Raw genomic sequence first — 56451 nt, 5'->3', positions numbered from 1 at the left:
GCAGGCTTGTCGGCCTTGGCCGGGGCCTCGGTCTTGGCGGGCGCCTCGGTCTTGACAGGCGCCTCGGCCTTGGCGGCGGGCGCGTCGGCCGTCACGGCGGCGGCCTCGGCGGGCTTGCCCGCCTTCGCAGGCGCTCCGGCCTGATTTTCCTTGATAGCGGCGATGAGATCGCCCTTACGCATACCGGAGGTGCCTCGGATACCGAGCTCCCCCGCCAATGCGCGCAACTGCGGCAACAGCATTCCAGTCAGCCCCGATCGTGCGACGTCGGTGTGTTCGCTCATTTTCGAAATCTGTCCGGATTCACTTTCGCGGCCGCCCGAGTTCGTAGGGTTGGATTCCACCCCGGGTGTCGCGAGCAGGTCCGTATCTGTCACGGAAATCCTTTCCTTCCCTCGAATGCCGTGTGCTGAATCGAGGGTTCGTTCCGTAGACCCGGCACCGTGTGCCGAGCTCGGATTACGCGTCCGACAGGACGCCTGTGCCGTACTACCCGCCCCGCCGGACCGGAGGCTTCGCCACCAGAAGACAGTGGTGAGGAGAGATCATTCCAGTTGAGCGGCTTCTCGGCGTCGCAGCACCTCCATGGTGTGGAGGCTCGAGCCTGGAGCCTGCTGGAGCGATTGCCCTGATGAAGCACCGGCGTCTGATGCGCACGATGTACGGACTTGCACAGAATAGCTGCCCATTGCGAACAACGGCAAGGCAGGCACGCCGTCAGTCGACCGCGACGCCGCCCGCGATGCCGGGTTCGACGACCCGCAGCCCGTCGGATTCCGCCTGTTTGCGCAGGTCATCGGGGAATTCCCCGGTCGCGAGCGCCAGAATTGTCGGGCCGGCGCCGGAAACAGTCGCCGCGATTCCCGCGTCACGAAGCCGCTGGATCCACGCCGTGGTGAGCGGTAGCGCGGGAGCACGCTGGGTCTGGTGCAGGCGGTCGGCGGTGGCGGGCATCAGCAGATCGGGGCGCTCGGTGAGCGCCACGACGGCCAGCGCCGCCCTGCTGACGTTGAACGCGGCGTCGCCGTGCGGCACCTGCTCGGGCAGCAGCCCGCGGGTGTGCGCCGTGGACGAGCGTTCCTGCGGGATCAGCACCACCGGGCGCAGCGCGGCGGCGGGCTGCAGTCGCACGGCCCGGTAGGCGCGATTGGCCTCGGTATCGGATTCGGTCCACGACACCACGATTCCGCCGAGCACACTGGCCGCGGCGTTGTCGGGATGACCCTCGAATTCCGAGGCCAGCTGGACCAGGCGGTCGTCGTCCAGGCCCAGTTCCGGGTCGAACTTCGCGGCCAGCCCGGCGCCGGCGGCCAGGCCGCCGACCACCGCGGAGGCGCTGGAGCCGAGGCCACGCGAGTGCGGAATCACGTTGCGGCACACCACATCGAGGCCGTCGGCCCAGACGCCGAGCGATTCCAGCCCGCGCTCGATCGCCCGCACCACCAGATGCGTTGGGCCCCACGGCACGTCGTCGGCGCCCTCACCCTCGACCCGGATGTCGAGGCCCGAATCGGTCGTGCGTACCACGATCTCGTCGTAGAGGCCCAATGCCATTCCCAGGCAATCGAATCCGGGGCCGAGGTTGGCTGTGGAGGCGGGAACACGCACAGTCACTTCGAGACCGGCGGGCAGGGTCGCTGTCATCAGCCTGCTCTCGCGTGCGCTCAACTCAGGCCAGCTCGAGTTCGTGGGCGATGGCCACCGGGTCGACGGCGATCGGCTTGACCTCGGGCATGCCGGCCAGCGCGTTGTCGGGGTCCTTGAGACCGTTGCCGGTCACCGTGCAGACCACGGTCAGGCCCGAATCCAGCCAGCCTTCCTTGCGCGCGGCGAGCAGACCGGCCACGCTCGCGGCCGAAGCAGGCTCGACGAAGACGCCCTCGGTCGCGGCGACCAGCCGGTACGCGGCCAGGATCTCCTCGTCGGTGGCCGCGCGGAACGCGCCACCGGACTGCTCCTTGGCCTCCATCGCCCCGTTCCACGACGCCGGGGCACCGATCCGGATGGCGGTGGCGACGGTCTCGGGGTCCTTCACCGGAGCACCGTTGACCAGCGGGGCCGCACCGGCGGCCTGCACACCGAGCATGCGCGGCAGCACCGAGGTGACGCCGTCGGCGTGGTACTCCCGGTAACCGCGCCAGTAGGCGGTGATGTTGCCCGCGTTGCCCACCGGCAGCACGTGCACGTCGGGCGCCTTGCCCAGGACGTCGCAGATCTCGAACGAGGCGGTCTTCTGGCCCTCGATGCGCGCCGGGTTCACCGAGTTCACCAGGCCGACCTCGGGGAAGTCCGAGGTGACCTTGCGGGCCAGCTCGAGACAGTCGTCGAAGTTGCCCTCGACCTGGATGATCTTGGCGCCGAGCATCACGGCCTGGGCCAGCTTGCCCATCGCGATCTTGCCCTGCGGGATCAGCACCGCGCACTCCATGCCCGCGCGGGTGGCGTAGGCGGCGGCCGAGGCCGAGGTGTTGCCGGTCGACGCGCACAGCACAGCCTTCTGGCCGCGGTACTTGGCGTCGGTCATCGCCATGGTCATGCCGCGGTCCTTGAAGGAACCGGTCGGGTTGGCGCCCTCGACCTTGAGGTACACCTCGCATCCGGTCAGCTCGGACAGGTGCGTCGCGGGGACCAGCGGGGTACCGCCCTCGAACAGGGTCACCGGTTCCCAGTCGGCGGCACCTTCGAGCCGATCACGGTAGGCCGCGATCAGACCCGGCCAGCGCGAGTGCACGCCTAGCTGGGGAGCGATGCCAGTGGTACTCATGATTCTTCGGTGCCTTCCAGTCTGAGAACGCTGGTCACAGCGGTGACCGAATCCATTTCCGCCAATGCCGCGACAGTATCGGCCAGCGAGGACTCCACCGCATGGTGGGTGACGACGACGAGCCTGGCACCGTCGCCATGGCCCTGCTGACGCACGGTCGAGATGCTCACCCCGTGCTGGGCGAACGTGTCCGCCACCGCGGCGAGCACGCCGGGACGATCCGCCACCTGCAGGTTCACGTGGTAGCGGGTGGGGGTGTCCCCGATCGGCGCGATCGGCAACTCAGCATAGACTGATTCGCCCGGTGCACGACCACCGTAGAACTTGTTGCGCGCGGCCATCACGAGGTCGCCGAGCACGGCGGACGCGGTCGGCGCGCCACCGGCGCCCTGCCCGTAGAACATCAGCCGACCGGCATTGTCCGCCTCGACGACGACGGCGTTGAACGCGCCGTTGACCGAGGCCAGCGGGTGCTTGCGCGGGATCAGCGCCGGGTACACGCGCACCGAGACGCGATCCTTGCCGCCCTCGGCGGAGGTCGGCTCGCCCGGCCCGGCGGCGACGCGCTCGCAGATGGCGAGCAGCTTGACGGTGCAGCCGACGGCCGAAGCCGTCTCCAGGTCCTCGGCGGTGATCTTGGAGATGCCCTCGCGGTACACATCGGCCGCGGTCACCCGGGTGTGGAAGGCCAGCGAGGCCAGGATCGCGGCCTTGGCCGCGGCGTCGAAGCCCTCGACGTCGGCGGTGGGATCGGCCTCGGCGTAGCCGAGATCGGTGGCCTCGGCGAGCACGTCGTCGTAGGCGGCGCCGGTCTCGTCCATCGCGGAGAGGATGAAGTTGGTGGTGCCGTTGACGATGCCGACGACCCGGTTCACCCGGTCACCCGAGAGCGACTGGATCAGCGGCCGGACCACCGGGATCGCGCCGGCGACGGCGGCCTCGAAGTACAGGTCGGCGCGGCTGCGCTCGGCGGCGGCGGCCAGTTCGCCGGTGTAGTCGGCCAGCAGCGCCTTGTTGGCGGTGACGACGGACTTGCCCGCGTTCAGCGCGGCCCCGATCAGTCCACGGGCCGGATCGATGCCGCCCATGACCTCGACGACCAGGTCGACGTCTTCGCGGGCGACGAGCGCCGCGGCGTCGGTGGTGAGCAGCTCGGCGGGCAGGCCGCGGTCCTTGTTCAGGTCACGCACGGCGACGCCGCGCAGCACGAGCGGCGCGCCGACGCGCGAGCGCAGGTCGTCGGCGTGATCGCGCAGCACGCGGACCACCTCGGTGCCGACGGTGCCCATGCCGAGGACGGCGACACCCAGCGGACGCCCCGCGTCCCTGGTGCCGTTGTTGACGCCGGTTTCGGTCATCCTTCTACCTCCAGGCTGAGCAGGTCCGCCACCGTTTCCCGGCGCAGAATCAGTCGCGCCACACCGTCACGCACCGCGACCACGGCGGGCCGGGTGAGCTGGTTGTAGCGGCTCGACATCGAATAGCAGTACGCGCCGGTCGCCGCCACGGCGACCAGGTCACCCGGGCCGGCGTCGGCAGGCATCCAGGTGTCGCGAATGACGATATCGCCACTCTCGCAATGCTTTCCGACCACGCGCGCGACGACCGCATGCGCATCCGACGAGCGCGAGACCAGACGGCAATCGTAATCGGCCTGGTACAGCGCGGGGCGGATATTGTCGCTCATGCCACCGTCCACGCTGACGTAGCGGCGGCGCGCACCACCGTCGAGTTCGACGTCCTTGATGGTGCCGACCTCGTACAGGGTGACGGTGCCCGGACCGGCGATGGCACGGCCCGGCTCGACGGCGATGGTCGGCTCGGGCAGCCCGGCGCGGGCGGCCTCGGCGGCGACCAGGCCGCGCAGGTTGGCGGCGAACTCGTCCAGCGGCGGCGGGTTGTCGCTCGGCAGGTACGAGATACCGAGGCCACCGCCCAGATCAAGGGTGGAAATCTGCGCGGTGCGCTCGATACCGAATTTGTCGATGGCCTCGCGGAGCAGGCCGAGCATGCGGCGCGCGGCGATCTCGAAGCCGTCGAGCTCGAAGATCTGCGAGCCGATGTGGCTGTGCAGGCCGACCAGGCGCAGGTTGTCGGCCTCGAAGACGCGGGCCAGCGCCTCCATGGCGTCGCCACCGGCGATCGAGAAGCCGAACTTCTGGTCCTCATGGGCGGTGGAGATGTACTCGTGGGTGTGCGCCTCGACGCCGACGGTGACCCGGACCAGCACGTCCTGGACCACGCCCGCCGCGCCCGCGACCGCTTCGAGCCGCTCGATCTCGTAGAGCGAGTCTACGACCACGTGCCCGACGCCCGTGGCGACCGCGGTCTCGAGCTCGGGCACCGACTTGTTGTTGCCGTGCAGCGCGATGCGCTCGGCCGGGAAACCGGCGTGCAGCGCGATGGCCAGCTCGCCACCGGAGCAGACGTCGAGCGAGAGACCCTCGTCGCGGATCCAGCGCGCGATCTCACCGCACAGGAACGCCTTGGACGCGTAGTGCACGCGGGCCGTCGGCCCGAACGCGCGCACCATGTCGCGGCAGCGCGAGCGGAAGTCGTCCTCGTCGACCACGAACAGCGGGGTGCCGTACTGCTGGACCAGCTCGGTGACGGGCACGCCGGCGATCCGGACGACGCCGTCCTCGCCGCGGGTGGCATTGCGCGGCCACACGTTGGCGGGCAGGTCGATCATCTCGCTGGGATCGGTCGGGCGCTCGGCCAGGCTCGGGGCGTGCGGAATCTCTGCGTGCCGGGGACCGGCCGGGTGTGCACCACTCACAGTTGTGCGTCCTTCCTGAAAAGCTCGCCGGTGTTCACATGCGCTCCGGTGCGCTGACGCCGAGCAGGGCGAGGCCGTTGGCCAGCACCTGACGGGTCGCCTTGACCAGTTCGAGCCGGGCGGCATTGAGAGGGGTGACGGCGTCGTCGCCCTTGGGCAGCACGCGCATGTCGTCGTCGGACTGGAACGGGTGGTAGACACCGGCCAGTTCTTCGAGGTAGCGGGCGATGCGGTGCGGTTCGCGGGTCTCGGCGGCGGTGGCGACCACGCGCGGGAAATCACCGAGGGTGCGGATCAGATCGCCTTCGCGGGCCGAGGCCATCAGCGCGAAATCCGGTTCGACGGAAGCGAATTCGGCGTACTTCGCGGCGTTGCCGATGATGCTGTTGGTCCGCGAGTGCGCGTACTGCACGTAGTAGACCGGGTTCTCGCTGCTCGCCTTGGTCCACAGGTCGAGATCGATGTCGATGCTCGAGTTCACCGAGGAGCGCACCAGCGAGTAGCGGGCGGCGTCGACGCCGATCTGCTCGACCAGGTCGTTCAGCGTCACCACGGTGCCGGCGCGCTTGCTCATCTTCACGGCCTGGCCGTCGCGGACCAGGTTCACCATCTGCCCGATCAGCACCTCGACGGTGTCGGGGTTGTCGCCGAAGGCGGCCGCGGCGGCCTTGAGGCGGCCGATGTAGCCGTGGTGGTCGGCGCCGAGCATGTAGATGGCCAGGTCGAAGCCACGCGCGCGCTTGTTCTGGAAGTAGGCGATGTCACCGGCGATGTAGGCGGCGTTGCCGTCGCTCTTGAGGACGACGCGGTCCTTGTCGTCGCCGAACTCGGTGGACGCGATCCACCAGGCGCCGTCCTTCTCGTACAGGTTGCCCGAGTTCTTCAGCTGTTCGACGGCCTGCTCGACGGCGCCCGAGGCGAACAGTTCGCTCTCGTTGAAGTACACGTCGAAGTCGGTACCGAAGTCATGCAGATCCTGCTTGATCTGGGCGAACATCTGCTGCACACCCTCGCGACGGAACAGCTCGTGCCGCTCGTCGGCGGGCAGGGTGAGCGCGTCGGGGTAGGCCGCGACGATGCCGGAGCTGATCTCCTGGATGTACTCGCCCGCGTAACCGTCGGCCGGGGTCGGCTCGCCGAGGGCGGCCGCGACCAGCGACTTCGCGAAGCGGTCGATCTGCGCGCCGTGGTCGTTGAAGTAGTACTCGCGGGTCACGTCGGCGCCCTGGGCGGCCAGGATGCGGCCCAGCGCGTCACCGACGGAGGCCCAGCGGGTACCACCGAGGTGCACGGGACCGGTCGGGTTGGCGGAGACGAACTCCAGGTTGATCTTGGTGCCGGACAGCGCGGCGCCGGTGCCGAACTTCTCGCCAGCGGCCAGGATCTGCGTGACGATCACGCCCTGCGCCGAGGCGGCGAGGCGGATGTTGAGGAAGCCGGGACCCGCGACGTCGGCCACCTCGATGCCGTCGGTCGCGGACAGGGCCTCGGCCAGCCAGCCGGCCAGCTCACGCGGATTGGTTCCGGCCCGCTTGGCCACCTGCATCGCCACATTCGTGGCATAGTCGCCGTGTTCGGGGTTGCGCGGACGCTCCACTGTGACCTGCTCGGGCAGGACCGACGAGTCCAGTCCACGTTCGACAAGCACCTTCGCGGCGGTGGTGCGAAGGAGATCTGCAAGGTCAGCTGGAGTCACGAGTCTCTATCCTATTGGCTGGGCGCCTCGCAACCACGACCGCCCGGTACGAACGTCCCGATCCACACGTCGAAAGAGCACAACGAGCGATGCCGAGCAGGACCAGCGCCACATCAGCCAAGGCCGTCCGGGCCGCGGGGAAGTCGTCTCCGTCCCGCAAACCCGGCAAAGGCAAGCTTCCCGGTAAGAAGCGAGAATTCCCCTGGGCCCTGCTGGGCGCCGGTGTGGCCATCGTCGCGTTGATCGGCCTGCTGGCCTACAGCCTGGTGCCCAAGTACCTGGACCAGGCCGCCATCCGGGAAGCCCAGACCGACCTCAAGGAATGGGTGGCGTCCAAGGAGAACCAGGACCCGTCGACGAAGATCGAGGGCGTCGTCAAGCAGGACTACCCGGCCGGTCTGCACGTGACGTCGACCCAGCGCGTCGCCTACGACAAGGCGCCCGCCTACGGCGGCCCGCACGACGGCGCGTGGGCCAACTGCACCGGCACCGTGTACGCCAAGCCGATCCGCATGGAGAACGCGGTGCACTCGCTCGAGCACGGCGCGGTCTGGATCGCCTACAACCCGGACAAGGTCGACGCCGCGGGTGTGGAGAAGCTGTCGAACTTCGTCAAGGGCCGTCAGTACTCGCTGATGTCGCCGTACCCGGGCCTGGACGCGCCGATCGCGCTGCAGTCGTGGGGTCACCAGCTCAAGCTCGAATCCGCCGACGACGCGCGAATCAAGCAGTTCATCTCCGCGCTGCGCGAGAACCCGTACGCCTACCCCGAGGTCGGCGCGAGCTGCTCGAACCCGATCTTCGACGCCAACAACCCGCCGCCGTTCGACCCGGCGCCGTACGGCCCCGAGGCCGTGCCGATGGACGGCAAGGGCCTGACCCAGGACCAGTCCGAGCTCGGCGGGGGCGCGGGTCTGCCGGGCCTCCCCGGCGGCCTCCAACTGCCGGGCACCCAGCCCGCGGGCCAGTAGTGGGCACCGATACCGCGGTCGACCCCGACGACAACACCGACGACACCGCTGCCGAGCCGGGCCCGCGTCGCCCGGCCGGGGCGATCCTCGTCCTCGGCGCGATCGGCCTGCTCCTGCTCGGCGCCGTGGCCGGCGTGCTGCTGCGGCTGCCGCTGGACAAGACCGAGACGCCCGCACCCGGCCCTGTCGACGTGGGGTTCAGCCAGGACATGTCGGCGCACCACGCGCAGGCGGTCGACATGGCGGGTGCGGCGCTGATCGGCTCGACCGACAACGACGTGCGCAGGCTCGCCTACGACATCCTCACCACCCAGCAGAATCAGATCGGCCGGATGCAGGGCTGGTTGCAGCTGTGGGGCGAACCCAACCAGAACGTCGACGGCTACATGGGCTGGATGACCGACCACGGCTCTGGCTCGCACGGCCACGGCGGTACGACGACCGGGCACGAGATGTCGGGCCCGATGACGTCGATGCCCGGCATGGCGAGCCAGGAGGAGATGACCGCGCTGCGGCAGTCCACCGGCCCCGCCATGGACACGCTGTTCCTGCAGCTGATGCTGCGCCACCACCAGGGCGGTGTGCCGATGCTCGACTACGCCGCCGAGCACGCCGACACCACCGAGGTGCGCGTCCTGGCCGCGCAGATGTCCAAGACCCAGGAGGGCGAGTCCCAGCTGATGACGAGCATGCTGGCCGCCCGCGGCGCGAGCCCGCTGCCGCTGAGCTGAGCGAGCCGGACCGGGTCAACCGCCCGGTCCGGCACCGTTTTTGGCGCACCGCACTCGATGCGATACGCTGTCGCTGCCCGATCGCCACACAGCGACCGGCATCTATCCCGCCCTCGTAGCTCAGGGGATAGAGCGTCTGCCTCCGGAGCAGAAGGCCGCAGGTTCGAATCCTGCCGAGGGCACATTTCGAGGCCCCGTCCGTTCGGTCGGGGCCTCGTTTGTTTGATTCAGGTTGTTCACGCACGGTTCCACTGGTTTCGGGGCCTCGCCCCGATGACATCAGGAGCGAGGCATGACGAATCCCCCCGAAGGCCAGCAGCCGCCCGAGATGCCGTCCGGGCCGCCCGGATACCCGCACGCGGGCTTCGGACCCGGCCAGACTCCCCCGCCCGGCAATCCCGATGTCTTCCCGCCGCAGCAGCCGCCCAAGAAGAACCGGACCGGGCTGTTCATCGCGCTGGGCGTTGTCGCGCTGGTGGTGCTCGGTGCGCTGATCGCCGGCATCGTGCTCACCGTGCAGGGGCGCACGCCGCTGGCCTCGGACGAGAAGCAGATCGAGGTCGCGATTCGCGATTTCTACGACACGCTCGGCGCCGACGGATTCATCGCGGCCGCGCAGCTGGCGTGCGAGGCCGACCGCACCGAGATCGACAATCTCACCCCGGAGCAGCGTCAGCAGTTCGATGCCGCGACCGTCTCGGTGACCATCGACAAGGTCGAGGACATCGTCATCACCGGCGACACCGCCAAGGCGACGGTGGTCGGCCAGCTGACCCTGTCCGTGGCGGGCGAAGAGCCCAATACCGAGGACAGCACCGAGGAGCACCTCAAGAAGGAAAACGGCACCTGGAAGATCTGCTCGGTGCCTGCCACCAAACACTGACGCAAGCACGCGGTCGCACGGGATTTCTCCGGCCTGTCCTGAAATGCCCGCCGTTCGCTTCCGCGTACATCATGCGGGTATCTTGCTTAGGCAAGCCTCATCATAGGATGGGGACCCTTTGCGGGAAGGACGCGGATGACGTCGCGCAGTTGGAAACCTCTGGCCGGCCTGATGGCGATCGCGGTGGCCGCGCTGGGTGTCAGCGCCTGCTCGTCCCCCTCGGGCGATGCCGACGAGATCACCGTCTACAACGCGCAGCACGAGTCGCTCACCAAGGAGTGGGCCGAGGCGTTCACCAAGGAGACCGGTATCAAGGTCACCCTGCGTCAGGGCGGCGACACCGCACTGGGCAATCAGCTGGTGGCCGAGGGCGCGAACTCCCCCGCCGACGCCTTCCTCACCGAGAACTCCCCCGCCATGGCACTGGTGGAGAACGCAGGCCTGTTCGCCGACGTCGACACGGCCACGCTCGACCAGGTCCCTGCCCAGTACCGCCCCTCGACCGGAAAGTGGACCGGGGTCGCCGCCCGCGCAACGGTTTTCGTCTACAACAGGGACAAGCTGCCGAGCACGGGACTGCCCGCCTCGCTGCTGGATCTCGCACAGCCGCAGTGGAAAGGCCGCTGGGGCGCCGGTACCTCCGGCGCCGATTTCCAGGCGATCGTGGCGGGCCTGCTCGCGCTGAAGGGCGAGGACGTCACCCGGTCCTGGTTGCAGGGCATGAAGGCCAACGCGACCTCGCTGCAGAACAATGTGGCGACCATGAAGGCGGTCAACGCCGGTAATCCCGAAGGTGGCGTGATCTACCACTACTACTGGTACCGCGATCAGGCCAAGACCAAGGAGGGCAGCGCCAACACCGCGCTGCACTACTTCAAGAACCAGGATCCGGGCGCCTTCGTCAGCGTGTCCGGCGGCGGCGTGCTGAAGTCGAGCAAGAAGCAGGAGTCCGCGCAGAAGTTCCTGGCCTTCGTCACCGGCAAGAAGGGCCAGGAGATCCTGCGCGACGGCACCTCGATGGAGTACCCGGTCGCCAGTGACGTCGCCGCGAATCCCGCCCTGCCGCCGCTGGCCGATCTGCAGGCGCCCGCGATCGACCCGAGCAACCTCGACTCGAAGAAGGTCACCCAGCTGATGACCGAGGCGGGACTGCTGTAGGTGGTTCAGCTCGCCGAGCCGACCCCGTCGGCGACAACACCCCGGGTCGGTCGGCCCGGGGTGTTCGTCACGCTCGCGGCGCTGACGCTGACCGCGGCGACGTTCATTCCGCTGGGCTACATCGTTTCGGTCCTGTTCGACACCGGGCTCGGCGAGGCCGCCGATCTGGTGTTCCGCCCGAGAGTGGGTGAGCTGCTGGGCAATACCGGAGCCCTGGTGGTGTGCACGGTGCCGGTGTGCGTGCTGCTCGGGGTCGGGCTGGCCTGGCTGGTCGAGCGCACCGAGGTGCCGGGTCGGTCGTGGTGGGGTCCGGTGCTCGTCGCGCCGCTGGCGGTGCCCGCGTTCGTCAACAGTTACGGCTGGGTGAGCGCGTTCCCGTCGATGCACGGGCTCTCGGCCGCGGTCGTCGTCTGCACGCTGTCGTATTTCCCGCTGGTGTATCTGCCGGTCGCCGCCACGCTGCGCAGGCTCGATCCGGCGATCGAGGAGTCCGCGCGCGCGCTCGGCTCCGGCCCGGTGGAAGTGTTCTGGCGCATCGTGGTGCCGCAGTTGCGGTTGGCGATCCTCGGCGGCGCGTTGCTGATCGGCCTGCATCTGCTCGCCGAGTACGGCGCGTTCGTGATGCTGCGCTACGACACGTTCACCACCGCCATCTTCGAGCAGTATCAGAGCAGTTTCGCCGGTCCGGCCGGGAGCATGCTCGCCGGTGTCCTGGTGCTGTGCTGCCTGGCACTGCTCGGCGGCGAGGCACTGCTGCGCGGGAACGCACGCTACGCCAGGCTGGGCAGTGGCGCGCCACGCGCGGCAAAGCCGATTGCCCTGGGCTGGTGGCGGATTCCGCTGTTCGGCGTGCTGGTCGCGGTGGTAGTCGCCGCGCTGGGTGTGCCGCTGTGGACGATCGGGCGCTGGCTATGGCTGGGCGGCTCGGCCGTGTGGGACATGACCACGATCGGCACGGCACTGGGCCAGACGATCGGGTTGGCCGCGGCCGCCGCGCTGGTTGCCACGCTGTGCGCGTTTCCCGTCGCCTGGATCGCCGTGCGTTCGGCAGGCAGGTTCGCCCGGGTTGTCGAAGGTGCGAACTACATCACCAGTTCCCTGCCCGGGATCGTGATCGCCCTGGCCCTGGTGACGGTCACCATCCGCTGGACCCCGCCGCTCTATCAGACCGCGACGCTGGTCGTGCTCGCCTACGTCCTGATGTTCCTCCCGCGCGCGCTGGTGAGCGTGCGGGCCGGGCTGGCGCAGGTGCCGGTCGGGCTGGAGGAGGTGTCGCGGTCGCTGGGCGAGTCGGCCGCGGCGACTTTCTTCCGGGTGACCCTGCGGATGACAGCCCCCGCCGCCGCGTCGGCCGCCGCGCTCGTCTTCGTCGCCGTGTCCACCGAGCTCACCGCGACACTGCTGTTGGCGCCCAACGGAACTCGCACCCTGGCCATGCAGTTCTGGGGCCTGTCGGGCGAACTCGACTACGCCGCCGCCGCGCCGTACGCGCTGATCATGATCGTCGCCGCGGTCCCGGTGACGTATGTGCTGTTCACCCAGTCCAGAAAGGCGGCGAGGGTATGAGTCGGCTTGTCATCAGCGGAGTTTCGAAGAGCTTCGGCGCCACCCGGGTACTGGACCATATCGATCTCGATGTCCCCGACGGCACCGCTGCCGCCGTGGTCGGCGCGTCGGGCTGCGGCAAGACGACGCTGTTGCGCGTGATCGCCGGCTTCGAGGCGCCCGATACGGGTTCGGTCCAGCTGGGCACGGAAACCGTTGTCCGAGACAATGTCTGCCTGCCGCCGCAGCGCAGGCGGATCGGCTACGTCGCCCAGGACGGCGCGCTGTTCCCGCATCTGAGCGTCGCCGACAACATCGCCTACGGTCTGGACACCGGCCTGCGGGGAGCTGCCGCCAGGCTGCGCAGGCACCGCGACCGCGACCGCGTCACCGAACTCCTGGCCATGGTTTCACTGGATCCCGGCTTCGCCGACCGCTTGCCCCACCAGCTCTCCGGCGGCCAGCAACAGCGCGTGGCACTGGCCCGCGCGCTGGCCCGCAAACCTGCCCTGATGCTGCTCGACGAGCCCTTCAGCGCCCTCGACACCGGCTTGCGCGCCACCACCAGGCAGGCCGTCGCCGAGACCCTGCGCGCCGCCGGGATGACCAGCATCCTCGTCACCCACGACCAGGAAGAGGCGCTGAGCTTCGCCGAACAGGTCGCCGTCATGCGCGACGGGCGGTTCACCCAGGTCGGCCCGCCGCAGCACGTCTACCACCACCCCGCCGACCTGTTCACGGCCCACTTCCTGGGCGACTGTGTCCTGCTCGACGCCCTGTGCGAGGCCGACATCGCCAAGTCCGCGCTCGGTCCGGTCCCGGTGCAGCAGCACGCACCCACCGGCCAGACGACGCTGATGCTGCGCCCCGAACAGCTGACCGCGCAGGTCGGCACCACCGACCATCCGCACAGCGGCACCGTGACGGAGGTGGATTTCCGCGGCCCCGATGTCATTCTCACGATCGACCTCGCCGAAGGCGCGGGCACGGTCAAGGTTCGGCGGACAGGCACGCAGGCCCCCGCCCGGGGCGACAGAGTTCGCCTGACAATCCAGGGCACCGCGATGGCCTACGAGAAGTCGTGAAGCCGGGACCGGCTGAACACCGTGTTCAGCCGGTCCATCGAGCGAGCGGCGGGAATTGAACCCGCGTAAACGGCTTTGCAGACCGTTGCCTCAACCACTCAGCCACGCCCGCCTCGCCCTAGAGATTGCCGTGGCCGGGCGCGACTGACCATGGTTGCGCTCAGCGTGAGCGTAATTCGGCCCCGGCCCCCGCGACGCACTTGAGCGGTGGCGACCTGGCACTATGCGATGATCAATAACATGTCTCGGCCACGACCGCTTCCGCATGACCCGATCGCCGAAGCTCATCGGCAGTGGACCGGGCACGGCTGGGGTGCGGTCGCCGACGGCATGGCCGCGGTGACCTCGCTGGTGCGGGCGCAGCAGATCGTGATGGCCAGGGTCGACGAGGCGCTCAAACCGTCGGGCCTGACGTTCTCCCGCTACGAACTGCTGCAATTACTCAGCTTCAGCAAGACCGGCGCCCTGCCGATGGCCAAGGCCAGTGCGCGATTACAGGTTCATCCGACGAGCGTGACCAATACCGTCGACCGACTCGAGAAGGCCGGACTGGTGGCCCGGGTGCCCCATCCGACCGACCGGCGCGCGACGCTCATCGAAATCACCGATGCGGGAAGGGAATTGGTTGCCGAGGCCACCGCAGCCCTGAACGCGCAGGTGTTCGCCGAGCCGGGACTGCCACCGGACCGGATCCGCGAACTGCTGACACTGCTCGCCGAGTTCCGCCACGAGGCGGGCGACTACGAGGATTCCGGCGAGCAAAACCTCGCATTCCACGCGACATAGCAACCGACAGGCGAATCACCGGCCGACTCGCTTGGCAGGTAGCGGAAATTGGTCCACCATGTAGCCCATGGTGCTGGTCCTGGGGGTATCGGCGGGTGCGGGTGGTGCTCGCGCCGTGCTGACCCACTCCGATCAGCCGCACCTGCCGCCGGTGGACCACATCCGGCTACCGCGCAGGGCGGGCGGATCGGTCGAAGAAGCGGTGTTGTCGGCGATCCGCCGGATTCGCGTCGCGGCGCTCGCGCGCGACGAGTGCGTCACGGCCGCCGCGGTCACCTGTCGTAACGAGCTGCATGCCGAGGCGATCCGGGCGGCGGTCGGCACCGGTGTCGGCATCGTCGACGAACCGCTGGCGCAATTGCGCTATCTGCGGTTCACCGGCATGCTGCCCACCACCGCCTCGGTGATCCTCTACGACCTCGGCTGCTCGGGTTTGACTGTCACCCATGCCGATTGCCGCACCGACACGATTCTGGCGAGCAAGCGCAGCACCGTCCTCAGCGGCAACGGCTACGACGCCCTGCTGCGCTGGCAACTGGCCCGCGGCGGGGTACTGGCCGACGCGCGCACCAGCCGCGCCCACCGCGAGTCGCTGAGCCGGGCGCGGGTGGTGACCGCGACCGACGCCGACACCGGCGGCCGCGCGGTGGTGACCCGCAGCGATCTGGCCGAACTGTGCGAGGCAGGGCTGCATCATTCGGCCTCGTTCGTGCGTCAGCTGGTCGAGGAGACCGGCGTGCAGCCGGGCGCGCTGGTCCTGCTCGGCGGCTGCACCCGCAACCCGACCCTGCGCGCCGACCTGGCCCAGCGGATCGGGCTGCCGATCGTCTACGACCCCGAGCCCGACTATGTGTCGGCGCGCGGCGCGGTCCTGCTGGCCGCCCAGCGCCCGTCCCGCCTGCGCATGCCGCGGCGGCGGGCGGGGGCTGCCCTGTCGACGAGCGGCGGAGCGCAGCGACCCGGCCGCCGAAAACTCCTCGCCGCGGTGGCGGTGACGGCAACCTTGGGCGGCACGGTCGCCGGGTTGCTCGGGGCCGATAATTCGTCGGCGCGGTTACCCGAAGAGGGCACCGCGCCGGCTCCTGCCCAGCTCACCGACGGTTCACTGCGGCTGAAACAGAACTAGCTGTTGGTGAAGTTCGGCGGGCGCTTCTCGACGAAGGCGGCCATGCCTTCCTTCTGATCATCGGTGGCGAACAGCGAGTGGAACACCCGACGCTCGAACAGCAGGCCCTCGGCGAGCGTGGTCTCGAAGGCGCGGTTCACCGCCTCCTTGGCGATCATCGCGACCGGCAGCGACATCGAGGCGATCGTCTGGGCGGTCTCGAGCGCGGTGTCGAGCAGCTGGTCGGCGGGCACGATCCGCGACACCAGACCGGCGCGCTCGGCTTCCTCCACACCCATGTTGCGGCCGGTCAGGATGAGATCCATCGCCTTGGCCTTGCCGACCGCGCGGGTCAGCCGCTGCGAGCCGCCGATGCCGGGGATCACGCCGAGCTTGATCTCGGGCTGGCCGAACTTGGCGGTGTCGGCGGCGATCAGGATGTCGCACAGCATCGCCAGCTCACAACCGCCGCCGAGGGCGTAGCCCGCGACCGCGGCGATGGTGGGCTTGCGGAAGTTGGCCAGCCGGTCCCAGCGGGCGAAGAAATCGGACATGTACATGTCCATGTACGACTTGGGCGCCATCTCCTTGATGTCGGCGCCCGCCGCGAAGGCCTTCTCCGACCCGGTGATGACCACCGCGCCGATGGAGTCGTCGCCCTCGAGCTCGTCGAGCGCGGCGATGACGTCGTCGAGGACCTGCGCATTGAGAGCGTTGAGCGCCTTGGGCCGGTTCAGCGTGATCCAGCCGACCCCGCCCTTACCCTCGCTGCCGCCCTTGCGCTCCAGCAGAATCGTCTCGAAATCGGTCACCAGGCACCCTCTTGTTCATCAGTGGTCACGGATGGTGCAGACGATACCGAGCCGGATCGCCCACCGGCTACGCGGGCAAACCCAGTTCGCCCGCGCCGAGCGGGGCGAAGTAGGCGTCGACCTGGGCCGTGGTGACCTCGGCGAGCGTGGCGGGCGACCAGCGCGGCGCGCGGTCCTTGTCGATCACCTGGGCACGGATGCCCTCGGCCAGATCGTGAGTGCTCAACGCGGCCACGGTGATTCGGAATTCGACAGTCAGCGCGGCAGCCAGCGACGGCAGCGTGCGGGCATCGCGCAGTGCGCGCAGCGTGGCCTTCACCGCGACCGGCGACTTGGCCAGCAGATCCTCGGCGGCCTTGGTCGCCTCGGGCGAGTCGGCGGCGCGCAGTGCCGCGACGATCTCCTCGACGGTGTCGGCGGCGTAGCAGGCGTCGATCCAGTCGCGCTGCGCCGCCAGCTCGGATTCCGGTGCGGGCGTGGCGAATCCGGCGACGGCCTCGTCGGCGGGGGTGGTGCGCAGCGCGTCGAGCAGGGCGGGCAGGTCGGCCGAGGGCACGAAGGTGTCGGCGAAGCCGACCGCGATGGCGTCGCCCGCGCCCATCCGGGCGGCGGTGAGCGCGACGTGGGTGCCCAGCTCACCGGGCGTGTGCGAGAGCAGGTAGGTGCCGCCGACGTCGGGAACGAAACCGATGCCCGTCTCCGGCATGCCGATCTGCGAGCGCTCGGTGACGATGCGATGGCTGCCGTGCGCGGACAGGCCGACACCGCCACCCATCACGATGCCGTCCATGATGGCCACATACGGCTTGGGATAGCTGCCGATCAGGTCGTTGAGCAGGTATTCGTCGCGCCAGAACGCGGCCGTCGCCGTCTGCAGCGGCGCGGGCGCCGCCGGTCCGCCGTCGCTGATCGCCTTGGCGTCGCGGTGGATGGCGACGATGTCGCCGCCCGCGCACAGGCCACGCTCGCCCGCCCCGATGATCGCGACGGTCCGGATCGCCGGATCGGCGGCCCAGGTACGCAGCGCCTCGGTGATCGCGAGGGTCATCGAGTGGTTGAGCGCGTTGATCGCGCGCGGCCGGTTCAGGGTGATCAGACCGAGCCCGTCGCATACCTCGAACAGCACTTCCGCTTCACTCATGGTGGTCACGATAAAGTTGGCCGTCCACGCACCCGAAACTCCGGCGTACGCGATGTGACGCATCCCACCGCGGCCCGCTGGGGCAGAATCGGGACATGGGCACCGACCATTTCGTGCGGATCACCCGCCTGCGCGCGCTGATCGACCACGAGAACACCGGGGCGGGCGAGCGAGCCACCGCGCAGCGCATGCTCGATCGCATTCTGCGGAAATCCCCCGGCCACAATGGTTCTCCTGCGTCATCCGACCGCGTGTACGGCGCCAAACATGATCGTCCCGGCAGACACGCGAGCACCGCGTCGATCGTCGAGTCGGTCCGTGACGACATCGCCTTCGCCCGCAATTTCGCCGTCGTCGGCGGACCGGGCGAGCTGACGGTGCACAGTCCGCTCGCGGCCGCGCCCGCCGAGCTCACGGTCGCGGTGAGCACGCCGTTCGCCGACCAGATCGTCGTCACCATCGACGGGATCCCGCCCGCGTGGGGCTGGGAGTCCGACGAGTTCGACCGCACCGCGGCGACCGCGGACCTGCGCAGGCTGGCCGACGAGCTGGCCGAGATCATCGACAGCTACAACCACGACGGCGCCGATGTGGGCCCGCGGTTCTTCCGCACCATCCGCGCGCAGGAGACCACGCTGATCCGCTGACTCAGTCCGGCTGTTTCGACCCGACGAGCAGCACGACCAAGCCGGCGGTGAGCACGACCGCGCCGATCGCCAGCACCAGGCTCGCGGCAGCGGGTCCGCCGTCGGTGTAGTCGGCGACCGCCTGGGCGACCGCGCCCGCCACCGCCGCGGCGCCGCCGAGCACGAGGACCGGCTCCCGGCGCACCGCGTACAGCACCAGACACAGCACCCCGACCAGCGCGGTCAGCACCGGCCGCCACGGCGATTCGCCGATCGTCACCGATTGCGCGCCGACCACCGCGATCAGCCCGCCGATCAGATAGCCCGCCCACTCCGCGACGAACAGCCGCGCCAGGGCGAGCACGAACCACAGCGCACCGAACAGCAGCAACAGCACACCGGGCCAGACGGACCGGTAGTCGAACAGCTCCGACGTCGCGGTCACGACACTCCAGAGACCGAACCCGCCCATCGCGACCATCCCGAGGACACTCGGCACCAGCAGATAACCGAGCACCGCCACCAGCAGCCCCGCGATCGATGCCGCGATCTCCGCGGATTCCCCACCGCCGTCGCCGAACGCCGTGGCCACCGCCCCGCATACCGCACCGGCGGCCAGCACGAGCAGCACCGCCGCGAGCCTGCTTCGCCCCGCCGAGGCGATCGGCACCCGCCGGAACACCCCGTCGCAGCCACCGGCCAGCACCACCGCTCCCCCGGCCGCGCAACCGGCGACGACCAGCAACAACACCACCCGCCCGGTCTGCGCCACGTCGGTCCACGCCCGCCCGAGGAACAGCGCCACACCGGCGGCTACGAGGCCCGCGCCGAGGTAGGCGACGATCTCCGCGATCACCCGGGCCGCACTCGCCCGTTCCGCGTATTCCTCGGCATCCACGGCTCGCAACACCGCCCCGCGCTGCTCCCCGCTGATCACCCCCGCCGCCACCAGCCGCTCCAGCGCCACACCCACCCGATGTTCGCGAACCATCCGTCGAGTATGTCGACCTGCGGTGATGTTTCGACCGAATCACGCATGCCGCGTTTCGCGCCATAGTGACCCAGTTCATACTAGAATTAGTTGGACGTCCTAGTATCGGGCGCACATCACCTGCGGAGGCGGTCATGAGCGAGTCCAGCGCACTGCACGTGCCGGTCCATCCCGTGCGTTTCGTGACCTCGGCGGCGTTGTTCGACGGGCACGACGCGGCGATCAACATCATGCGGCGGATCCTGCAAGCGCAGGGGGCGGAGGTGATCCATCTCGGCCACAACCGGTCGGTCCGCGAGATCGTCGACGCGGTCGTCGAGGAGGACGTGCAGGGCGTCGCGGTCAGCTCCTATCAGGGCGGGCACATCGAGTTCTTCGAGTACCTGGCCCAGGCGCTGCGCGAAGCGGGCGCGGGTCACGTGCGCATCTTCGGTGGTGGCGGCGGTGTGATCGTCGCCGAGGAGATCGAGCGGCTCGCGCGCAGCGGCGTGCGGATCTTCTCCCCCGAGGACGGTCAGCGGCTCGGCCTGCCCGGCATGATCAACGAGCTGATCCAGGTCTGCGACGTCGACCCTGCCGCGACGCTGCCCGATCTCGACGCGCTCTACACCGGCGACCGGAATGCCTTGGCGCGCACCATCACCTGCCTACAGCAGGGCGCACTGCCCGAAGCCGAGCACGCCGCGATCCTGGCTGCGGCGGACAAGCGCCGGGTGCCGGTGCTCGGCATCACCGGCACCGGTGGGTCCGGAAAGTCCTCGCTCACCGACGAATTGGTGCGCAGGCTGCGCACCGACCAGCAGGACAAGCTGCGCGTCGCGGTCCTCGCGATCGACCCGACCCGGCGCCGGGCGGGCGGGGCGCTGCTCGGGGACCGCATCAGGATGAACGCGCTCGACGGCGAGCACGTGTACTTCCGTTCGCTGGCCACCCGCGGCAATCACGAACTGCCCGACGACATCGACACCATGATCGCCGCCTGCCGGGCCGCTGGCCACGACCTGGTGATCCTGGAGACGCCCGGTATCGGCCAGGGCGACGCGGGCATCGTCGATCATGTCGACGTGGCGCTGTATGTGATGACGCCGGAGTTCGGCGCCGCCTCCCAGCTCGAGAAGATCGACATGCTCGACTACGCCGACGTGGTCGCGGTCAACAAGTACGAGCGCCGAGGCGCGGCCGACGCGATCCGCGACGTGGCCCGCCAATTGATCCGCAACCGTGCCGAATTCGGCGCCGCCCCGGCGGACATGCCGGTTTTCGGCACCAGCGCCGCCACCTTCGACGACGACGGCGTCACCGCCCTCTACCACCATCTGATCGGCCTGCTCACCGAGCACGGACTCACCGTCGAGCCGGGCGCTCTGCCGCACGTCGACACCAAGGTCTCCACCCGCTTCGCCCAGCTGGTGCCGCCGGCGCGAGTCCGCTACCTGGCCGAGATCGCGGAGGCGGTTCGCGACTACCACGCCGGCACCGCACGGGAATGCGCGGCGGCGCAACGTATTCAACGACTACGCCTGGTCAGCGACGAACTGCCCGACGACGCGGCGGTCGCCGAGCTGCTGGCCACCGCGCGCACCGCCCTGTCCGCCGAGTCGACCGCACTCCTGGCCGAGTGGCCCGCCGTCGCCGAGAGCTACCGCGGCGACGAGCAGGTGGTCCGCGTGCGCGACCGCGAGATCCGTACCCCGCTGCGGCGCGAATCGCTGTCCGGCTCCAGCATCGCGCGCGTCGCCCTGCCCCGCTACACCGACGACGGCGAGCTGCTGCGCTTCCTGCGCGCCGAGAACCTGCCGGGCCGATTCCCGTTCACCGCGGGCGTCTTCCCGTTCAAGCGGGACAACGAGGACCCGGCCAGGATGTTCGCCGGCGAGGGCGATCCGGCGCGCACCAACCGCCGGTTCAAGGTCCTCAGCGCGCACGCCGAGGCGACTCGCCTGTCTACCGCGTTCGACTCGGTCACCCTCTACGGCCACGACCCGGCCGAACGTCCCGACATCTACGGCAAGGTCGGCACCTCGGGTGTCTCGGTGGCCACCATCGAGGACATGCGCACCCTGTTCGACGGTTTCGACCTGTGCGCGCCGACCACCTCGGTGTCGATGACGATCAACGGTCCCGCGCCCACCATCCTCGCGTTCTTCCTCAATGCCGCGATAGATCAAGCGCTGCAACGGTTCACCGAGTCCGAGGGCCGCGAGCCGAGTCCCGAGGAGGCGGCCGAGGTGCGGGCGCGCACCCTGTCGACCGTGCGCGGCACCGTGCAGGCCGACATCCTCAAGGAGGACCAGGGCCAGAACACCTGCCTGTTCTCCACCGAATTCAGCCTGCGGATGATGGCCGACATCCAGGAATGGTTCGTGCGCAACGACGTGCGCAATTTCTATTCGGTGTCGATCTCCGGCTATCACATCGCCGAGGCGGGCGCGAACCCGATCAGCCAGCTCGCTTTCACCCTGGCCAACGGATTCACCTATGTGGAGACCTATCTGGCCCGCGGCCTGGCGATCGACGACTTCGCGCCGAATCTGTCGTTCTTCTTCTCCAACGGCATGGACCCCGAATACACAGTGATCGGCCGCGTCGCCCGCCGCATCTGGGCGATCGCGATGCGCGACTGCTACGGCGGCGGTGAACGCGCCCAGAAACTCAAGTACCACGTGCAGACCTCGGGTCGTTCGCTGCACGCGCAGGAGATGCAGTTCAACGACATCCGCACCACGCTGCAGGCATTGATCGCCGTCTACGACAATTGCAACAGCCTGCACACCAATGCCTTCGACGAGGCGGTGACCACCCCCACCGAGGATTCGGTGCGGCGCGCGCTGGCGATCCAGCTCATCATCGCCAAGGAATGGGGTCTGGCGATGAACGAGAATCCGCTGCAGGGCAGTTTCGTCATCGACGAACTCACCGACCTGGTCGAAGAGGCGGTGCTGCTCGAATTCGAGCGGATCAGCGAACGCGGCGGCGTGCTCGGCGCCATGGAGACCGGCTATCAGCGCGGCCGCATCCAGGACGAGTCCATGCGCTATGAGCAGCGCAAACACGACGGATCGCTGCCGATCGTCGGCGTGAACACCTTCCGCGGTCGCGACGACGACGCCGCGCACGGGCCACTCGAACTGGCCCGCGGCACCGAAGCGGAACGGCGTTCCCAACTGGAGCGGTTGCGCGCCTTCCAAGACGAGAACGCCGAGGAAGCCCATCGCGCGCTGGCCAGGCTGGCCGAGGTCGCCCATACCGACGGCAATATTTTCGACGTGCTGATGGACGCGGCGCGGGTGTGCAGCCTACAGCAGGTCACCGACACATTCTTCGCCGTCGGTGGGCAGTATCGACGGACCGTCTGAAGCGATCGCCGCGAGCGCGAATCCAGCCACACCCCGCGCCCGCGTGTGACAATTGCCGCCAGCACAAGGCAGCGGCGGCGATGGGACGCACAGCATGGACCTGACCGAGCTCGACATCATCGATGCGCACATCCACCAGTGGGATCCGCGCACGACACCTCGCCAATTCAGCAAGCTCGCCACCCTGCTGCGATATCTCCCGCTGCCGGTCGATATCGCGGCGAAACTGGCTCCGCGGGGCGACCGCGAATTCGTCGGCGACCCCTCCGCCTATCTGGGTCCCTATCTGCCCGCCGACTACCGGGCCGACCTCGGGAAAACCCGGGTGGACGCGATCGCGCACATCGAAGTGGAATGGACCGGCTGGAAGCCCGACGAAACCCGCTGGGTGGCCAGTCTGCCGTTCGGTGTCGACACCCCGGCTCTCGCCGCGATCATCGCGTCGGCCGATCCCGCCGCCGCGGACTTCGACGCGGTCCTCGACGCGCATCAGTCGGCCTCGCCGCTGCTGCGCGGGATCAGGACCATGGTCGCCCACCATCCCGATCCGGCCGTGAAATCGTTCGCGCCGAACGACAGCGCCCTCACCGCCCCCGCCTTCCTGAACGGTTTCGCCCAGCTCGCCCAGCGCGACCTGTCCTTCGACGCCTGGGTGTATTCGGTGCAGCTCCCCGACGTGACGGCGCTGGCCGAGCGGTTCCCCGAGGTGCCGATCGTGCTCGACCACCTGGGGACCCCCGCAGGCATCTTCGGGCCGGTCGGCAAGCACACCGGGCACACCCCTGCCCAGCGGCAGGCACTGTTCGAGCGCTGGCGCGACGACCTGACCGATCTGGCCGCGCAGCCCGCCGTGGTGGCCAAGGTGAGCGGGCTGATGATGCCGGTGCTCGGTCATCCGGTGCCACCGCGCGGCGCCCCGACGCCGGTGCCCGAACTGGTCGAGCGAGTGCGGCCGTTGCTCGCTCACGCGCTGGCGGTGTTCGGCCCCGACCGGTTGATCTGGGGTTCGAACTTCCCGGTCGACAAGCCGATCACCAGCATCACCGGCGCGGTCGAGACCGTGGCCACCGCGCTCACCGAGGCGGGCGCCGACCAAGGCACGCTGCGGAAGGTGTTCGGCGGCAATGCCACCCGCGTGTACCGGGTGGACACGGCCTCGTGAATCGCCGCCGTCGCGCGGTTCCGGCGGCTGTCGGTGGCCCGGTTTAGCATCGCCCCATGAAGGCAACCGGCACGTTCGACATCACCGCGTTCGACCCCACCGACTTGCAGCCGCAGCCGCCCATCAGCACCGGGCTGCCCGTCGGCGTGACCCTCATGACGAAGGTCTACGCCGGGGAGATCACGGGCACCTCGGCGACGCTGTTCACCGCGGCATTCGACATGTCGTCCGGGGCGGGCACCTACATCGCGATGGAGTCGTTCGAGGGCGCACTGAACGGCAAGTCCGGCGCTTTCAACTTCGTCCACTCGGCCACCACCGGCGGCACCGATCGCACCGACGAGTTCTTCCACATCGTCCCCGCCAGCGGCACCGGCGAACTCACCGGCATCACCGGCACCGGCGCGCTCTACGTCGATGCCACCGGCGGCCACCACATCTGGTTCGAGTACGAACTCGCCTGACCTCAGCTGTCGAATTCTGTATACAGCGACCGTAATTCACGAAGGCCGGTTGCCGCTGTCTGCTCGTCCTCGGTCGACATCCGCAGGGCGCGGCGCAGCGGGATCGGGTCGAGATCCTCGATGACGGCGTGGAATTCGATGCGGGGCAGTTCGGGGAGGGTGAGCTCGTCGCCGTAGGGGTCGTCGGCTTCGGCGGTGCGGGTGGATTTCTCGACGCCGCCGATGAGGGTGTCCAGGTCCAGGCCGCGCAGGGTGAGGATCTCGCTCGGTTGCTCGTCGAGTCGTTCGGCGAGCAGGTAGCAGACCGCGGCGACGTGTTTGCACGGCCAGCCCATGTCCGGGCAGCTACAGGAGAAGTCGAGTTCGGCGGCGGTGGTCGGCAGCAGGTGCGGGCCGAGGGCGGGTGGCAGTGCGCCGGAGGCGATCTCGGCGAGCATGCCCGGCGCTTCCCTGATCTCGGCGAGCAGCAGCTCGACTTCCTCGTGGCGCAGCGGGCGCATCGCCAGCACCGAGGTGAACGGGCTCGGCTGGCTGCCCTGCACCTCCGCGGTGACGGCGCCGCGTTCGATCCGGTAGTTCACCACCTGGCCGACCCTGGCGTAGGTGCGCCCGCGCGAGAGCCTGCCCGCGTCGGCGACCTGCTCCACCGCCTCCAGCAGCGACCTGCCCCACCAGGTCCGGCCGAAGCCGCCGCGGGCCTGGGCGCCGCCGGTGACCGGCCTGCGCGGACCGAACTGACTGAAGTCGGCCACTAGTCACCCACCGCCTCGGCGCCGAGGGTGAACAGTTCGCGCAGTTCGTCGGTGCTCAGCTCGGTGATCCAGTTCTCCCCCGCGCCGACCGCCAGTTCGGCCAATTGCTTCTTCCCGCTGATCATCTCGTCGATCCGCTCCTCGATGGTGTCGACGCAGACCAGCTTGCGGACCTGCACCGCGCGCTGCTGGCCGATCCGGAACGCCCGGTCGGTGGCCTGGTTCTCCACCGCCGGATTCCACCAGCGGTCCAGGTGGACCACGTGATTGGCGGCGGTCAGATTGAGGCCGGTGCCGCCCGCCTTGAGCGAGAGCAGCATCAGCGGCGGGCCGTTCTCGCCCTGGAAACCGGTCACCATGTCGTCGCGACGCTGCTTGGTGACGCCGCCGTGCAGGAACGGAATCGGCGTGCCGAAACGCTCGGTGAGGTACGGCAGCACCAGGTCGCCGAATTCGCGGAACTGGGTGAACAGCAGTGCCCTCTCGCCGTCGGCGACGACCGCGTCGAGCACGTCTTCGACCAGGGCCAGCTTGCCGGAGCGGTGGCTGCCGCGCCGCAGGATCGGCGAACCGTCGCCGAGGAAGTGCGCGGGGTGATTGCAGACCTGTTTGAGCCGGGTCAGCGCGCCGAGCACGGCGCCCTTGCGCGCCATGCCTTTCGCGTCCTTCAGCTTCGCGAGCATGTCGTCGACCACGGCTTGATAGAGGGCCGCCTGTTCGACGGTGAGGTTGGCCCGCACCGTCATCTCCAGTTTCTCCGGCAGATCGCTGATGACCGCCGGATCGGTCTTGAGCCTGCGCAGCACGAACGGATCGGTGATCAACCGCAGCCGGTCGACGGCCTGCTGGTCACGTTCGCGTTCGATCGGCACCGCGAACTTCGCCCGGAAGGATTGCGGGCTGCCGAGCAGTTTCGGCATGGCGAAGTCGAACAGCGCGCGCAGTTCCTCCAGGCGGTTCTCCACCGGAGTTCCGGTGAGCGCCAGGCGATGTCGTGCGTGCAGTGCGCGGGCGGCCCGCGACTGACGGGTGGCGGCATTCTTGATGTGCTGGGCCTCGTCGAGCACGATCCGCTCCCACTGCTGTTCGCTGAGCAGCGTCGCGTCGCGGGCCAGCAGGGAGTAGGTGGTGACGACGAGATCGGAATCCGCCGCCGCCGCAGCGAATTCCGAACCGGTGAGCCTGCCCGGCCCGTGATGGACCAGCACCCGCAGGTCGGGAGTGAACCGTTGCGCTTCGCGCTGCCAGTTGCCGACAACCGACATCGGGCACACCAGCAACGTCGGCCCGACCCGTGCTGCCTCCAGCGGACCCGCCCGCCCGCCACGGTCGACCTCCGCGTCTTCACGCTCGTGTGCGAGCAATGCCAGCACCTGCACCGTCTTGCCCAGACCCATGTCGTCGGCCAGGATCGCGCCGCAGTTCAGCCGGCTCATCGTGGCCAGCCAGCTGAGTCCGCGTTCCTGGTAGGGGCGCAGCTCCGCTTTCAGGCCCACCGGCACCGGAACGGGCTCGGGTTCGCCTTCCCTGGCGAACAATTCGGCCGCCCAGCCGTCGGCCGTGACCTCGGTGACCGGGACATCGTCGACGCGTTCGGCGGCGAGCTCGCCGATCATGTCGGCCAGGGTGATCGGAGTGTCGTCGGCGTGCATCGCGACATAGCGGGCGGCCGCGGCCAGCACCCGGTGGTCGGCCTGCACCCATTCCCCGCGCAGCTGCACCAGATCGGACTTGCTGCGGATCAGCCGTTCCATCTCGGGCTTGGTGAGCACGAGGTCACCGAGCGCCAATTCCCAGCGGTAGGACAGCAATCCGCTCAGTCCAACGGTGGATTCGGCGGCGGCCGGGCTGCTCACCCGCAGCCGCATGCTCGGTTCGGCGATGTTCCAGGCGCGCGGCAGCAGCAGCCGGATTCCCGCCTCCTGCAAGGCATGCGCACCGTGGGCGACCAGGTCTGCGACGACCTCGGTGGGCAGCAGCAGGTCGAGGCCGCGCGGGTCGGCGGGCAGATCACGCAACCGCGGGTAGGCCTTGCGCGCATGGCCGAGCTTCTCGGCGGCGGTCCGGACCAGGACCGGATCATCATCGAGCGCAACGGGTTTCGGCGCATCGTCGACCGGACGCAGGCAGACCTGCAACCGCCACAGCGCCAGCGATTCGTCGGCGGTGCCGAATTCGCCGTCGGGTTCGCACAGGCGCAGGACGAGTTCGGGTTCGTCGGCGGCGTAGCCTGCCCGCCACTGCCCAAGGGTCTCGGCCAGCCGGTAGGAGCCGACGTCGAGCGGGGTGTCACCGACCAGAGCCTGCAAGAGCGGGTGCGTCATCGTGCGGTGCGCGAGGTACTCGCGGGCGATCGGGTCGGTGAGCTCGGTGACCAGGTCGTCGAGCACGGCGGCGGGTGACCCGGCGACCCGCAGCGCCGGCGGCATCGCGGCGGCCAGCTCGGCCAGCCACGCCCGCTGCCGCTGGCCGCCGACCAGCCGCCAGCGCACCCACCACTGACCATCGGCGCGCTCGACCTGCGGCACCACCCGGCCCGCCCGCACCCACCGTTCGACGCCGCGGGCGACGTGTCCGAGGAAGCGCAGATCGCCGGAGATGTTCTCGCGAGGCAGTCTGCTGCGCAGCACGACGGCCGCCGTGGGCGGCGCGAGTGCGTGCGCGCGTACCTCGGCGGTGTCGGCCTGCCCTGCGGCATCGACGACCAGCACCTGGGCGCGGTGCCGGAACCTGGCCCGTTCCAGGATGTCGCCGAGCACCGAACCGACGGCGACCGGTTCCCCGTCGTGCCACAGCAGCAGGCCGGCCCCGGGGGACCACAGACCGTGCAGCATGGGGACCATCCAAGCAGGCGGCACCGACACCCGGCGCGGCCCGCCTCCCCTGGATTTCTCGCCGATCCCGGAACATACTGGGGTATCCCCTGGTCACGGGCCGGACCACCCACCGGCGACAACTACATACCGACCCAGGCGAACCGGGCTCGTTCCGGCTCGGCCGATGAACCCCTTGTATGCGTGCGGAGGGCAGTGATGACGATTCTGCTCCAGGTTCTCGAGCAGAGCTATACCCCGACAACCCCGTGGGAACGGCGCAAATTCACGTTCATCGATACCGGAAAGATCGTCGGCATGCGCCTGGACGGCCAGTCCGGCGTGTGGCTCGACCTGTCCAGACCTGGCGAATCCCAGCGCCTGGCACACACCGTCGATCCGCGCGATTCGATCACTTTCCTGCTCACCGTCTTCGCCAAGATCGCCGAGTGCGAGGACCGTGGCGGTTCGTGGCTGGTCGGCCACGACGGCACGCACATCTCCTCGATCGCGGCGACGCGGTTCCCACCCCATGCCAGTGAAGTAGCCGCCGACGACATCCTGGCCCGCGCCTGGTTGTAGCCCGTTCGGCATATCTGTCGGTGCCTCCGGCTACAACCTGCAGATATGCGGAAATGGGCGTGGCTGCTCGTCACGGTGCTCGCGGTCGCCGGTTGCGCTGTGCTCACACCGGACGATCCGGTGCTGCCCGCGCCCGGCAGTCCGACGCGCGCCGAGGTGAGCGCGCTGCTCGACCGGGTGCGGGTGATCGCCGCCCGGCCACGCCCCGGCGGCTATGAACGCGGCTGCAAATCGGGTCAGGCGTGCGTGTTCGGCACCGCCTGGTCCGACGACACCGACGCGCCTGGCGGCCATGACGGCTGCGACACCCGCAACAATGTGCTCGCCGCCCAGCTGCGGGAGGTGGTCCAGCGCGGCCGGTGCGTGGTCGTCGAGGGCGTGCTCACCGACCCGTACACGGGCACCGACCTCACCTTCCGCAAGTCCGACGGCGGCCGCATCCAGATCGACCACGTCTACCCGCTGGCCGCTGCCTGGGACATGGGCGCCGCCCACTGGCCACCCGAGCGCAGACTGCGCTTCGCCAACGACCTGTCGGTGAACCTGCTCGCCACCGGCGCGTCAACCAACCAGGCCAAAGGCGACGACACCCCGGCCGACTGGCTACCACCCGCCCGCCCCAACCACTGCTTCTACGCGGCCAAATACCTCACCGTCGCCCTCGACTACGACCTGCCGATCACCGCCGCCGACAACGCCGCACTCCACAAGGTCGCCCGCGGGTGCCCCTGATCGACCGCCGGCGGCCACGTGTTCGCCCAAGCGCTCGGTGACGACTCGTCAAGCGCCGGTGGCGACCAGTCGCTTCGGATCGTTCGACCACTGCGACCATGAACCCGGGTACAGCGCGGCCGGGATCCCGGCGATGGCGAGGGCCGCGATCTGGTGGGCGGCCGTCACGCCGGAGCCGCAGTAGACCGCGACCTGGCCCTCCCCGAATTCGGCGAACCGCGCGCGCAGCTCCTCGGGAGTGCGGAAGCGTCCGGTGTCGTCCAGGTTCTCGGTGGTCGGGGCGCTGATCGCGCCGGGGATGTGGCCGGCTTTGGGATCGACCGGTTCGACCTCGCCGCGATACCGCTCACCGGCTCTGGCGTCGAGGAGCACGCCCGACCAGTTCGACGCCGCGTCGGCGTCGATCACCGGCAGCGAGCCCGGGCGTATCACGAGGTCGCCGGATACCGGATCGGCTTCGGCGCCGGTGGCGAGCTCGCCGCCCGCCGCGATCCACGCGGGCAGTCCGCCGTCGAGAATCCGGACGTCATCGACACCGGCCCAGCGCAACAGCCACCAGGCCCGCGCCGCGGCCATACCGCTGGTCGCGTCGTAGACGACGACCGGCTCCCCCGCACCGAGCCCCCAGCTGCGCGCGCACTTCTCGAAGGCGCCGGGATCGGGCAGCGGATGCCTGCCACGCGCCGGCGACGGGGCGGCGGCCAGCTCGGTCTCCAGGTCGACGAACACCGCGCCCGGAATGTGCCCGTCCAGATAGTGCTGCGGGCCATCCGGATCACCCAGTGCCCACCGCACGTCGAGCAGATGAATCTTCTTGTCCGCCAGTTCTTCCCGGAGTTCCTCCGGGGAGATCACTACCGTGCCCACTCCCGCTCCTCACCACCGTCGCACCTGTCGAAGCCCCCTGCCGCCACCCTACGCAGGGAGACTGCCCCATCGATACCGAACGCGGCCCCAACTGGACCGATCGCGGTGAACTCAGATCAGTCCACTTTCGCGGGACTGGCAGGCGACACCGGCTCGCCCTGCGGGCAATATCTGCACAATGTCGCAGGTCACCACCACCCCGCCCGATGATGTCGCCGAACAGCGGGCGGGCATCGCTCAGCCGCTCGGGGCCGGCGCGATCACCGCGCTGGTCGGGTTCACCAGTTCGTTCGCGGTGGTGCTGAGCGGGCTGCGGGCGGTGGGCGCGAGCCCGGCTCAGGCAGCATCCGGGCTGATGATCCTGTGTTTCACGCAGGGCATCGGCATCCTGCTGCTCAGTGTCCGGTACCGGATTCCGATCACGCTGGCCTGGTCGACACCGGGTGCGGCGCTGCTGGCGAGCACCGGACTGGTCGCGGGTGGCTGGCCCGGCGCGGTCGCGGCCTTCGCGGTCACCGGCGTGCTGATCGTGATCACGGGACTGTGGCAGCGGCTCGGTTCGCTGGTCGCGGCGATCCCGGTGCCGATCGCGCAGGCCATGCTGGCCGGTGTGCTCGTCCCGCTGTGCCTGGCGCCGGTGAAGGCGCTGACCACCTCGCCCGCTGTGGTGGTGCCGGTCATCGTGGTGTGGCTGGTGTTGCAGCGGTACGCGCCGAAATGGGCGGTGCTGGTCGCCTTCACCACGGCGGCGATCGGCACCGGGATCGACATCGCGGTCCGCGACCGGCAGCTGGACCTGTCGGCCATGGTCCCGACCGTGGAATGGACTGCACCGCACTGGCATTGGCAGGCGATCGTCGGTATCGCGGTGCCGCTCTACATCGTCACCATGGCCTCACAGAACATCCCCGGCGTCGCGGTGATGCGCTCGTTCGACTTCCAGGTCCCGTGGCGCGCGTCCATGCTGGTCACCGGAATCGGCACCATCGCGGGCGCGACCGCGGGCGGCCACGCGATCAACCTCGCCGCGATCAGCGCGGCCCTCTCCGCCGCTCCCAGCGCGAGCCCCGACCCCAAACGCCGCTGGATCGCCGCCGCCACCGCGGGCGCCGCCTACCTGATCCTCGGCCTCGCCTCCGCCGCGCTGGTCACCCTCATCGCCGCGGCCCCGGCGGGCACCCTCGAAACCGTCGCGGGCTTGGCCCTGCTCGCCACCCTCGCCGCGGCCCTCACCGGTGCCCTCAGCGACCCCGACCACCGCATGGCAGGCCTGGTCACTTTCCTCGTCGCCGCCTCCGGCACCACCCTGTTCGGCATCGGCGGCGCCTTCTGGGCCCTGATCGCGGGCCTGATCGTGCGCCGCTTCCTGCCACAAGGAACGTAGGGAGCCCTCAGGCCACCCGCAACGGCTCGATCGCCGCCAAAGCCGCGCCGATGGCATCGCGTTCGATCTCGAGGTCGTAGCGGTTCTGCAGGTTCAGCCAGAACAAATCGCTGGTGCCGAAGTAGCGGCCGAGGCGCAGGGCGGTGTCGGCGGTGATCCGCCGCTTGCCGTGCACGATCTCGTTGATCCTGCGCGGCGGGACGCCGATGGCAACCGCGACCCGATGCTGGGTGATTCCGAGCGGCTCGATGAAGTCTTCCATCAACACTTCGCCGGGGTGCGCCGGAGCCAACTTGCCCATCTCGCCACCTCCTTCAGTGATAGTCGACGATCTCTACACGCTCGGGACCTGCATCAGTCCAGACGAAACAGATTCTCCACTGTTCGTTGACCCGAATACTGTGCTGCCCCTTGCGGTTCCCCTTCAGTGCCTCCAGATGGTTACCTGGCGGCACTCGAAGCTCCCCCCAGAGACACCACAGCATCCAGGATCGCGAGCTTCCGCAACGCCACCCGGATGATCCGGGAGTCGAACCTCGTCACGTGCTCTCGACGCCACAAACGCTCGGTGTCCCGGTCTCCGAATGACCTGATCACCGACCAAGCATAACGCATTGCGTCAATAACGTGTAGCGTTATATAGCTCGACGAATTCAGCTCGGGCCCGCGAGCCGATCCAGCAGCGGGCCGGTGCGAGGGCCGACGAGTTCGCGCATGACCAGGGCCATGTTGGTGCGTTCGACGCCGGGGATCTTGAGGATCTGGCCGGCGATGCGGTAGAGGTCGTCGGCGTCGCGGGCGACGATGCGGACCGTCAGGTCGGTGGAGCCGGTCATGCCGCAGACCTCGGTGACCTCGGGGACGTCGGCCAATTCGTCGACGACGGCGTCGAGTTGATGCTGGTCGACGACCACCGCGACGAAGGCTGCCAGGGGATAGCCGAGGGCTCGCGGTTCCACCCGGCGCTCGAAGCTGCCGAGTACTCCGCCGCTGTCCCAGCGCGCCAGCCGCGCCTGCACGGTGTTGCGCGACAAGCCGAGCCGCGCGGCCAGCTCCACTCCGGTGGCCCGCGGGTTGGCGATCAACTCGCGCAGGAGCCGCGCGTCGGTGGCGTCCAGAGTCACGGCGTCGGGTTCGCGACTTGTCATACAACGCAGTATGACAGTGTTCAGCGGGTTCAGACCATGCACTCTGCTCATTCCCGTGTCGATCGCTTGCGCAGTCGGCATTATCGTGGATGCTGAGTGATACACATCGCACTCAGCGATTGTCGTACCTGCACCGGGCCCACAAGGCGCGGCGGTGAGGAGGCGATCTCGATGTCGGAGAAACAGACCTATCCGGTCCAGTTGGTGCAGCCGGACGGCAGGCGCGTGTTCGATCGCGAGCACGCCGCGCTGGTGGCCGACATCGATGCCGAACGACTGCGGCAGCTCTATCAGGATCTCGTCGTGACCCGCCGGATCGATGTCGAGGCGACCGCGCTGCAACGCCAGGGCCAGCTCGGCCTATGGCCGCCGCTGCTCGGTCAGGAAGCCGCCCAGGTCGGCTCGGCGCATGCCCTGCACCCCGACGACTACGTCTTCTGCTCCTACCGCGAGACCGCGGTGGCCTACTGCCGTGGCGTGCCGCCCGAGCAGCTGACCACCCTGTGGCGCGGCGTCGCCCACCACTGCTGGGACCCGGACGCGGTGAACATGACCAACGCCAACATCGTGGTCGGTTCCCAGGGCCTGCACGCCACCGGCTACGCCTACGCCGCCCACCTCGACGGCGCCGACATCGCCACCATCGCCTATTTCGGCGACGGCGCGACCAGCCAGGGCGACATCGCCGAGGCGCTCGGTTTCGCCGCGACCTGGAGCGCGCCGGTGGTGTTCTTCTGCCAGAACAACCAGTGGGCGATCAGCGAACCGGTGAGCGTGCAGAGCCACGTGCCGCTGGTGCGCAGGGCCGACGGCTACGGCATCCCGGGCGTGCAGGTCGACGGCAACGACGTGCTGGCTGTGCTCGCCGTCACCCGCCAGGCCGTGGAACGGGCACGCACCGGCGGCGGCCCGACCTTCATCGAGGCGATGACCTACCGGATGGGTCCGCACACCACCGCCGACGACCCGACCAGGTACCGCACCGCCGCCGACACCGAGTACTGGGAACACCGCGACCCGATCGAGCGCATCCGCCTGCTCCTCGATCGCGAAGGCCACCTCGATCCCGAGTTCGCCCGCCGCGTCGCCGACACCGCCGACGACGTCGCCCGCCGCGTGCGCACCGCGACGATGGAGATGCCCGACCCCGACCCGGTGCGCATGTTCGACAACGTCTACGCGACCGAGCACCCGCTGATCACCGAAGAGGCGCACCAGTTCTCGGCCTACCTCGCCGAAGGAGCGCAGTCATGATCACCACCTTCGCCGCCGCCCTCAACACCGGCCTGCGCCGGGCGATGGAAGACGACGCCAAAGTCGTGCTGCTCGGTGAGGACATCGGCAGGCTCGGCGGCGTGTTCCGGGTGACCGATACGCTCCAGAAGGACTTCGGCGACAATCGCGTCATCGACACCCCGCTCGCCGAATCCGGCATCGTCGGAACCGCTTTCGGCATGGCTCTGCGCGGTTACCGGCCGGTGGTGGAGATCCAGTTCGACGGCTTCGTCTACCCGGCCTTCGACCAGATCGTCTCCCAGGTCGCCAAGATCCACTACCGGACCGGCGGCAAGGTGAAGGCGCCGTTGACGATTCGCATCCCGTTCGGCGGCGGCATCGGCGCGGTCGAGCACCATTCGGAATCGCCCGAGGTGTACTTCGCGCACACCGCCGGACTGCGCGTCGTCTGCCCGAGCACCCCGGCCGACGCGTATTCGATGATCCGCCAGGCGATCTCCCTCGACGATCCGGTGGTGTTCTTCGAACCGAAACGTCGCTATTGGGACAAAGCCGACGTAGATTTCGAAGGCGAACCGGATCTGCCGCTGCACCAGGCCAGGGTGTGCACCCGCGGCGCCGACGCCACCGTGGTCGCCTACGGGGGCACGGTCGCCACCGCGCTGACGGCGGCGAAGATCGCGGCAGAGGAAGGGCATTCGCTGGAGGTGATCGATCTGCGCAGTCTCTCGCCGATGGACGTGGACACGATCGCGGAATCGGTCGACAAGACCGGCAGGCTGATCATCGTGCACGAGGCGCCGGTCTTCGCCGGGCTCGGCGCCGAGATCGCGGCCCGCGTCACCGAACGCTGCTTCTATCACCTCGAGGCGCCGGTGCTGCGCGTCGGAGGCTACGACATCCCCTACCCCCCGGCTAAGCTCGAAAAGCACCATCTGCCCGACCCCGACCGCATTCTGGCGGCGGTCGACCGCTGTCTAGCCGCGTGACGAAAGGTGCCACTGTGCCGGAACAAGCCGCCGACGACGACGGTCATGTTCTCGAATTCCGCCTCCCCGATCTGGGCGAGGGCCTCGCCGACGGCGACCTGGTGTCCTGGGCCGTCGCGGTCGGCGACACGGTGGAACTGAACCAGACCATCGCCGAGGTGGAGACCGCGAAGGCGGTCGTCGCACTGCCGTCACCCTTCTCCGGTGTCGTGGTGGAGCTGCTGGCCCAGCCGGGTGACACCGTGCCGGTCGGCGCGCCGCTGATCCGGGTGCGCAACGATCTCGAGGTCACCGCGCCGCCGACCGCGGAGTCCGTCTCCCGCAACGACGTGCTGGTCGGCTACGGCCCGGAAGCCGAATCCACTTCGCGCAGGCGCAAATCCGTCCCGTCGGCCGCGATGGCGGCGAATACCCCGAGCACTCATCGCGCGGCGGCGACGCCCGCGGCGCGCAAGCTGGCCAAGGAACTCGGCATCGATCTGTGGTTCGTCGCAGGCTCGGGCCCCGAGGGCGCGGTCACCGTCGAGGACGTCCGCTCGGCCGTCCCGGTGACAGCCCCGCGCACCCCGGCCCGGCTCGGTGAGGTGGCGCCCGCACGCGCGAACGGACATTCCGGCGATGCCGACGGCGGCTTGATCGAGCCGACCGCCCGCGAGGAACGCACCCCTATCACCGGCATCCGCAAGCGCACCGCCGCCGCCATGCTGGCCAGCGCCCGCACGATCCCGCAGGCCAGCACGTTCGTCACGGTCGACTGCACGGCCTCGATGGAACTGCTCGACCACCTACGCACGACGAAATCCTTCGAGGGACTCACCCTCACCCCGCTGGCCCTGGTCGCCAAGGCCACGCTGGCGGCGCTGGCCGAATATCCGGGGATCAATACCGCCTGGGACGAACAGAACCAGGAGATCGTCACCAGGCACTACGTGAACCTGGGGATCGCGGTCGCCTCCGATCGCGGACTGCTGGTGCCCAACCTCAAGGACGCGCAGTCGCTGAATCTGCGCGAGCTCTGCCGGGAGATCGCCGATGCGGCCGAGCTGGCCCGCTCGGGCAATGCCACCCCCGCCGATCTGCGCGGCGGCACGTTCACGATCACCAATGTCGGGGTGTTCGGCGTCGACACCGGGGTGCCGCTGGTGAATCCGGGCGAGGCGGCGATACTGTGCCTCGGCTCGATTCGTAAGCGGCCGTGGGTGTTCCGTGACGAACTGGCGGTGCGCTGGGTGACCACGCTCGGCCTCAGCTTCGACCACCGGCTGATCGACGGCGAACTCGGCGCGCGCTTCCTCGCGACCACCGCGGGCTTCCTGGAGGATCCGTTGACGCTGCTCAGCCGCGTCTGAGCGGGTCCGTCTGCCGGAAACCCCGTGCTGATATCGCGGTCTTCCGGTGCCGGACAGTAAGACTCGCCGATAGGGTGCGGGCATGGAGATAGCAGGCAAAGTCGCGATCGTCACCGGCGCGGGCGCAGGGATCGGCGCCGCGCTCGCGCAGCGGCTCGTGACAGGTGGCGCGCGGGTCGTCGTCGCCGATCTCGACGCGGACTCCGCGGCGAAAGTGGCCGGTGAGCTGGGCGAGAACGCGGTCGCGGTCGGCGGTGACGTGGCCGACGAGCAGGTCGTCGCCGCGCTGATCGAGGCCGCCGAGCGCGCGTTCGGGCCGGTCGATCTGTATTTCGCGAACGCGGGCATCGGTGGTGGCCCCGGTCTGGACAGCACCGAGGAACAGTGGGCGGCCGCCATCGATGTGAACGTGATGGCGCACGTGCGCGCCGCGCGGCTGCTCGTGCCCGGCTGGGTCGAGCGCGGCAGCGGCTATTTCGTGTCCACCGCGTCGGCGGCGGGCCTGCTGACCCAGATCGGTTCGGCGCCCTATTCGGTGACCAAGCACGCCGCCGTCGGGTTCGCCGAATGGCTGTCGGTCACCTACGGCGATCAGGGTGTCGGGGTGAGCTGTCTGTGCCCGATGGGCGTCGACACCAGGCTGCTCAGCGGCGACCTGATCCCGGAGAACCCGGAGGCGGCGGCGCTGGCGATCAAGGCGGTGAAGACGGCGGGCGCCGTGCTGTCACCGGAGGAGGTCGCCGAGACCGTCGTCGAGGCCGTGGCCGCCGGGCATTTCCTGATCCTGCCGCACCCGGAGGTGCTGCAGATGTACCGGAACAAGGGCGCCGACTACGACCGCTGGCTGTCCGGGATGCGCCGGTTCCAGGCGATGCTGCAGACCGCTAGTCGGTGACGAGTTCGGCGGCGGCCGTCCGGACCACCTCGGGGATCGCCACCGGCTTGCGGGTCTCGGCATCGACGTAGACGTGCACGAAATCGCCGGTCGCGGCGAGTTCCAGACCCGCCTCGGTCTCCTTGAAGATCGCCAGGTCGTAGGTGATGCTCGAGTTGCCGAGGCGGGCGATGCGCAGCCCGACCTGCAGCTGGTCGGGGAAGCTGACCGAGCCCTGGAAGCGGCATGAGGTCTGGGCGACGACGCCGAGCGCGGGCAGCGCGGTGATGTCCATGCCGGTCGCCCGCATCAGCCAGGCGTTCACCGCGGTGTCGAAGTAGGAGTAGTAGGTCACGTTGTTCACGTGGCCGTACTGGTCGTTGTCGGCCCACCGGGTCGGCATCGGCCACAAGACGGGATAGCTCACCCGGCTGACGATAGCGCAGCGGCATTCCCCTGCCGGTGGTCGCGTGGACTCACCCCGAAGTGCCGTTTGAACGCGGTGCTGAGCGCGAACGCGCTGCCGTAGCCGACCTGGCGGGCGATGGCCTCGACCGTGGCATCGGATTCGGCGAGCAGATCGGCGGCCAGCGACAGCCGCCATTCGGTCAGGAACGTCATCGGCGGTTCGCCGACCAGCTCGGTGAACCGGCGGGCCAGCGCGGCCCTGGACATGCCGACCGCCTCGGCCAGCGCGACCACCGTCCAGGGATGCGCCGGATTGTGCTGGAGCAGGCGCAGGGCCTTGCCGACCAGCGGATCGCTGTAGGCGTGGTACCAGGCTGGGGCGTCGTCGCGGGCGAACCAGGCGCGCAGGGCGGCGATGAGCAGCAGGTCGAGCAGGCGGTCGAGCACCACGGTCTGGGCGGGCAGGTCCTTGGTCGCCTCGTCGACGAGCAGATCCAGCAGGCGGGTGTCGAGGTCACCGCGCGGCAGGACCGCGACCTGCGGCAGCGCACGCAACAGCCGTCGGCTCACCGCACCCGCCGATTCGTAGGTGCCGGTGACCATCAGCGTCTCGCCGCCGGGATCGGTGCCCCACTGCCGGACGCCGAGACTCAGTGTCTCGCACAGGATCTCACCGTCGGGCGTGGTGGTCACCTGACCCGGCTGGATGACGATCTGCGGTTCGGTCGCCGGATCGTCGGCGACCGTATACGGCTGCGGCCCACGGAATATCGCGACATCGCCCGCACCGAGCTGCCGCGGCGGCGCGGAATCCGTACTCACCCAAGCCTTTCCACGGATCATCGCGAGAACCGTCAGCGGCGCCTCGTCCTGGATCCGCAGCGACCACGGCGGGTTCAGCAGCGAGCACATCAGGAACGCACCGCGGGCACGCGGACCTTCGAGCAATCCGGCTAACGCATCCACACATCCACCGTAGACGACGGCGCATGTTCGCGAGCGGCACGACGATGTCGCCCGAGGCCGCGGGCCGATGTACTTATCTCATGACAAACACCGCTTCTCACCAGCAGCTTTTCCTCGTCACCGGCGGCACCGGCAAGACCGGCAGCCGCGTCGCGGCCCTCCTCGAGGCAGCGGGCCACCCGGTCCGGCTCGGCTCACGCACCGCCCCGATCCCGTTCGACTGGACCGATCGGGAAACCTGGGGCCCCGCCCTGGCGGGCGTCGACTCGATCTACCTGTCCTACCAGCCGGATCTCGCCGTCCCCGGCGCACCGGACGTCATCCGCGCGTTCACCGCGGCCGCACGGGCGGCCGGCGTGCGATCGGTGGTGCTGGTGTCGGGCCGCGGCGAACCCGAGGCGCGCGAATGCGAACTGATCGTGGAGGATTCGGGCCTGGCCTGGACCGTCGTGCGGTGCAGCTTCTTCGCCGAGAACTTCAGCGAGGGCGCCTTCCTCGGTGACGTGCTGGCCGGCGCGGTCGCCCTGCCCAACGGTGACGTGCCCGAACCGTTCGCGCACGCCGACGACATCGCCGAGGTGGCCGTGGCCGCGCTCACCGACCCGCGCCACGCGGGCCAGATCTACGAGATCAGCGGTGCGCGGGCGCTGACCTTCGCCGAGGCGGTCGGCGAGATCGCCACGGCCACCGGCCGCGAGATCGCCTTCATCCCGATCTCTCGCCCGGACTTCGTTGCGGCACTGACCGAATACCAGCTGCCCACCGACATGATCAGCCTGCTCGACTACCTCTTCGGCACGATCCTCGACGGCCGCAACTCCGCGACCGCCGACGGTGTGCAGCGGGCGCTCGGTCGCGCGCCGCGGGATTTCAGCGAGTACGCGAAGGAGGTCGCGGCCACCGGTGTGTGGACACCCCAGGCGTGATCGGATCACCACGCTCCGATGGCGGCACCGCGCGCGAGCCGACCGCCACCGGAGCGTGGTGATCTCGGTTCGGTGTGCAGTGGGGCCGGTGCCGGTACCGTCGAATTGGTGACCCCAGCGACGATCGACCGCGAGCTTCGGTTGGCCAGGGCCGCGGTCTTCGCCGCGTTCACGCTCAACGGGTTCCTGCTGGCCATGTGGGTGGTGCACATCCCGGCGATCACGGATCGGGCCGGGGTGTCGTCCTCGCTGCTCGGGATGTTCGTGTTGCTGCTGGCCGGGGCCGCGCTCGTGGGGATGCGGCTCGCTGGTCCGGCGGCCGACCGGTTCGGCAGCCGGACGCTCGTCGCCTTGGCCGCCACCACGATCTCGGTGACGGTGATCGGTCCCGCGCTGGCGGCGAATCCGGTCACCCTGGCGATCGCGCTGGCCTGTTTCGGTTTCGGCAACGGCGCGCTCGACGTCTCGATGAACACCCAGGCGGTGCACGTCGAACGCGCCTACCACCGCCCGATCATGTCGGCCTTCCACGCCATGTTCTCCTGTGGCGGCTTCGTCGGTGCGCTGGTCGGCGCCGCCACCCAACGCGCAGGCTGGTCCCCGCAGCTGACCCTGACCTGCGCGGGCATCGCCGGACTCGTCGTCACCGCGGTGCTCGTCCCCCGCCTGATCCGGCACCACCACCCCGAAACAGGTTCGCGGCCAGAGCATTACGACGCCAGCGGGCCAGAGGCCACCGCGAAACCCAGGACCGACCGATCCGACAGGGCAGCCCGCGACCTCGCGACCGAATCGACCCCGGTGTCGACCGGAAAAGATGCCCGCCAGGAAAACCGCGACCGGACACGCAAGGTGCTCTCGCTCGGCGGGATCGCCTTCGTCCTGTTGCTCGCCGAGGGCGTGGCGGGCGACTGGAGCGCATTGCAGGTCAGGGAGCATCTCGGCGCGTCCGAATCCGACGCCGCCCTCGCGTTCGGCGCCTTCTCCGCCACCATGACGCTCGGCCGGTTCCTCGCCGACCGGGTCAGCGCGGCGATCGGGCCGGTCGCCATCCTGCGGTTCGGCAGTCTGCTCGCCGCCGCCGGGCTCGGCGTGGTCATCGCGTCGCCGTGGCTGCCGCTCACCCTCGTCGGCTGGGCGATGTGCGGCCTCGGTCTCGCCGGTGGTGTACCCCAGATCTTCACCGCCGCAGGCAATCTCGGTGGCACGACCGCGGCCACCGACATGTCCCGGGTGTTCACCATCGGCTATCTGGGTCTGCTGGCCGGCCCCGCGGTGATCGGGTGGCTGACCGCCGTCATCCCGCTCACCGCGGCGCTGGCCGTTCCGCTGGTGCTCACCCTGGCCTGCGCGGCCGCGGCGAAGGTCGTCAGTCGGTGAAGGTGATCCGGACCGAGACCGGGGTGCTCTGCAACGCGCGGAACGTCGCCGCCGTCAGCCCGGCGAGCACCGGGTTGGGGGCGAAGCTGCGGGCCCGCGCGACGACGTCGTCGGCCGGGCGCAGCTCGGCGATGCCGGTACGCCACCGATTGCCTTGGCGTACCCGGACTTTCGGCTCGGCGCCGATATTGGCCGCCCAGCCCGACCTGGTCCCGTGCTGGCTGATCACCCACGCGCCGGTGTCGTCGAAGGCCACCGACACCGGGACGGTCCTGGCCAGCCCGGATTTGCGGCCGGTCGTCTCCAGCTCGGTAGCGAACGAGGTGCGGATGCCGAGCCTGCTCAGCGCGCGAACCGCCGGGTTGGCGAGGTAACGCCCGACCGCGCGTTCGACCTCGAACTTACGTAGCGTCGGGTCCTTCGGCGCGGTCGAACCCCTTCGGCTCCGGAACGCGTCGACACCATGGTGCTTCAGCATCGCCGCCGCCGTGAGCCACGGTGTGCGCTCGGGATCGGGGTCGGCGCCCGCACCGATGCGGTGGAGCTGATCGGTGTGCCACTGCAGATCGAGCGCGCCTTCGAGGCTCTTGACATTGGGCAGCGTCGACACCCGCGCCGGCAGGCCGAGCGAGACGCTCGGCGAATGCAGCCGCTCGGTGCGCCGGTGCAGGATGTCACCGGCCGCGCCGGGGGCAACAGCGCTGGGACGGCCGAGGCCGACCACATCGCACTCCCCCGACTCGACCGCGTCGACCATGGCAACGCGAGACCGGAACCCGCCGGTGACGGCCAGCGGCACCGACCCGGCGGCCGCCCGCACCGACTGGGCGTACTCGAGGAAGTACGCCTCGCGCGCGACGGTGCTCGCCGAGCGAGCCACCGGCCTGCCCATCATCGCGGGCGATTCGTAACTGCCACCGCTGATCTCGATCAGATCGAGCCGCTCGGCGGCGAGCCGCCGCACCACCGCGCGCGACTCGTCCTCGGTGAAGCCGCCGCGCTGGAAGTCCGCGGAGTTGAGCTTGATCGCGACGGCGAACGACGGCGACACCTCGGCCCTGATGGCGCGGACCACCTCGAGCACGAAGCGCGCGCGCCGGTCCGGATCGCCACCCCACCGGTCGTCGCGCTGATTGGCCGACGGCGAGAGGAACTGCGAGACGAGATAGCCGTGCGCGCCGTGGATCTGCACGCCGTCGAAGCCGGCGCGCTCCGCGATCCGCGCGGTGGTGGCGAAGCGGCCGACGATGTCGACGATCTCGGCGTCGGTGAGCGCGCGCGGCGCCGGGATGCCGGGCAGGCCGAGGCCGATCGCCGACGGCGCCACCGGCTGGGACCGGGTCGCGAGCGGATTCGCCTGTCGGCCAGGGTGATTGATCTGCATCCAGAGCCGGGCGCCGCCGTCCTTGGCGGTCCGCGCCCAGCGGGACAGGTCGTCGAGGTGGCGTTCGTCGGCGATGACGACATTGCCCGGCTCGCCGAGATGATCGGGGTCGACCATCACATTGCCGGTGACGACCAAGCCGAAGCCGCCGGTGCCCCACCGGCTGTAGAGCCGCTCGAGGCGTTCGTCCGGTGCGCCGGCGGCGGTGCCGAGACCCTCGCTCAGCGCGGCCTTCATCAGCCGGTTGGGCAGCACTTGGCCGCAGGGCAGGGCGAGCTGATCGCTCAGGGCTGTCATCGTCGGCTCCTCCGCGCATCGAGTACACCGATCGGTGTACCTACCCGACGGTAGTACACCGATCGGTATACTTCAATCGGACCGACCGAAAGGACGCCGATGGCAGCACGCGACGGACTCGTGCAGAGCGCGATCGACCTGGTGCGCCGCAACGGCGTGACCGGGACCGGCGTCGCGCAGCTGCTCGACCACAGCGGGCTCTCCCGCCGGACGATCTATCTGAACTTCCCCGGCGGCAAGTCCGAGCTGATCACCGAGGCCACCCGAGTCGCGGGCCGGGCGATGACGACGCTGATCGAGACGTTCAGCGAGAGCGCCAAACCGGACGAGACCATCGCCTCCTTCGCCGAGGCGTGGAAGCAGGTCGTCGAATCCAGCGATTTCCTCGCAGGCTGCCCGATCGTGGCCGCCGCGCTCGGGCGCTCGGAGTCACCAGCGGCCGCCGACGCCGCGGGCGAGGCGTTCGACGACTGGGAGCAGGCGCTGGAGACGCGGCTGCGCGCGGAGAACATCGCCCCCGACACCGCCCGCTCCCTGGCGACGACGGTCATCGCGACGATCGAGGGCGCGGTGGTGATGTCGCTGGCCAAGCACAGCACCGAGCCGCTGGACCGCGTCGGCCGTCACCTCACCGAGCTGGTCAAGGCGCATATCCCGGCGTGATCACAGGTACATGCCAACCTCGGTCGCGTCCTGGCCGACCGACTGGATCTGGATCTCGCCGTCGCGGCGGGCGACCAGTTCGGCGAGGGTGGCGCCCTCCCGGCCGATCGACTCGCCCGGCGGGCAGTCCTGCGCGGCCAGCCAATCCCGCGCCTCGGGCGCCGACAACCGGCCGACCTCGATCTGGGCCAGGCAGCGGCCGGGTCGCACCACCGCGGGGTGCAGCCGGGACAGATCCTCGTTGGTGGTGACCGCGATCAGCACATTGCGGCCCTGGCCGAGCATGCCGTCGGTGAGATTGAGCAGTCGCGAGAGCTTCTGTCCCGCAGCCTCTTTCGCCTCGCCGCGGATGAGCTCGTCACAGTCCTCCAGCACCAGCAGGCGCCAGCGGCTGCCGTCGTCACCGTCGGCGCCGGCGGCCACCTCCATGAGATAGCCGGGATTGCTGAACAGTTCCTCCGGGTCGACGACGCAGTCGACCTGACACCACGACGACCACGCCCGCGCCAGCGCGCGCAGCGCGGTGGTCTTGCCGGTGCCGGGCTCGCCGTGCAGCAGCACCAGCCTGCCCCTGATGTCGGCGACCTCGAGCGCCATCAGCCGATCCATGCTCGCCGACACCGCCGCGGCGTAGTTGCCGCGGATCTCCGACCAGGCGGGCGCGCTGATCTGGCGGCGCCTGCGCAGTGGCCGCCGGACATCCATGTGCCAGAACCCCATCTCCACGGTGGAGCCGGCACCCGGCGGCTGCACGGCTTCGGCCGTTGCCCTGGCCAGCACGTCGACGGCGAGTTCGTCGCTGACGGCGGTCACCTCGACGGTGGCCGAACCGCCCGCCCAGCGCACCGCCCGCAGCGACCAGCCTTCGCCTTCGGCGAGCAGCGCGCTGCTGTCGTCGTCGGCCACCGAGCGCACGATCCGCGAATCGGCCGGCCGTAGCGGCGCGTCGGGTCGCACCCGGTCCAGATGGGCCTGGCGGGCGAAGGATTGATCGCCGCGCAGGAACGGCGCGAGCGCGAGTGCGTCGATGGCGTCGCGGGTGGAATAGGTGGAGTCTATGGCCGCCGACCACGGAAACCGCTCACCCGGATCCTCCGGCTGACGCGGCGGTTCGACGAGCCTGAGCTGTTCATTACGTGTGGACACCGCGCCCATACTCGTTGGACCGGCCCGGTAATGTCCAATGACTTCTGTGTCCGCGCACCGACCGCGACGCCGAAAAATGCCTGGCACGTGCCGCCGATCCGTCGGTAACGTCGGTGCGGTGACGTCCACTCAGAGCGACCAGCGAACCTGTGGCTCGCCTCAGCCGCGCGCAGCACGGATGCGGGCAACGGCATCGTCGGGGACGATTTCGCGGAGCAGGAAGAGGCCGTAGTCGTATATGGCCTCGAAGTGAAAACCTCTGGGCTGCAAAAGGACCACGCCGCCGCGGACGATGACCTTCTTGACACCGCTATAGCGGAGGGTGACCCGGCGACCGGTCTGCCCCAGTTCCACCGCGTCGGCGGCGTAGCGGGCCGCCATCCGGCAACCGGGCCCGGCGACCACCCGGAGACCCCGATTCACCCGGGCTGCCGCGGCGTAGAAGAGCAGTCCGGACAGGGGCAGCGCGACAGCCAGCCCGATAGTGGATGCGCCGTCCTCGACTCCACCCACGACGGACAGGATTTCCGCCGTCCAAATCGTCAGACCCCAGACGGTGAGGGCCACACAAGCCCAATCGCTCGGCCGACACCAGACCACAAGCGCCCGAACACGACTCAGACGGCGAGCGGTGTGCTCGTCACACATGCGAGACCTCGATCGACTCGCCCCTCGGCTGCTGCCCGGGACCGCCGTACTGCTGCGAGTAGGGCTGTTGCTGCGGATCCATGGAATACCCCCCAAGACGTGCCTGCGCCGAGACCATAGAACTCGCGACATCTGTCGAATTATCAACGAGTGGAGGAAGACACGGCGAAATCCCGCCCGATGGGGATCGGGCGGAGCTCCGCCACGGACCGCAGCCGAGGCCGACCCGCCATAGGGTGATCGGGGTGGACAACCGGAAAGACCCCATCCAGATCATCGCCTCCGTATCGAGGAGGGACGACAAGCAGCGTGCCTTCGAGGTGTGGATCTGGAGGGCAGGCAAAGAGGGCTGGTCGGTCTCGGTCGTGTCGAGTTCGGTGGACGAGCCCGGCCATGTGTGCGGAATCGTCGACGTCGAGGGGCTGAAGTATCGCATCAACTTGTCGTCGAGGGTCCGCAAGCGGGTCTACTACGCAGAGCCCGGCCAGCACGCGGGCGCGGCCGTCGCCGAGATGACGACAGGTGAATCCGAACCGCCCGTCTGGGGCTGGGGGTTCGCACCGGCTGCATGGGCGGAGCCGATCATCGATGCCGACTAACCGCGAGCCGCTCGACGGTGCGGCGGGTCAGTGGTCGTTTGCCAGGTGGCTCGTGGCAAGTTGGGCTCTGCATGCGTTCTGAATCTCGAGTGCGAGTTGCTAATGCGTTCGGCCCCAGCCCGCTGCCCATTCGTCTTCGAGGCCGAATATCTGGCCGAGCGGAAGAGCGATGATGCTGCCGTCATAGTCGGACCGGGTGACGATGTCGCAAACCTTGGCCAGAACCCAGATTTCACTGGCCCGGTTGCCGGCATGCAAACGCGCGAGGTTGGTGAACGCCACCTGGGCCGCGGCTGCGGCCGAGTCGGGGATAGCCACGGTGCAGTCGGCCAGCGCTGCGGGCAGGATGTCGCGGACCTCGTGGGTCTCCGTACCGCCTAGCCCAGCTAGATTCCTGAGGGCTTCACCGTCATGGCCGTCCACCAGCCAGTGTGCTGCCCAGAGCGGGATCCGTTCGGACGGAATAGCGTCGAGCGCTACCCACGCCGCAACCAGCTCCGGGGCCGGGATCTCGCCGGTGTCGAGCGCAGGCCAGTCGTGCATTCCAGCATGATGCCCGACCGGGTCGGGCTGCACTCGACGAATTTCGCCCGACACCACTCGGTGGGTTCGGACACGGCGAAATCCCGCCCGATGGGGATCGGGCGGGATTCGGTGTCTCGTCGAGTTGTCCCCTCCACGAGAGTTCTTGGGGTGCGGCCTACTTGGCGGGCGCGGGGTTGTTCGGCATCGGGGAGTTGATGGTGGTGAAGTACTGGGCCGCGGCCATGATCGCGATCGGCGCGGTGATGAAGATCTGGCCGGCGAGGGTGCCGACCGGGCCCGCGACGAGCGCGCCCGCGATGCAGCCGACCGCGGCGGCGGGCAGGAATGGACCGAACAGGCCGACGATCGTCGCCATGATGACGGTGGCCGACAGGATGCCGCCGAGCACGCAACCGACAGCCGCGCCGCCGAGACCGCCGACGAGGGTGGCGATGCTGGCACCCAGCGAGATGGTGCCGGTCATCCGGCTCCAGGCCGCGACCTCACGGTCGTACTCGCTCTTCCAGGGCGCCTGGCTCTCGTAGGGCAGCGCGACCGGCTTGTAGGTGGCGTGCGTGAGGTCGAACTTCGGGGTCAGGGTGGCGGTGTTGCCGGAGATCTCGGCGGCGATCGGGAAGACGAATTCGTCCACGCGGAAGGACAGTTCGGTGCCCGCGACCGTTGTACCGTCGGCCGCCTTGATCTTGAACACACCGTCCTCGACGACCATCGAGCCCGAGTCGGTGCCGATGATCGTGGCATCCCCGGTGGTGCTCGCGGTGTAGTTGATCGGCGCGTTCGGGTCCGCGGCGGGCGCTGCGTGGCTGGTACCGGCCGCGATGCCGAGGGCAACGCTGACGGTCGAGGCCAGCAGGGCGAACTTGGTGATTTTCACGGGGGTGAACCTTTCGTGTTCCTCGTGGTGAGCTGCGCGGCGCAGAAGCTGCGGACCGAACGAACCGGAACCATAGCTAGGTAAGCCTCACCTATCAAGACCTTGCTCTAGCTAAACTCTTTGCAGTCAGGCAAGGCTCACCTATCTAACCGTTTCTTAGGCTAACCTCCCCTGAGATGTAGTTCCACGTGAGAGAGATTCCCCTGATGAGAAGTCCGCGCTGGTGCGGCTGGTTGCTGACGGTCGCGTTGCTGATCGCGGCCTGTTTGCTGAGCCTGCTGGTCGGGACGAAATCGATTCCGGCGGGCGAAGTCTGGCTGGCGCTGACCGGACCTGCGACCACACCGGACCACGTCACCGTCACCGAATACCGGCTGCCGCGAACGGTTCTAGGACTGCTCGCCGGACTGGCCCTCGGCGTCGCGGGCTGCCTGATGCAGGGCCTGACCCGTAACCCGCTCGCCGACCCCGGATTGCTGGGTGTGAACGCGGGCGCTGCCTTCGCGATCACGGTCGCGGTGGGGGTGCTCGGAGTGAGTGAGATCACGTCCTATGTCTGGTTCGGCTTCGCCGGCGCCGCGCTGGTCTCGGTGATCGTGTACCGGCTCGGCACCGCGGGCCACACCGGCACCGATCCGATCCGCCTGACCCTGGCCGGAGTCGCCGCCACCGCGGTGCTCGGCGGACTCACCCGCGGCCTGATCCTGCTCGACCCCAAGGCTTTCGACGAGATGCGGCGCTGGGACGCGGGTTCGCTCACCGGCCGCGGGTTCGACATCATCGCGGGCGCCGCGCCGTTCATCGTGGCCGGGCTGCTGATTGCCGCGGTCTGCGCGCGGTCACTCAATGCCGTTGCCCTCGGCGACGATCTGGCCCGTTCGCTGGGCGTGCACGTCACCCGCACGCGGCTGCTCACCGCACTGGCGCTGGTGCTGCTGTGCGGCACCGCGACCGCGGCCGTCGGCCCGATCGCCTTCGTCGGTCTCGCGGTGCCACACATCGCCCGCCGGCTGGTCGGCCCCGATCAGCGCTGGATCTTCGCGTACTCGCTGGTGCTCGCGCCGCTGCTGGTCCTCACAGCGGATGTCCTGGGCCGCATCATCATTCGTCCCGACGAGGTGCCCGCCGGCCTGGTCACAGCATTCCTCGGCGCGCCGATGCTGATCTGGCTGGCCCGCCGTTCACGAGTGGGAGCCGCGGCATGAGCGGTCAGCGCCCGGAGGAGGCAGCTCGCGTAACCACGCAGGGCGCTCGAGCGTGCCGAAAGGACACAGCGTGAGTACGAAAATCGATTTCGGGCGCAGCATGCTCGTGGTGCGACCGCGGCGCCTCGATCTGACCACCAGGATCGGCGTGCGCACCGTGGTGGTGTGCGCGATTCTGCTCGTAATCGCCGTCGCCACCGCCGTCTTCGCCCTGGGCAGCGGCGATTTCCCGATTCCCGCGCCGCGCGTGCTGCGCGCACTGTTCATCGGCGACGAGCGCTTCGACCGGCTGGTGGTCTGGGACTGGCGACTGCCACGCATCCTGATGGCGCTGGCCCTCGGTGCGGCGCTCGGCGTGAGCGGCGCGATCCTGCAGTCGGTCACCCGGAATCCGCTGGGCAGCCCCGACATCATCGGGTTCAGCACCGGCGCCTACACCGGTGCGCTGCTGGTGATCCTGATCCTCGGCGGCGGCAGCTTCCAGACCGCGGCGGGCGCGATGATCGGTGGGCTCGGCGCCGCCCTGGTGATTCACCTGCTGGCCTTCCGGCACAACGTCACCGGCTTCCGGCTGATCATCGTCGGCATCGGCGTGAGCGCCATGCTCGCCTCGGTCAACACCTGGCTGATCATGCGGGCCGACCTGGACGCGGCGATGTCGGCGGCGGCCTGGGGCGCGGGCTCGCTCAACGGACTGTCGTGGCCGCAGGTCGCACCGACGATGCTCATCCTGGCCGTGCTGGCGCTGGCGCTGATCCCGGCCGCGCCCCGCCTGCAGATCCTCGAACTCGGTGACGACACCGCGCGCGCCCTCGGGCTCGACGCGAGCAAGGCGACCGGCTGGCTGATCGCGCTCAGCGTCGGATTCACCTCGCTGGCAACGGCTGTCGCCGGACCGATCGCCTTCGTCGCGCTGGCCGCACCGCACCTGGCGCGCAAGCTCACCCGCACTCCGTCGATCGCGCTGGTCCCCGCCGCGGCGATGGGCGCGACCCTGCTGATCACCTGCGACTGGATCGCCCAGCACGCCTTCGCGCCGACCACCATCCCGGTCGGCATCGTCACCGGCTCGATCGGCGGCCTGTACCTGGCGTATCTGCTCGTCGCCGAAGCGCGCCGGAAATAGGGAAAGCGATATGAACGACTCTCACGCCGCGCGGTTGCGCGCCGACCAGGTCCGGCTCGGCTACAAGGGCCGCACGATCAGTGATCAACTCTCCGTGGACATCCCGGACGGCAAGTTCACCGTGATCATCGGCCCGAACGCCTGCGGCAAGTCGACGCTGCTGCGCGCGCTGGCCCGGCTGCTCGCCCCCGAATCCGGCACGGTGCTGCTCGACGGCAAGCCGGTGACCGACTACCCGGCCAAGGAATTGGCCCGCCAGGTCGGCCTGCTGCCACAGACCTCGACCGCGCCCGACGGCATCCGCGTTGCGGATCTCGTTGCGCGCGGCCGCTATCCGCATCAGACGCTGCTGCGACAGTGGTCGCGCACCGATGAGGAGGCGGTCGCGGCGGCGATGGAAGCCACCGGCGTCGCCGAGTTGTCGGCGCGTCCGGTCGAGGAGCTGTCGGGTGGTCAGCGGCAGCGGGTGTGGATCTCGATGGTGCTCGCCCAGCAGACGCCCATCATCCTGCTCGACGAGCCGACCACCTATCTCGATATCGCCTATCAGATCCAGCTGCTTGACCTGTGCCGCTCGCTCAATCGCGATTCGGGACGCACGGTCGTCGCGGTACTGCACGACCTCAACCATGCCTTCCGCTACGCCGACCACCTGATCGCCATGCGCGACGGGCGGGTCGTCGCCTGCGGTGAGCCCGCCGAGATCGTCACCGCGGAGCTGGTCCACGAGGTGTTCTCGTTGCGGTGCCGCATCGTCGACGACCCGGAAACCGGTACGCCACTGGTGATTCCACTGGCGGAGAACGCCGCACAGGTGCACTGAAGAAATGAGGAATTCCCCGTCCATGTTCACCAACCGATCTTCGGGCAGGCTCCGCGCCGCCCTCGCCCTGCTGGTTCTCACGCTGGTCGCGGTGCTCACCGCGTGCGGCAACTCGTCCTCCGACACCGCCGACACGGGCCCGCGTGCGGTGCCGTCGGCGAAGGGCCCGATCAAGGTGCCCGCCGACCCGCAGCGCATCGTCGTGCTCAACGGCAATCTGGCCGGCTATCTCTACGACCTCGAGGCCACGGTCGTCGCTGCGGATCCGCGCCTGCTCGGTGTCCCGAACAAGCCGGGCGAGTTCCCCACCGGCTGGGCCGAGGACGCGAAGAAGCAGGGCACCCAGGCCGTGCCGTCCGGCGAGAACATCAACCTCGAGTTCATCGCCGCCCAGCGCCCCGATCTGATCATCGGCGGCGGCCAGGGCTACCCGGGCCAGCAGTCGGTCAATGCCTACGACCAGCTCAGCGCGATCGCCCCGACCGTGCTGATGCCGACGGAGACCACCTACTGGCAGGACCAGCTGCGGTTCATCGCCGCGACCGTCAACAAGCCGGCCAACGTCGACACCCTGATCGCGAACTACCAGGCCAAGCTGACCGAGGCCAAGAGCAAGATCAAACCGCCCGTCGGCGCGACCGTGGTGATGCAGTCGATCAAGAGCCAGAAGCCGACGGTCTTCGTGCCAACCGCCGCCCTGCCCGCCCTGCTTGCCGAAGTCGGCTTCACCCTGGACACCCAGGTGGAGGCCAAGGCGGGCAACCCGGCCAAGGAGCAGAGCGCCGACTTCATCAGCTTCAGCCCGGAGCTGCTCAACACCGTGATCGACGCGCCCGTGCTGTTCACCATCCCGCTCAGCGGCGGTCGTTCGCTCGCGGAACTGCGCGCCGACCCGCTCTACGCCACGCTGCCCTCGTTCACGGCGAACAAGGTCTTCGAACTGCCCGCCACCAGCTCGCGGCCCGACTACCGAACCGTCATGACCACCCTCGATCTGCTCGTGGAACGCTTCAAGTGACCACGGGACTGCTCATCGACCTCAGCCCGCTGCGGGCCTCGCGCCCGTTCCGGTGCGCGTTCGCGGCGCGGCTGGTGTCGGTGCTCGGCATCGGCCTGCTCATGGTGGCCCTGCCGCTGCAGGTCTATCAGCTGACCGGCTCGAGTGTGCAGGTCGCCGGGGTCGCCACCACGACCGCGGCGGCCCTGTTCGTCGGCAGTCTCGCCGGCGGTGTGGTCGCCGACCGGTACGACCGCCGCACGGTGATCCAATGGGCGCGCAGTGCTGCGGGTGTCGGCTTCCTGCTGCTCGGCGTGAATGCCGTGCTGCCGGATCCGTTCCTGTCCGCCATCTATCTCGCCGCCGTCATCGACGGCCTCGCGGGCGGGGTGAGCGGTTCGGCGCTGATGGCCATGGTTCCGGTGCTGGTCGGCCGCGAGAAGGTGGCGGCCGCAGGCGCGCTGGTCTCGCTGACCACCGACCTGGGCACGATGCTCACCCCGGCGATCGCCGGTCTGCTCGTCGCGAAAACCGGTGTGGCCACGGCCTATTTCCTCTGCGCGCTCGCGACCACCGCGACAGTCGGGCTGATCACCGCGATCGGACCGTCGCCGCCACCGCAACGCGATCTGCAGAACCCGGTGCGCGAGCTGGCGGCGGGCATCGGTTTCGCGGCGCGCCACGAATCCATCCGGCTCCTCCTGCTGACCGGCCTGATCGGGATGCTCGTCAGCGGACCGCTGGTGCTGCTGCCCGCCTTCGCCGATGTCGAACTCGACGCGGGGCCGGGCACCCTCGGCTTGCTCTATGCCGCGCCCGGTGCCGGCGCGGTGCTCGGCACGCTCACCAGCGGCTGGATGTCGCGCGTCAATACCGGTCTGGCACTGCTGGTCTCGCTGGCGCTGATGCCGATCGGCGTGATCGCGGCCGGGCTGTGGTCGCACGCGGCGCTGGTGTTCCTCGGGCTCGCCGGGTTCGGCCTGGCCAGAGCGGTGAACATGGTGCTGCGCTACACGATGCTGCAGCAGGCGGCGCCCGACCACATGCGTGGACGGATGTCGGGTCTGCTGATGGTCCAGTCGGTCGCAGGTACCGCGGTCGGCTCCATGGTGGCCGGTGTCGTCGGCCAGATGTTGGCTCCCGGACGCGCGCTCGTGCTCTACGGCGTCGCGGTCCTGGTACTCACCGGCCTGATGGCGCTCGTCGCCGGGCCGCTGCACAGAAAGGAAAACGGTGAAGGATCGCAGTGACTATGCCGCGAACATCGCCGAGGTGCTCGCCGGGGACCACTACGCCAAGGTGCCGTACCCGATCGGCCTGCAGGAAGTGGAGGTGTTGCGGGTCGTCCCCGTCGGCGCCGCGCTGCTGCGGATCACCTTCGGCGGCCCCGACATCGCGAAGTTCCACAGCTATGTGCCGGATGAGCATGTGCGCCTGATCTTCCCGGGCGAAGACGGCGTGCTGCGGCTGCCCAAGCTCGAGGGCACGATGCTCGAGTGGGGTAACCCGCGGCCGGTCTCGCGTGAGTACACCGTGCGCCGCCACAGCATCGAGGACGGCGAGCTCGACATCGATTTCGTCATCCATCCCGGCGGCCTGGCCTCCGACTGGGCGGCCGCGGTCACCCCGGGCACCAAGGTGCACATCGCCGGTCCGCCCGGCGGCGTCGTCATCCCGGAGACCTACGACGACTATCTGCTCGCCGGTGACATCACCGCGCTGCCCGCCATCGCCCGCTGGCTGGAGCGCATGCCGCGCGACACCACCGGCTGGGCGTTCATCGAGGTGGCCGGGCCCGCGGAGGAGATCCCGCTCGACCCGCCCGCCGGCGTCCGCGTGCGCTGGCTGCACCGCGGCGAGCTGGAGCCCGGCACCGGCGACATCCTCGAGCAGGCCGTGCGCGAGGTGGAAGTGCCTGCCGGACACCGTGTCTACGCGTGGGTGGCCGGCGAGGCGGGCTGCCTGCGCGGGGTCCGCAAGATCATCCGCAACGACCTTGGCATCGGCCCCAAGGACTCGCTCATCGCCGGGTACTGGAAGCGCGGCGTCGCCGACTTCGATCGAGAGGAATGACAGATGACCGACGAACAGGTGATCGGTGACGTGGCGAGCGTACTAGGTGTCGATCCGGCCGAACTGACCGCGCAGACCGATCTGCTCGATGCCGGGCTCGATTCGGTGCGCATCATGTCGCTGGTGGAGAAATGGCGGTCCGCAGGACATGCGGATATCGACTTCCCCACGCTCGCAGGCGATCCCGTCCTCGGCAGCTGGATCGAACTGCTGGCCTGAGCCGCGGGGTGGCGTGCCTGGCACGCCACCCCCTGCGGGTTCAGTTCCCGTGCGCGCCGTCGGCCAGCAACTTCCGCAGTTCCTTGCGGCTGGTCTTGCCGACGCCGGTCTCGGGGAACTGGTCGACCACGACCACCGCGTCGGGCATCTTCCACGCCGCGACCCCGCGCTCGCGTACGAACTTGCGCACGGCGGTCAGCGTCGGCCGCTGCGCCGGATCGGCGGGCTGGACGAAAGCGCAGATGCGCTGTCCCAGTATCGGATCCGGGGTGCCGACAATGACGGCGTCGCGCACGTCGGGGTGCTCGAGCAGATGCGCCTCGAGCTCCTCGGCCGACACCTTCTCCCCACCGCGGTTCACCCAGTCACCGGCGCGACCGGCGACCACCAGATTGCCGTCGGGCCGCACCGAGACGATGTCGCCGGTGCGGTACCAGCCGTCGGCGGTGAAGCTACGGGCATCGGCCTCGGGATTGTCGTAGTAGCCGCGAATCGTGTACGGGCCCTGGGTGATCAGATTGCCCTGCGCGCCCGGCGCCACCTCGGCGCCGTTGTCGTCGACGACCGCGATCTGGTCGAACTCCGACATCGGCCGCCCCTGGGTGCTCACCACCACGTCGATCGGATCGTCGAGCCGGGTGTAGCAGACCAGACCCTCGGCCATCCCGAACACCTGCTGCAGGGTGACACCGAGCGCGGGCCCGATCCGGCGGGCCAGTTCGTCCTGGCAGCGGGCGCCACCCACCTGGAGCACCCGCAGGCTGGACAGATCGGACGTCCGGCCCGCTTCCGCGCGCTCGGTCCACAGCCGGGCCAGCGGCGGCACCAGGCCGGTGATGGTGACACCGAATTGCTCGATCAGCGGGAAGGCCGTCGCCGGCGTGGGATCGGGCGTCATCGCCACCGCGCCACCGACCCACAGCGCGCCCAGGATGCCCGGCGAGCTCATCGGGAAGTTGTGGGCGACCGGAAGCGTCGCGAGATAGACCGTGTCACTGTCGAGTTCACAGATCTCGGCGCTGCGGCGCACGCTGTAGAGGTAGTCGTCGTGGGTGCGGGCGATGAGCTTCGGGATGCCGGTGCTGCCGCCGGACAGTTGCAGGAACGCGACGTCGCCGGACTTTGGACCGGTCAAATCCGTTGGCTCGTCGCGGAACTCGGCGATATCGTTGGCCCCGTCCGGCGCCTTCTGCCCCTCGTCGAGAACGAGCAGGATCTCGCGCAGACTGGGCACCTCGGCGCGCACCGACTCCGCCAGTGCGGCGTAGTCGAAGCGCTGATGGGTCGCGCTGGTGATCATCGCGGTCGCCGCGGCGGCCCTGGCGATCGGTACCAGCTCGGCGGCCCGGTGCGCGGGCAGGCAGAACACCGGCAGCGCGCCGAGCTCGAACAGCGCGAAGATCACCTCGACGAATTCGGCGCGGTTGGGCAGCTGCACAAGCACCCGGTCGCCTTGCTTGATTTCGAGGCGGGCCAGGCCGGTGGCGAGCGAGCGCGACCGGTGGTGGAGTTCGGCGTAGGTCCAGCGGTTGTCGGTGTCCAGAACCGCGATCCGATCCGGCGCGGCGGCGGCGCGCGCGGCGAGGACATCGCCGAATGTCGCACCAGCCCAAAGGTTTTGGCTCCGATAGCGTTGCGCCAGGTCAGCGGGCCACGGGGTGAAGCCGGGGAGTACGGGTTCGGTCAAGTCGAGCACCTCTTTCCAGCGGGCATTCCGGTATCGCCGCCCGAGGTTATGAGGGAAGCTAACCAAATGACGACGGATTCAGGTTAGGCTAACCTCATGTTGAATGGGGACTCCCGTGGGCGGATCGTCGTCGTCACCGGCGCGGCCGGGGGTATCGGCGCCGCGATCGCCGCGCGATTCGCGGCCGAGGACCGCGTGGTCTCGCTGTGGGACCTCGATCCCGCGGTCCACGACACCGCCGCCGACATCGAGAGCTCCTGTGCCACAGCAGCATCCGCTGATCTCGGCACGGCCGCCGGGCGCGGCAGCGAAGGCGCATCCGTGCATGGCGTCACCGTCGACATCACCGACCCCGACGCGGTGCGCGCGGCATTCGACCGCCTCGCCACCGAACACGGCCGCGTCGAGGTGCTGGTACACGCCGCTGGAGTCATGGTCGGCGGAACCGCCCTCGAGCTCGGAGTGGACGACTGGGCACGCTGCCTGACCGTCAACGCCACCGGAACCATGCTGGTCACCCAGCGCGCCGCCACCGACATGGCCGCCGCCGGCAGCGGATCCGTCGTCGTGGTCTCTTCCAATGCCGCGGCCGCGCCCCGGGTCGGCATGGCCGCCTACGGCGCCGCCAAGGCCGCCGCCACCGCGTTCACCAGATCGCTCGCCTTGCAGGTCGCGCCGATGGGTGTGCGGGTCAACCTGGTCTCCCCCGGCTCCACCGATACCGCCATGCTGCGCGACATGTTCGGCGGCACACCACTCGACGACTCCGCCGAGACCGCGCTGCTCGACGGCGATCCCGCCGCCTACCGGCTCGGGATCCCGTTGCGCCGCATCGCCGCTCCCGCCGACATCGCGTCGGCCGTCCACTTCCTGGCGTCCGACGGCGCCCGCCACATCACCATGCATGACCTGCGGGTCGACGGTGGCGCAACGCTAGATATGTGACCGAAAGGGTGATCACCATCAGTACCGACAGTTCAGACCCCGCTTTTGTCCTGTCCCGTCCGCAGCGGACCGTCTCCGCGTCCGCGGGCGGGACGATCTTCCGGTCGGCGCACGACGCGGTTACCGCGCTGCGCAGCGGGCGGATCAGCCACATCGTCGGCGCACTGCCCTTCACCCCCGGGGCGCCGACAGCACTGTGGGCGCCGGACTCGGTGACCGTCACGGACTCGCCGCACCTGCCCCGGCCCCATGTCACGGTGCCCCGGTTCGAGCTCGACGAAGCGGTGCCCGCGCCGGAGGAACACCAGCGTCGCGTCGCCACCGCCGTCGAGCTGCTCGGCAGTCCGGCGCATCCGGTGCGTAAAGTCGTGCTGGCCAGGGCACTTCGCGCTGTCGCGGCGGCCCCTGTTCGGGCGCTCGACTTCCTTGATCTGATGGTCGCCTCCGACCCGCAGTCGAACGGTTTCCTGGTCGACCTCTCCGCCGCCGGTGGGCGCTATCCCGGTCGCCATCTCGTCGGCTCCAGCCCGGAGATCCTGGTGCGCCGCATCGGCAACGAGGTGCTGAGTCATCCGCTGGCCGGCTCGGCCCGCCGCGTTCTCGATGATGCCGAGGCGGACCGCCGTGCCGCCGACACCCTGCTCACCTCGGCCAAGGACCACGCCGAGCACCGCTACGTCGTCGACCAGGTCGCCGCCGTGCTGAGCGACCGGTGCGCCGAAGTCGACACGCCCGCACCGCAACTCACCTCCACGCCC

The 56451-nt window shown here is 69.4% G+C and carries 54 protein-coding genes, 2 tRNA genes and 1 pseudogene (2 of these 57 running past the window's edge); 33 read left to right on the top strand and 24 right to left on the bottom strand.

From position 1 onward, the window contains the following. The 6 genes from rho to argS form a co-directional block, all read right to left on the bottom strand. A protein-coding gene (rho, locus tag IEY60_RS21645) for a transcription termination factor Rho (RefSeq protein ID WP_229740009.1) crosses the window boundary here: on the bottom strand, positions 1-284 show its beginning. 1720 nt of this gene lie to the left of the window's left edge; 284 of the gene's 2004 nt are visible here — the first part of the coding sequence; the start codon lies at positions 282-284; its stop codon lies beyond the left edge, outside the window. Between the two features lie 433 nt (positions 285-717). After that, on the bottom strand, positions 718-1644 hold the full coding sequence (gene thrB, locus IEY60_RS21640; protein ID WP_189031111.1) for a homoserine kinase: 927 nt from the start codon (positions 1642-1644) through the stop codon (positions 718-720). 25 nt (positions 1645-1669) lie between these two features. Further along, positions 1670-2764, bottom strand: coding sequence for a threonine synthase (gene thrC / locus IEY60_RS21635; protein WP_189031109.1), 1095 nt, complete (start codon positions 2762-2764; stop codon positions 1670-1672). Then, positions 2761-4122, bottom strand: coding sequence for a homoserine dehydrogenase (locus IEY60_RS21630; protein WP_189031107.1), 1362 nt, complete (start codon positions 4120-4122; stop codon positions 2761-2763). The genes thrC and IEY60_RS21630 overlap by 4 nt, the downstream gene beginning before the upstream one ends. After that, entirely contained in the window at positions 4119-5543 is a 1425-nt protein-coding gene (lysA, locus tag IEY60_RS21625) for a diaminopimelate decarboxylase (RefSeq protein ID WP_189031105.1), read from the bottom strand. Before lysA ends, IEY60_RS21630 begins: the two co-directional genes overlap by 4 nt. Positions 5544-5577: 34 nt before the next feature. After that, positions 5578-7239 carry an arginine--tRNA ligase gene (gene argS / locus IEY60_RS21620; RefSeq protein ID WP_189031103.1) on the bottom strand — a complete coding sequence of 554 codons (1662 nt, stop codon included), beginning with the start codon at positions 7237-7239 and terminating at the stop codon, positions 5578-5580. An 89-nt stretch (positions 7240-7328) separates the two neighbouring features. Between argS and IEY60_RS21615 the strand changes: the two genes are divergently transcribed. The 7 genes from IEY60_RS21615 (at position 7329) to IEY60_RS21585 (ending at position 13612) form a co-directional block, all read left to right on the top strand. Then, positions 7329-8210, top strand: coding sequence for a thioredoxin-like domain-containing protein (locus IEY60_RS21615; protein ID WP_189031101.1), 882 nt, complete (start codon positions 7329-7331; stop codon positions 8208-8210). Next, positions 8210-8941, top strand: a complete 732-nt coding sequence (locus tag IEY60_RS21610) for a DUF305 domain-containing protein (protein WP_189031099.1) — start codon at positions 8210-8212, stop codon at positions 8939-8941. Before IEY60_RS21615 ends, IEY60_RS21610 begins: the two co-directional genes overlap by 1 nt. Positions 8942-9050: 109 nt before the next feature. Beyond that, a tRNA-Arg gene (locus tag IEY60_RS21605) sits at positions 9051-9123 on the top strand. A 110-nt stretch (positions 9124-9233) separates the two neighbouring features. Continuing rightward, the gene (locus IEY60_RS21600) at positions 9234-9824 is read left to right on the top strand and encodes an Rv0361 family membrane protein (RefSeq protein ID WP_229740008.1); all 591 of its coding nucleotides are present in this window, start codon (positions 9234-9236) and stop codon (positions 9822-9824) included. Positions 9825-9959: 135 nt separating this feature from the next. Further along, the gene (locus IEY60_RS21595; RefSeq protein WP_189031097.1) at positions 9960-10982 is read left to right on the top strand and encodes an iron ABC transporter substrate-binding protein; all 1023 of its coding nucleotides are present in this window, start codon (positions 9960-9962) and stop codon (positions 10980-10982) included. Beyond that, a complete protein-coding gene (locus IEY60_RS21590; RefSeq protein WP_189031095.1) occupies positions 10983-12548 on the top strand; it encodes an ABC transporter permease in 1566 nt (521 codons plus the stop codon). Beyond that, positions 12545-13612 carry an ABC transporter ATP-binding protein gene (locus IEY60_RS21585; RefSeq protein ID WP_189031093.1) on the top strand — a complete coding sequence of 356 codons (1068 nt, stop codon included), beginning with the start codon at positions 12545-12547 and terminating at the stop codon, positions 13610-13612. Before IEY60_RS21590 ends, IEY60_RS21585 begins: the two co-directional genes overlap by 4 nt. Before the next feature lie 40 nt (positions 13613-13652). Here IEY60_RS21585 and IEY60_RS21580 read toward each other — a convergent pair. Then, a tRNA-Cys gene (locus tag IEY60_RS21580) sits at positions 13653-13724 on the bottom strand. A 128-nt stretch (positions 13725-13852) separates the two neighbouring features. On the opposite strand from IEY60_RS21580, the gene IEY60_RS21575 reads away from it, so the two are divergent. Together IEY60_RS21575 and IEY60_RS21570 are read left to right on the top strand one after the other, a co-directional pair. Continuing rightward, on the top strand, positions 13853-14398 hold the full coding sequence (locus IEY60_RS21575) for a MarR family winged helix-turn-helix transcriptional regulator (RefSeq protein WP_189031091.1): 546 nt from the start codon (positions 13853-13855) through the stop codon (positions 14396-14398). Positions 14399-14465: 67 nt separating this feature from the next. Next, on the top strand, positions 14466-15524 hold the full coding sequence (locus IEY60_RS21570) for an Hsp70 family protein (RefSeq protein ID WP_189031089.1): 1059 nt from the start codon (positions 14466-14468) through the stop codon (positions 15522-15524). On the opposite strand, the gene IEY60_RS21565 is transcribed toward IEY60_RS21570, so the two are convergent. Further along, the gene (locus tag IEY60_RS21565) at positions 15521-16315 is read right to left on the bottom strand and encodes an enoyl-CoA hydratase (protein ID WP_189031087.1); all 795 of its coding nucleotides are present in this window, start codon (positions 16313-16315) and stop codon (positions 15521-15523) included. The two genes, IEY60_RS21570 and IEY60_RS21565, sit on opposite strands and share 4 nt — an antisense overlap. 67 nt (positions 16316-16382) lie before the next feature. Next, a complete protein-coding gene (locus IEY60_RS21560; protein WP_189031085.1) occupies positions 16383-17456 on the bottom strand; it encodes an enoyl-CoA hydratase/isomerase family protein in 1074 nt (357 codons plus the stop codon). A gap of 95 nt (positions 17457-17551) precedes the next feature. Between IEY60_RS21560 and IEY60_RS21555 the strand changes: the two genes are divergently transcribed. Continuing rightward, positions 17552-18103 (top strand): hypothetical protein, encoded by a 552-nt coding sequence (locus IEY60_RS21555; protein ID WP_189031083.1) that lies wholly within the window; start codon positions 17552-17554, stop codon positions 18101-18103. 1 nt (position 18104) lies between these two features. Here IEY60_RS21555 and IEY60_RS21550 read toward each other — a convergent pair whose 3' ends face one another. Next, positions 18105-19073, bottom strand: a complete 969-nt coding sequence (locus IEY60_RS21550) for a DUF2157 domain-containing protein (protein WP_189031081.1) — start codon at positions 19071-19073, stop codon at positions 18105-18107. Between the two features lie 134 nt (positions 19074-19207). Here IEY60_RS21550 and icmF point away from each other — a divergent pair, with 134 nt between their 5' ends. From icmF to IEY60_RS21535, 3 genes are all read left to right on the top strand, one after another. Then, positions 19208-22429, top strand: a complete 3222-nt coding sequence (gene icmF / locus IEY60_RS21545; RefSeq protein WP_189031079.1) for a fused isobutyryl-CoA mutase/GTPase IcmF — start codon at positions 19208-19210, stop codon at positions 22427-22429. Between the two features lie 94 nt (positions 22430-22523). Then, positions 22524-23591, top strand: coding sequence for an amidohydrolase family protein (locus tag IEY60_RS21540; RefSeq protein WP_189031069.1), 1068 nt, complete (start codon positions 22524-22526; stop codon positions 23589-23591). 56 nt (positions 23592-23647) lie between these two features. Further along, complete coding sequence (locus IEY60_RS21535) at positions 23648-24055, top strand: DUF3224 domain-containing protein (protein WP_189031067.1); 408 nt, start codon at positions 23648-23650, stop codon at positions 24053-24055. 2 nt (positions 24056-24057) lie between these two features. Here IEY60_RS21535 and IEY60_RS21530 read toward each other — a convergent pair whose 3' ends face one another. Together IEY60_RS21530 and IEY60_RS21525 are read right to left on the bottom strand one after the other, a co-directional pair. Further along, positions 24058-24807 (bottom strand): SWIM zinc finger family protein, encoded by a 750-nt coding sequence (locus IEY60_RS21530; protein WP_189031065.1) that lies wholly within the window; start codon positions 24805-24807, stop codon positions 24058-24060. After that, on the bottom strand, positions 24807-27641 hold the full coding sequence (locus IEY60_RS21525) for a DEAD/DEAH box helicase (RefSeq protein WP_189031063.1): 2835 nt from the start codon (positions 27639-27641) through the stop codon (positions 24807-24809). Before IEY60_RS21525 ends, IEY60_RS21530 begins: the two co-directional genes overlap by 1 nt. Before the next feature lie 198 nt (positions 27642-27839). Here IEY60_RS21525 and IEY60_RS21520 point away from each other — a divergent pair, with 198 nt between their 5' ends. Together IEY60_RS21520 and IEY60_RS21515 are read left to right on the top strand one after the other, a co-directional pair. After that, on the top strand, positions 27840-28202 hold the full coding sequence (locus IEY60_RS21520) for a hypothetical protein (protein WP_189031061.1): 363 nt from the start codon (positions 27840-27842) through the stop codon (positions 28200-28202). A gap of 45 nt (positions 28203-28247) precedes the next feature. Then, positions 28248-28934: an HNH endonuclease family protein gene (locus tag IEY60_RS21515; RefSeq protein ID WP_189031059.1), complete on the top strand. Its 687-nt coding sequence runs from the start codon at positions 28248-28250 to the stop codon at positions 28932-28934. Positions 28935-28982: 48 nt separating this feature from the next. On the opposite strand, the gene IEY60_RS21510 is transcribed toward IEY60_RS21515, so the two are convergent. After that, on the bottom strand, positions 28983-29801 hold the full coding sequence (locus tag IEY60_RS21510; protein ID WP_189031057.1) for a sulfurtransferase: 819 nt from the start codon (positions 29799-29801) through the stop codon (positions 28983-28985). Positions 29802-29979: 178 nt separating this feature from the next. On the opposite strand from IEY60_RS21510, the gene IEY60_RS21505 reads away from it, so the two are divergent. Further along, positions 29980-31185, top strand: coding sequence for a benzoate/H(+) symporter BenE family transporter (locus IEY60_RS21505; protein WP_189031055.1), 1206 nt, complete (start codon positions 29980-29982; stop codon positions 31183-31185). 7 nt (positions 31186-31192) lie between these two features. Here the strand turns inward: IEY60_RS21505 and IEY60_RS21500 are convergent, their stop codons facing one another. The 3 genes and pseudogenes from IEY60_RS21500 to IEY60_RS21490 all read right to left on the bottom strand — a co-directional run bounded on the left by IEY60_RS21500 (position 31193) and on the right by IEY60_RS21490 (position 32333). After that, a complete protein-coding gene (locus tag IEY60_RS21500; protein WP_189031045.1) occupies positions 31193-31486 on the bottom strand; it encodes a HigA family addiction module antitoxin in 294 nt (97 codons plus the stop codon). Positions 31487-31499: 13 nt separating this feature from the next. Next, positions 31500-31782 (bottom strand): annotated as a pseudogene (locus IEY60_RS21495) (type II toxin-antitoxin system RelE/ParE family toxin). A 56-nt stretch (positions 31783-31838) separates the two neighbouring features. Further along, the gene (locus IEY60_RS21490) at positions 31839-32333 is read right to left on the bottom strand and encodes an Lrp/AsnC family transcriptional regulator (protein WP_189031043.1); all 495 of its coding nucleotides are present in this window, start codon (positions 32331-32333) and stop codon (positions 31839-31841) included. Positions 32334-32504: 171 nt separating this feature from the next. On the opposite strand from IEY60_RS21490, the gene pdhA reads away from it, so the two are divergent. The 4 genes from pdhA (at position 32505) to IEY60_RS21470 (ending at position 36802) form a co-directional block, all read left to right on the top strand. Beyond that, on the top strand, positions 32505-33587 hold the full coding sequence (gene pdhA, locus IEY60_RS21485; protein ID WP_189031041.1) for a pyruvate dehydrogenase (acetyl-transferring) E1 component subunit alpha: 1083 nt from the start codon (positions 32505-32507) through the stop codon (positions 33585-33587). Continuing rightward, a complete protein-coding gene (locus IEY60_RS21480) occupies positions 33584-34558 on the top strand; it encodes an alpha-ketoacid dehydrogenase subunit beta (RefSeq protein WP_189031039.1) in 975 nt (324 codons plus the stop codon). The genes pdhA and IEY60_RS21480 overlap by 4 nt, the downstream gene beginning before the upstream one ends. 14 nt (positions 34559-34572) lie before the next feature. Next, positions 34573-35907: a dihydrolipoamide acetyltransferase family protein gene (locus IEY60_RS21475; RefSeq protein WP_189031037.1), complete on the top strand. Its 1335-nt coding sequence runs from the start codon at positions 34573-34575 to the stop codon at positions 35905-35907. 82 nt (positions 35908-35989) lie between these two features. After that, complete coding sequence (locus IEY60_RS21470; RefSeq protein WP_189031035.1) at positions 35990-36802, top strand: SDR family oxidoreductase; 813 nt, start codon at positions 35990-35992, stop codon at positions 36800-36802. On the opposite strand, the gene IEY60_RS21465 is transcribed toward IEY60_RS21470, so the two are convergent. Both IEY60_RS21465 and IEY60_RS21460 read right to left on the bottom strand, forming a co-directional pair. Next, positions 36792-37184, bottom strand: coding sequence for an acyl-CoA thioesterase (locus IEY60_RS21465; RefSeq protein ID WP_229740025.1), 393 nt, complete (start codon positions 37182-37184; stop codon positions 36792-36794). The two genes, IEY60_RS21470 and IEY60_RS21465, sit on opposite strands and share 11 nt — an antisense overlap. A gap of 20 nt (positions 37185-37204) precedes the next feature. Continuing rightward, positions 37205-38155, bottom strand: coding sequence for an AraC family transcriptional regulator (locus IEY60_RS21460; protein ID WP_189031031.1), 951 nt, complete (start codon positions 38153-38155; stop codon positions 37205-37207). Positions 38156-38235: 80 nt separating this feature from the next. On the opposite strand from IEY60_RS21460, the gene IEY60_RS21455 reads away from it, so the two are divergent. Both IEY60_RS21455 and IEY60_RS21450 read left to right on the top strand, forming a co-directional pair. Next, positions 38236-39081 carry an NAD(P)H-binding protein gene (locus IEY60_RS21455; protein WP_189031029.1) on the top strand — a complete coding sequence of 282 codons (846 nt, stop codon included), beginning with the start codon at positions 38236-38238 and terminating at the stop codon, positions 39079-39081. Between the two features lie 105 nt (positions 39082-39186). Next, positions 39187-40461, top strand: coding sequence for an MFS transporter (locus IEY60_RS21450; RefSeq protein WP_373291745.1), 1275 nt, complete (start codon positions 39187-39189; stop codon positions 40459-40461). Here IEY60_RS21450 and IEY60_RS21445 read toward each other — a convergent pair. Beyond that, positions 40451-42142, bottom strand: a complete 1692-nt coding sequence (locus IEY60_RS21445; protein WP_189031025.1) for a nitroreductase family deazaflavin-dependent oxidoreductase — start codon at positions 42140-42142, stop codon at positions 40451-40453. The two genes, IEY60_RS21450 and IEY60_RS21445, sit on opposite strands and share 11 nt — an antisense overlap. A 99-nt stretch (positions 42143-42241) precedes the next feature. Between IEY60_RS21445 and IEY60_RS21440 the strand changes: the two genes are divergently transcribed. After that, positions 42242-42805: a TetR/AcrR family transcriptional regulator gene (locus IEY60_RS21440; RefSeq protein WP_189031015.1), complete on the top strand. Its 564-nt coding sequence runs from the start codon at positions 42242-42244 to the stop codon at positions 42803-42805. On the opposite strand, the gene IEY60_RS21435 is transcribed toward IEY60_RS21440, so the two are convergent. After that, positions 42806-43960, bottom strand: a complete 1155-nt coding sequence (locus tag IEY60_RS21435; RefSeq protein WP_189031013.1) for a DUF5925 domain-containing protein — start codon at positions 43958-43960, stop codon at positions 42806-42808. A gap of 150 nt (positions 43961-44110) precedes the next feature. Next, the gene (locus tag IEY60_RS21430; RefSeq protein WP_189031011.1) at positions 44111-44464 is read right to left on the bottom strand and encodes a hypothetical protein; all 354 of its coding nucleotides are present in this window, start codon (positions 44462-44464) and stop codon (positions 44111-44113) included. Between the two features lie 380 nt (positions 44465-44844). Between IEY60_RS21430 and IEY60_RS21425 the strand changes: the two genes are divergently transcribed. Then, the gene (locus IEY60_RS21425; protein WP_189031009.1) at positions 44845-45198 is read left to right on the top strand and encodes a hypothetical protein; all 354 of its coding nucleotides are present in this window, start codon (positions 44845-44847) and stop codon (positions 45196-45198) included. A gap of 99 nt (positions 45199-45297) precedes the next feature. Here IEY60_RS21425 and IEY60_RS21420 read toward each other — a convergent pair whose 3' ends face one another. Together IEY60_RS21420 and IEY60_RS21415 are read right to left on the bottom strand one after the other, a co-directional pair. After that, positions 45298-45741, bottom strand: a complete 444-nt coding sequence (locus tag IEY60_RS21420) for a hypothetical protein (RefSeq protein WP_189031007.1) — start codon at positions 45739-45741, stop codon at positions 45298-45300. Positions 45742-45898: 157 nt separating this feature from the next. Next, positions 45899-46618, bottom strand: coding sequence for a DUF8020 domain-containing protein (locus tag IEY60_RS21415; RefSeq protein WP_189031005.1), 720 nt, complete (start codon positions 46616-46618; stop codon positions 45899-45901). A 206-nt stretch (positions 46619-46824) separates the two neighbouring features. On the opposite strand from IEY60_RS21415, the gene IEY60_RS21410 reads away from it, so the two are divergent. From IEY60_RS21410 to IEY60_RS21380, 7 genes are all read left to right on the top strand, one after another. After that, positions 46825-47823: an iron chelate uptake ABC transporter family permease subunit gene (locus IEY60_RS21410; protein ID WP_229740006.1), complete on the top strand. Its 999-nt coding sequence runs from the start codon at positions 46825-46827 to the stop codon at positions 47821-47823. 100 nt (positions 47824-47923) lie between these two features. Further along, positions 47924-48949 carry a FecCD family ABC transporter permease gene (locus IEY60_RS21405; protein ID WP_189031392.1) on the top strand — a complete coding sequence of 342 codons (1026 nt, stop codon included), beginning with the start codon at positions 47924-47926 and terminating at the stop codon, positions 48947-48949. Between the two features lie 10 nt (positions 48950-48959). Next, positions 48960-49772, top strand: a complete 813-nt coding sequence (locus IEY60_RS21400) for an ABC transporter ATP-binding protein (RefSeq protein WP_189031003.1) — start codon at positions 48960-48962, stop codon at positions 49770-49772. 22 nt (positions 49773-49794) lie between these two features. Continuing rightward, a complete protein-coding gene (locus tag IEY60_RS21395; RefSeq protein WP_189031001.1) occupies positions 49795-50790 on the top strand; it encodes an ABC transporter substrate-binding protein in 996 nt (331 codons plus the stop codon). Further along, positions 50787-52019, top strand: a complete 1233-nt coding sequence (gene entS / locus IEY60_RS21390) for an enterobactin transporter EntS (RefSeq protein ID WP_189030999.1) — start codon at positions 50787-50789, stop codon at positions 52017-52019. The genes IEY60_RS21395 and entS overlap by 4 nt, the downstream gene beginning before the upstream one ends. Beyond that, positions 52003-52842, top strand: coding sequence for a siderophore-interacting protein (locus IEY60_RS21385; protein WP_189030989.1), 840 nt, complete (start codon positions 52003-52005; stop codon positions 52840-52842). Before entS ends, IEY60_RS21385 begins: the two co-directional genes overlap by 17 nt. A 3-nt stretch (positions 52843-52845) precedes the next feature. Next, positions 52846-53061, top strand: coding sequence for a phosphopantetheine-binding protein (locus IEY60_RS21380; protein ID WP_189030987.1), 216 nt, complete (start codon positions 52846-52848; stop codon positions 53059-53061). A 40-nt stretch (positions 53062-53101) separates the two neighbouring features. Here the strand turns inward: IEY60_RS21380 and IEY60_RS21375 are convergent, their stop codons facing one another. Continuing rightward, entirely contained in the window at positions 53102-54757 is a 1656-nt protein-coding gene (locus tag IEY60_RS21375) for a (2,3-dihydroxybenzoyl)adenylate synthase (protein ID WP_189030985.1), read from the bottom strand. An 87-nt stretch (positions 54758-54844) separates the two neighbouring features. On the opposite strand from IEY60_RS21375, the gene IEY60_RS21370 reads away from it, so the two are divergent. Both IEY60_RS21370 and IEY60_RS21365 read left to right on the top strand, forming a co-directional pair. Then, positions 54845-55693, top strand: a complete 849-nt coding sequence (locus tag IEY60_RS21370) for an SDR family oxidoreductase (protein ID WP_189030983.1) — start codon at positions 54845-54847, stop codon at positions 55691-55693. Further along, positions 55690-56451 carry the 5' portion of an isochorismate synthase gene (locus tag IEY60_RS21365; RefSeq protein WP_189030981.1) on the top strand. The gene runs 387 nt beyond the window's last position, so only the first 762 of its 1149 coding nucleotides appear in the window; the start codon lies at positions 55690-55692; its stop codon lies off the right edge, out of view. The genes IEY60_RS21370 and IEY60_RS21365 overlap by 4 nt, the downstream gene beginning before the upstream one ends.

Source organism: Nocardia rhizosphaerihabitans, assembly GCF_014646295.1.
Taxonomy (GTDB): domain Bacteria; phylum Actinomycetota; class Actinomycetes; order Mycobacteriales; family Mycobacteriaceae; genus Nocardia; species Nocardia rhizosphaerihabitans.
The sequence above is the reverse complement of the archived record's forward strand: the minus strand, read 5'-3'. Positions and strand labels throughout refer to the sequence as shown.

What these genes read in the sequence shown, in the direction of transcription:
- thrC (WP_189031109.1), bottom strand. Translation starts at nt 2,764, where the DNA reads ATGAGTACCACTGGCATCGCTCCCCAGCTAGGCGTGCACTCGCGCTGG.
- IEY60_RS21505 (WP_189031055.1), top strand. Translation starts at nt 29,980, where the DNA reads ATGTCGCAGGTCACCACCACCCCGCCCGATGATGTCGCCGAACAGCGG.
- IEY60_RS21480 (WP_189031039.1), top strand. Translation starts at nt 33,584, where the DNA reads ATGATCACCACCTTCGCCGCCGCCCTCAACACCGGCCTGCGCCGGGCG.
- IEY60_RS21445 (WP_189031025.1), bottom strand. Translation starts at nt 42,142, where the DNA reads ATGACAGCCCTGAGCGATCAGCTCGCCCTGCCCTGCGGCCAAGTGCTG.
- IEY60_RS21535 (WP_189031067.1), top strand. Translation starts at nt 23,648, where the DNA reads ATGAAGGCAACCGGCACGTTCGACATCACCGCGTTCGACCCCACCGAC.
- IEY60_RS21595 (WP_189031097.1), top strand. Translation starts at nt 9,960, where the DNA reads ATGACGTCGCGCAGTTGGAAACCTCTGGCCGGCCTGATGGCGATCGCG.
- IEY60_RS21455 (WP_189031029.1), top strand. Translation starts at nt 38,236, where the DNA reads ATGACAAACACCGCTTCTCACCAGCAGCTTTTCCTCGTCACCGGCGGC.
- IEY60_RS21630 (WP_189031107.1), bottom strand. Translation starts at nt 4,122, where the DNA reads ATGACCGAAACCGGCGTCAACAACGGCACCAGGGACGCGGGGCGTCCG.
- IEY60_RS21515 (WP_189031059.1), top strand. Translation starts at nt 28,248, where the DNA reads ATGCGGAAATGGGCGTGGCTGCTCGTCACGGTGCTCGCGGTCGCCGGT.
- IEY60_RS21520 (WP_189031061.1), top strand. Translation starts at nt 27,840, where the DNA reads ATGACGATTCTGCTCCAGGTTCTCGAGCAGAGCTATACCCCGACAACC.
- IEY60_RS21615 (WP_189031101.1), top strand. Translation starts at nt 7,329, where the DNA reads ATGCCGAGCAGGACCAGCGCCACATCAGCCAAGGCCGTCCGGGCCGCG.
- IEY60_RS21400 (WP_189031003.1), top strand. Translation starts at nt 48,960, where the DNA reads ATGAACGACTCTCACGCCGCGCGGTTGCGCGCCGACCAGGTCCGGCTC.
- pdhA (WP_189031041.1), top strand. Translation starts at nt 32,505, where the DNA reads ATGTCGGAGAAACAGACCTATCCGGTCCAGTTGGTGCAGCCGGACGGC.
- IEY60_RS21550 (WP_189031081.1), bottom strand. Translation starts at nt 19,073, where the DNA reads ATGGTTCGCGAACATCGGGTGGGTGTGGCGCTGGAGCGGCTGGTGGCG.
- IEY60_RS21575 (WP_189031091.1), top strand. Translation starts at nt 13,853, where the DNA reads ATGTCTCGGCCACGACCGCTTCCGCATGACCCGATCGCCGAAGCTCAT.
- IEY60_RS21585 (WP_189031093.1), top strand. Translation starts at nt 12,545, where the DNA reads ATGAGTCGGCTTGTCATCAGCGGAGTTTCGAAGAGCTTCGGCGCCACC.
- IEY60_RS21470 (WP_189031035.1), top strand. Translation starts at nt 35,990, where the DNA reads ATGGAGATAGCAGGCAAAGTCGCGATCGTCACCGGCGCGGGCGCAGGG.
- IEY60_RS21435 (WP_189031013.1), bottom strand. Translation starts at nt 43,960, where the DNA reads ATGGGCGCGGTGTCCACACGTAATGAACAGCTCAGGCTCGTCGAACCG.
- IEY60_RS21570 (WP_189031089.1), top strand. Translation starts at nt 14,466, where the DNA reads ATGGTGCTGGTCCTGGGGGTATCGGCGGGTGCGGGTGGTGCTCGCGCC.
- IEY60_RS21380 (WP_189030987.1), top strand. Translation starts at nt 52,846, where the DNA reads ATGACCGACGAACAGGTGATCGGTGACGTGGCGAGCGTACTAGGTGTC.
- IEY60_RS21410 (WP_229740006.1), top strand. Translation starts at nt 46,825, where the DNA reads ATGAGAAGTCCGCGCTGGTGCGGCTGGTTGCTGACGGTCGCGTTGCTG.
- IEY60_RS21395 (WP_189031001.1), top strand. Translation starts at nt 49,795, where the DNA reads ATGTTCACCAACCGATCTTCGGGCAGGCTCCGCGCCGCCCTCGCCCTG.
- IEY60_RS21465 (WP_229740025.1), bottom strand. Translation starts at nt 37,184, where the DNA reads ATGCCGACCCGGTGGGCCGACAACGACCAGTACGGCCACGTGAACAAC.
- IEY60_RS21370 (WP_189030983.1), top strand. Translation starts at nt 54,845, where the DNA reads ATGTTGAATGGGGACTCCCGTGGGCGGATCGTCGTCGTCACCGGCGCG.
- IEY60_RS21600 (WP_229740008.1), top strand. Translation starts at nt 9,234, where the DNA reads ATGACGAATCCCCCCGAAGGCCAGCAGCCGCCCGAGATGCCGTCCGGG.
- thrB (WP_189031111.1), bottom strand. Translation starts at nt 1,644, where the DNA reads ATGACAGCGACCCTGCCCGCCGGTCTCGAAGTGACTGTGCGTGTTCCC.
- icmF (WP_189031079.1), top strand. Translation starts at nt 19,208, where the DNA reads ATGAGCGAGTCCAGCGCACTGCACGTGCCGGTCCATCCCGTGCGTTTC.
- IEY60_RS21420 (WP_189031007.1), bottom strand. Translation starts at nt 45,741, where the DNA reads ATGCACGACTGGCCTGCGCTCGACACCGGCGAGATCCCGGCCCCGGAG.
- IEY60_RS21440 (WP_189031015.1), top strand. Translation starts at nt 42,242, where the DNA reads ATGGCAGCACGCGACGGACTCGTGCAGAGCGCGATCGACCTGGTGCGC.
- IEY60_RS21490 (WP_189031043.1), bottom strand. Translation starts at nt 32,333, where the DNA reads ATGACAAGTCGCGAACCCGACGCCGTGACTCTGGACGCCACCGACGCG.
- IEY60_RS21525 (WP_189031063.1), bottom strand. Translation starts at nt 27,641, where the DNA reads ATGCTGCACGGTCTGTGGTCCCCCGGGGCCGGCCTGCTGCTGTGGCAC.
- IEY60_RS21405 (WP_189031392.1), top strand. Translation starts at nt 47,924, where the DNA reads ATGCTCGTGGTGCGACCGCGGCGCCTCGATCTGACCACCAGGATCGGC.
- IEY60_RS21560 (WP_189031085.1), bottom strand. Translation starts at nt 17,456, where the DNA reads ATGAGTGAAGCGGAAGTGCTGTTCGAGGTATGCGACGGGCTCGGTCTG.
- IEY60_RS21540 (WP_189031069.1), top strand. Translation starts at nt 22,524, where the DNA reads ATGGACCTGACCGAGCTCGACATCATCGATGCGCACATCCACCAGTGG.
- IEY60_RS21555 (WP_189031083.1), top strand. Translation starts at nt 17,552, where the DNA reads ATGGGCACCGACCATTTCGTGCGGATCACCCGCCTGCGCGCGCTGATC.
- IEY60_RS21500 (WP_189031045.1), bottom strand. Translation starts at nt 31,486, where the DNA reads ATGGGCAAGTTGGCTCCGGCGCACCCCGGCGAAGTGTTGATGGAAGAC.